Origin of the sequence: Kurthia sp. ISK08, assembly GCF_046159805.1 — a bacterium.
GTDB classification, from domain to species: Bacteria; Bacillota; Bacilli; order Bacillales_A; family Planococcaceae; genus Kurthia; species Kurthia gibsonii.
On the sequence record NZ_JBJXHL010000003.1, the window covers coordinates 288,358 to 346,028 of the forward strand.

At 36.0% G+C, this 57,671-nt stretch carries 58 protein-coding genes and 2 pseudogenes (1 of these 60 running past the window's edge); 44 read left to right on the forward strand and 16 right to left on the reverse strand.

What is annotated here, in order from left to right; genetic code table 11:
• Positions 1 to 35 precede the first annotated feature (35 nt).
• Positions 36 to 464, forward strand: a complete 429-nt coding sequence (locus ACKVQX_RS08055) for a thioesterase family protein (RefSeq protein ID WP_068453549.1) — start codon at positions 36 to 38, stop codon at positions 462 to 464.
• A 575-nt stretch (positions 465 to 1,039) separates the two neighbouring features.
• Here the strand turns inward: ACKVQX_RS08055 and ACKVQX_RS08060 are convergent.
• Together ACKVQX_RS08060 and plsY are read right to left on the reverse strand one after the other, a co-directional pair.
• Positions 1,040 to 1,330 carry a HesB/YadR/YfhF family protein gene (locus tag ACKVQX_RS08060; protein ID WP_068453547.1) on the reverse strand — a complete coding sequence of 97 codons (291 nt, stop codon included), beginning with the start codon at positions 1,328 to 1,330 and terminating at the stop codon, positions 1,040 to 1,042.
• Between the two features lie 23 nt (positions 1,331 to 1,353).
• Entirely contained in the window at positions 1,354 to 1,956 is a 603-nt protein-coding gene (gene plsY, locus ACKVQX_RS08065) for a glycerol-3-phosphate 1-O-acyltransferase PlsY (protein WP_068453545.1), read from the reverse strand.
• A 353-nt stretch (positions 1,957 to 2,309) separates the two neighbouring features.
• On the opposite strand from plsY, the gene parE reads away from it, so the two are divergent.
• From parE to ACKVQX_RS08110, 9 genes are all read left to right on the forward strand, one after another.
• Positions 2,310 to 4,289 (forward strand): DNA topoisomerase IV subunit B, encoded by a 1,980-nt coding sequence (parE, locus tag ACKVQX_RS08070; protein ID WP_068453543.1) that lies wholly within the window; start codon positions 2,310 to 2,312, stop codon positions 4,287 to 4,289.
• Positions 4,290 to 6,725: a DNA topoisomerase IV subunit A gene (gene parC / locus ACKVQX_RS08075; protein ID WP_068453541.1), complete on the forward strand. Its 2,436-nt coding sequence runs from the start codon at positions 4,290 to 4,292 to the stop codon at positions 6,723 to 6,725.
• A gap of 112 nt (positions 6,726 to 6,837) precedes the next feature.
• Positions 6,838 to 7,428, forward strand: a complete 591-nt coding sequence (locus ACKVQX_RS08080; protein ID WP_087680677.1) for a hypothetical protein — start codon at positions 6,838 to 6,840, stop codon at positions 7,426 to 7,428.
• Between the two features lie 173 nt (positions 7,429 to 7,601).
• Positions 7,602 to 8,930, forward strand: coding sequence for an APC family permease (locus ACKVQX_RS08085; RefSeq protein WP_409136181.1), 1,329 nt, complete (start codon positions 7,602 to 7,604; stop codon positions 8,928 to 8,930).
• Positions 8,931 to 10,532: an amidohydrolase gene (locus tag ACKVQX_RS08090; protein ID WP_409136182.1), complete on the forward strand. Its 1,602-nt coding sequence runs from the start codon at positions 8,931 to 8,933 to the stop codon at positions 10,530 to 10,532.
• A 140-nt stretch (positions 10,533 to 10,672) separates the two neighbouring features.
• Positions 10,673 to 11,536, forward strand: coding sequence for an aldo/keto reductase (locus ACKVQX_RS08095; RefSeq protein WP_409136183.1), 864 nt, complete (start codon positions 10,673 to 10,675; stop codon positions 11,534 to 11,536).
• 207 nt (positions 11,537 to 11,743) lie between these two features.
• Positions 11,744 to 12,130 (forward strand): VOC family protein, encoded by a 387-nt coding sequence (locus ACKVQX_RS08100; protein WP_409136184.1) that lies wholly within the window; start codon positions 11,744 to 11,746, stop codon positions 12,128 to 12,130.
• Positions 12,131 to 12,613, forward strand: a complete 483-nt coding sequence (locus tag ACKVQX_RS08105) for a GNAT family N-acetyltransferase (RefSeq protein WP_087680683.1) — start codon at positions 12,131 to 12,133, stop codon at positions 12,611 to 12,613.
• A gap of 43 nt (positions 12,614 to 12,656) precedes the next feature.
• On the forward strand, positions 12,657 to 13,253 hold the full coding sequence (locus tag ACKVQX_RS08110; RefSeq protein WP_087680684.1) for a hypothetical protein: 597 nt from the start codon (positions 12,657 to 12,659) through the stop codon (positions 13,251 to 13,253).
• Positions 13,254 to 13,408: 155 nt separating this feature from the next.
• Here the strand turns inward: ACKVQX_RS08110 and ACKVQX_RS08115 are convergent, their stop codons facing one another.
• The 6 genes from ACKVQX_RS08115 to ACKVQX_RS08140 form a co-directional block, all read right to left on the reverse strand.
• Positions 13,409 to 14,593: an MFS transporter gene (locus tag ACKVQX_RS08115; RefSeq protein ID WP_409136185.1), complete on the reverse strand. Its 1,185-nt coding sequence runs from the start codon at positions 14,591 to 14,593 to the stop codon at positions 13,409 to 13,411.
• 194 nt (positions 14,594 to 14,787) lie between these two features.
• The gene (locus tag ACKVQX_RS08120; protein ID WP_087680687.1) at positions 14,788 to 14,988 is read right to left on the reverse strand and encodes a hypothetical protein; all 201 of its coding nucleotides are present in this window, start codon (positions 14,986 to 14,988) and stop codon (positions 14,788 to 14,790) included.
• A gap of 65 nt (positions 14,989 to 15,053) precedes the next feature.
• Positions 15,054 to 15,764 carry a DUF2812 domain-containing protein gene (locus ACKVQX_RS08125; RefSeq protein ID WP_409136186.1) on the reverse strand — a complete coding sequence of 237 codons (711 nt, stop codon included), beginning with the start codon at positions 15,762 to 15,764 and terminating at the stop codon, positions 15,054 to 15,056.
• A complete protein-coding gene (locus tag ACKVQX_RS08130; protein WP_087680691.1) occupies positions 15,761 to 16,072 on the reverse strand; it encodes a PadR family transcriptional regulator in 312 nt (103 codons plus the stop codon). Before ACKVQX_RS08130 ends, ACKVQX_RS08125 begins: the two co-directional genes overlap by 4 nt.
• Before the next feature lie 119 nt (positions 16,073 to 16,191).
• The gene (locus ACKVQX_RS08135) at positions 16,192 to 17,103 is read right to left on the reverse strand and encodes a DNA/RNA non-specific endonuclease (RefSeq protein ID WP_409136187.1); all 912 of its coding nucleotides are present in this window, start codon (positions 17,101 to 17,103) and stop codon (positions 16,192 to 16,194) included.
• A 23-nt stretch (positions 17,104 to 17,126) separates the two neighbouring features.
• Entirely contained in the window at positions 17,127 to 17,768 is a 642-nt protein-coding gene (locus ACKVQX_RS08140) for a thermonuclease family protein (protein ID WP_231726999.1), read from the reverse strand.
• Positions 17,769 to 18,042: 274 nt separating this feature from the next.
• Here ACKVQX_RS08140 and ACKVQX_RS08145 point away from each other — a divergent pair, with 274 nt between their 5' ends.
• On the forward strand, positions 18,043 to 19,119 hold the full coding sequence (locus ACKVQX_RS08145; protein WP_409136188.1) for an iron-containing alcohol dehydrogenase family protein: 1,077 nt from the start codon (positions 18,043 to 18,045) through the stop codon (positions 19,117 to 19,119).
• A gap of 127 nt (positions 19,120 to 19,246) precedes the next feature.
• On the opposite strand, the gene ACKVQX_RS08150 is transcribed toward ACKVQX_RS08145, so the two are convergent.
• Positions 19,247 to 19,687 (reverse strand): hypothetical protein, encoded by a 441-nt coding sequence (locus ACKVQX_RS08150; protein WP_409136189.1) that lies wholly within the window; start codon positions 19,685 to 19,687, stop codon positions 19,247 to 19,249.
• A 113-nt stretch (positions 19,688 to 19,800) separates the two neighbouring features.
• Positions 19,801 to 23,091 (reverse strand): S8 family peptidase, encoded by a 3,291-nt coding sequence (locus tag ACKVQX_RS08155; protein ID WP_409136190.1) that lies wholly within the window; start codon positions 23,089 to 23,091, stop codon positions 19,801 to 19,803.
• 180 nt (positions 23,092 to 23,271) lie between these two features.
• Here ACKVQX_RS08155 and ACKVQX_RS08160 point away from each other — a divergent pair, with 180 nt between their 5' ends.
• Positions 23,272 to 23,604 carry a hypothetical protein gene (locus ACKVQX_RS08160; protein WP_343174982.1) on the forward strand — a complete coding sequence of 111 codons (333 nt, stop codon included), beginning with the start codon at positions 23,272 to 23,274 and terminating at the stop codon, positions 23,602 to 23,604.
• A 33-nt stretch (positions 23,605 to 23,637) separates the two neighbouring features.
• Here ACKVQX_RS08160 and ACKVQX_RS08165 read toward each other — a convergent pair whose 3' ends face one another.
• Together ACKVQX_RS08165 and ACKVQX_RS08170 are read right to left on the reverse strand one after the other, a co-directional pair.
• The gene (locus ACKVQX_RS08165) at positions 23,638 to 26,943 is read right to left on the reverse strand and encodes a S8 family serine peptidase (RefSeq protein WP_368634097.1); all 3,306 of its coding nucleotides are present in this window, start codon (positions 26,941 to 26,943) and stop codon (positions 23,638 to 23,640) included.
• 219 nt (positions 26,944 to 27,162) lie between these two features.
• Entirely contained in the window at positions 27,163 to 27,957 is a 795-nt protein-coding gene (locus ACKVQX_RS08170) for an SMI1/KNR4 family protein (protein WP_368634098.1), read from the reverse strand.
• A 123-nt stretch (positions 27,958 to 28,080) separates the two neighbouring features.
• On the opposite strand from ACKVQX_RS08170, the gene ACKVQX_RS08175 reads away from it, so the two are divergent.
• The 5 genes from ACKVQX_RS08175 to ACKVQX_RS08195 all read left to right on the forward strand — a co-directional run bounded on the left by ACKVQX_RS08175 (position 28,081) and on the right by ACKVQX_RS08195 (position 32,249).
• Positions 28,081 to 28,290 carry a hypothetical protein gene (locus ACKVQX_RS08175; RefSeq protein ID WP_068453508.1) on the forward strand — a complete coding sequence of 70 codons (210 nt, stop codon included), beginning with the start codon at positions 28,081 to 28,083 and terminating at the stop codon, positions 28,288 to 28,290.
• A gap of 119 nt (positions 28,291 to 28,409) precedes the next feature.
• A complete protein-coding gene (locus ACKVQX_RS08180) occupies positions 28,410 to 28,721 on the forward strand; it encodes a hypothetical protein (RefSeq protein ID WP_338838997.1) in 312 nt (103 codons plus the stop codon).
• Between the two features lie 136 nt (positions 28,722 to 28,857).
• Entirely contained in the window at positions 28,858 to 29,670 is an 813-nt protein-coding gene (locus tag ACKVQX_RS08185) for a YitT family protein (protein WP_068457380.1), read from the forward strand.
• A 276-nt stretch (positions 29,671 to 29,946) separates the two neighbouring features.
• The gene (locus tag ACKVQX_RS08190) at positions 29,947 to 31,230 is read left to right on the forward strand and encodes a diguanylate cyclase (protein WP_409136191.1); all 1,284 of its coding nucleotides are present in this window, start codon (positions 29,947 to 29,949) and stop codon (positions 31,228 to 31,230) included.
• Positions 31,231 to 31,256: 26 nt separating this feature from the next.
• Positions 31,257 to 32,249 (forward strand): EAL domain-containing protein, encoded by a 993-nt coding sequence (locus ACKVQX_RS08195; protein WP_325943129.1) that lies wholly within the window; start codon positions 31,257 to 31,259, stop codon positions 32,247 to 32,249.
• 55 nt (positions 32,250 to 32,304) lie between these two features.
• Here the strand turns inward: ACKVQX_RS08195 and ACKVQX_RS08200 are convergent, their stop codons facing one another.
• A complete protein-coding gene (locus tag ACKVQX_RS08200) occupies positions 32,305 to 32,709 on the reverse strand; it encodes an organic hydroperoxide resistance protein (protein ID WP_068453500.1) in 405 nt (134 codons plus the stop codon).
• Positions 32,710 to 32,825: 116 nt separating this feature from the next.
• On the opposite strand from ACKVQX_RS08200, the gene ACKVQX_RS08205 reads away from it, so the two are divergent.
• Both ACKVQX_RS08205 and ACKVQX_RS08210 read left to right on the forward strand, forming a co-directional pair.
• Positions 32,826 to 33,254: a MarR family winged helix-turn-helix transcriptional regulator gene (locus tag ACKVQX_RS08205; protein ID WP_068453498.1), complete on the forward strand. Its 429-nt coding sequence runs from the start codon at positions 32,826 to 32,828 to the stop codon at positions 33,252 to 33,254.
• A gap of 183 nt (positions 33,255 to 33,437) precedes the next feature.
• Positions 33,438 to 34,628: a GTP-binding protein gene (locus ACKVQX_RS08210; protein WP_068453496.1), complete on the forward strand. Its 1,191-nt coding sequence runs from the start codon at positions 33,438 to 33,440 to the stop codon at positions 34,626 to 34,628.
• Positions 34,629 to 34,677: 49 nt separating this feature from the next.
• Here ACKVQX_RS08210 and ACKVQX_RS08215 read toward each other — a convergent pair whose 3' ends face one another.
• The gene (locus ACKVQX_RS08215) at positions 34,678 to 35,088 is read right to left on the reverse strand and encodes a MarR family winged helix-turn-helix transcriptional regulator (protein ID WP_068453494.1); all 411 of its coding nucleotides are present in this window, start codon (positions 35,086 to 35,088) and stop codon (positions 34,678 to 34,680) included.
• Between the two features lie 117 nt (positions 35,089 to 35,205).
• Between ACKVQX_RS08215 and ACKVQX_RS08220 the strand changes: the two genes are divergently transcribed.
• From ACKVQX_RS08220 to ACKVQX_RS08240, 5 genes are all read left to right on the forward strand, one after another.
• Positions 35,206 to 36,201: a YhdH/YhfP family quinone oxidoreductase gene (locus tag ACKVQX_RS08220; protein WP_368634102.1), complete on the forward strand. Its 996-nt coding sequence runs from the start codon at positions 35,206 to 35,208 to the stop codon at positions 36,199 to 36,201.
• A 74-nt stretch (positions 36,202 to 36,275) separates the two neighbouring features.
• The gene (locus ACKVQX_RS08225; protein WP_087680716.1) at positions 36,276 to 36,758 is read left to right on the forward strand and encodes a hypothetical protein; all 483 of its coding nucleotides are present in this window, start codon (positions 36,276 to 36,278) and stop codon (positions 36,756 to 36,758) included.
• 118 nt (positions 36,759 to 36,876) lie between these two features.
• On the forward strand, positions 36,877 to 37,164 hold the full coding sequence (locus ACKVQX_RS08230; protein ID WP_087680717.1) for a hypothetical protein: 288 nt from the start codon (positions 36,877 to 36,879) through the stop codon (positions 37,162 to 37,164).
• A gap of 207 nt (positions 37,165 to 37,371) precedes the next feature.
• Positions 37,372 to 37,860 carry a sigma-70 family RNA polymerase sigma factor gene (locus tag ACKVQX_RS08235; protein ID WP_068453486.1) on the forward strand — a complete coding sequence of 163 codons (489 nt, stop codon included), beginning with the start codon at positions 37,372 to 37,374 and terminating at the stop codon, positions 37,858 to 37,860.
• 3 nt (positions 37,861 to 37,863) lie between these two features.
• A complete protein-coding gene (locus ACKVQX_RS08240) occupies positions 37,864 to 39,108 on the forward strand; it encodes a DUF4179 domain-containing protein (RefSeq protein ID WP_409136192.1) in 1,245 nt (414 codons plus the stop codon).
• 54 nt (positions 39,109 to 39,162) lie between these two features.
• Here the strand turns inward: ACKVQX_RS08240 and ACKVQX_RS08245 are convergent, their stop codons facing one another.
• A complete protein-coding gene (locus ACKVQX_RS08245) occupies positions 39,163 to 39,924 on the reverse strand; it encodes a DeoR/GlpR family DNA-binding transcription regulator (RefSeq protein WP_121177314.1) in 762 nt (253 codons plus the stop codon).
• 152 nt (positions 39,925 to 40,076) lie between these two features.
• On the opposite strand from ACKVQX_RS08245, the gene ACKVQX_RS08250 reads away from it, so the two are divergent.
• The 20 genes and pseudogenes from ACKVQX_RS08250 (at position 40,077) to ACKVQX_RS08345 (ending at position 56,138) form a co-directional block, all read left to right on the forward strand.
• Positions 40,077 to 40,829 carry an ABC transporter ATP-binding protein gene (locus ACKVQX_RS08250; RefSeq protein ID WP_121177312.1) on the forward strand — a complete coding sequence of 251 codons (753 nt, stop codon included), beginning with the start codon at positions 40,077 to 40,079 and terminating at the stop codon, positions 40,827 to 40,829.
• Complete coding sequence (locus ACKVQX_RS08255) at positions 40,822 to 42,444, forward strand: ABC transporter permease subunit (protein ID WP_285216361.1); 1,623 nt, start codon at positions 40,822 to 40,824, stop codon at positions 42,442 to 42,444. Before ACKVQX_RS08250 ends, ACKVQX_RS08255 begins: the two co-directional genes overlap by 8 nt.
• Positions 42,444 to 43,421, forward strand: a complete 978-nt coding sequence (locus tag ACKVQX_RS08260; protein ID WP_409136193.1) for an extracellular solute-binding protein — start codon at positions 42,444 to 42,446, stop codon at positions 43,419 to 43,421. Before ACKVQX_RS08255 ends, ACKVQX_RS08260 begins: the two co-directional genes overlap by 1 nt.
• 18 nt (positions 43,422 to 43,439) lie before the next feature.
• A complete protein-coding gene (phnW, locus tag ACKVQX_RS08265; RefSeq protein WP_409136194.1) occupies positions 43,440 to 44,522 on the forward strand; it encodes a 2-aminoethylphosphonate--pyruvate transaminase in 1,083 nt (360 codons plus the stop codon).
• Positions 44,519 to 45,316 carry a phosphonoacetaldehyde hydrolase gene (phnX, locus tag ACKVQX_RS08270; protein WP_121177304.1) on the forward strand — a complete coding sequence of 266 codons (798 nt, stop codon included), beginning with the start codon at positions 44,519 to 44,521 and terminating at the stop codon, positions 45,314 to 45,316. Before phnW ends, phnX begins: the two co-directional genes overlap by 4 nt.
• Before the next feature lie 772 nt (positions 45,317 to 46,088).
• Entirely contained in the window at positions 46,089 to 46,295 is a 207-nt protein-coding gene (locus ACKVQX_RS08275) for a hypothetical protein (protein ID WP_156422354.1), read from the forward strand.
• Between the two features lie 56 nt (positions 46,296 to 46,351).
• Positions 46,352 to 46,732 carry a hypothetical protein gene (locus ACKVQX_RS08280; RefSeq protein ID WP_068453474.1) on the forward strand — a complete coding sequence of 127 codons (381 nt, stop codon included), beginning with the start codon at positions 46,352 to 46,354 and terminating at the stop codon, positions 46,730 to 46,732.
• Between the two features lie 1,230 nt (positions 46,733 to 47,962).
• Positions 47,963 to 48,322 (forward strand): hypothetical protein, encoded by a 360-nt coding sequence (locus ACKVQX_RS08285; RefSeq protein ID WP_325943121.1) that lies wholly within the window; start codon positions 47,963 to 47,965, stop codon positions 48,320 to 48,322.
• Between the two features lie 346 nt (positions 48,323 to 48,668).
• Positions 48,669 to 48,899: a hypothetical protein gene (locus tag ACKVQX_RS08290; protein ID WP_325943119.1), complete on the forward strand. Its 231-nt coding sequence runs from the start codon at positions 48,669 to 48,671 to the stop codon at positions 48,897 to 48,899.
• Positions 48,900 to 48,944: 45 nt separating this feature from the next.
• Entirely contained in the window at positions 48,945 to 49,136 is a 192-nt protein-coding gene (locus ACKVQX_RS08295; protein WP_068453462.1) for a hypothetical protein, read from the forward strand.
• A 453-nt stretch (positions 49,137 to 49,589) separates the two neighbouring features.
• Positions 49,590 to 49,772, forward strand: a pseudogene (locus tag ACKVQX_RS08300) (hypothetical protein); the annotation flags it as partial.
• Positions 49,772 to 50,206, forward strand: a complete 435-nt coding sequence (locus tag ACKVQX_RS08305) for a hypothetical protein (RefSeq protein ID WP_068453460.1) — start codon at positions 49,772 to 49,774, stop codon at positions 50,204 to 50,206. The pseudogene ACKVQX_RS08300 and the gene ACKVQX_RS08305, both read left to right, overlap by 1 nt.
• 16 nt (positions 50,207 to 50,222) lie before the next feature.
• Entirely contained in the window at positions 50,223 to 50,525 is a 303-nt protein-coding gene (locus tag ACKVQX_RS08310; RefSeq protein ID WP_068453458.1) for a hypothetical protein, read from the forward strand.
• Between the two features lie 251 nt (positions 50,526 to 50,776).
• Positions 50,777 to 51,262, forward strand: a complete 486-nt coding sequence (locus ACKVQX_RS08315) for a hypothetical protein (protein ID WP_325943118.1) — start codon at positions 50,777 to 50,779, stop codon at positions 51,260 to 51,262.
• 123 nt (positions 51,263 to 51,385) lie between these two features.
• On the forward strand, positions 51,386 to 51,988 hold the full coding sequence (locus tag ACKVQX_RS08320; RefSeq protein ID WP_325943117.1) for a hypothetical protein: 603 nt from the start codon (positions 51,386 to 51,388) through the stop codon (positions 51,986 to 51,988).
• Between the two features lie 347 nt (positions 51,989 to 52,335).
• Positions 52,336 to 52,569, forward strand: a pseudogene (locus ACKVQX_RS08325) (RHS repeat-associated core domain-containing protein); the annotation flags it as partial.
• Between the two features lie 744 nt (positions 52,570 to 53,313).
• Positions 53,314 to 53,547: a hypothetical protein gene (locus ACKVQX_RS08330; protein ID WP_156422353.1), complete on the forward strand. Its 234-nt coding sequence runs from the start codon at positions 53,314 to 53,316 to the stop codon at positions 53,545 to 53,547.
• A 502-nt stretch (positions 53,548 to 54,049) separates the two neighbouring features.
• Positions 54,050 to 54,427, forward strand: a complete 378-nt coding sequence (locus tag ACKVQX_RS08335) for a DUF2247 family protein (RefSeq protein ID WP_336663916.1) — start codon at positions 54,050 to 54,052, stop codon at positions 54,425 to 54,427.
• Between the two features lie 440 nt (positions 54,428 to 54,867).
• Positions 54,868 to 55,290 (forward strand): hypothetical protein, encoded by a 423-nt coding sequence (locus ACKVQX_RS08340; RefSeq protein WP_068453449.1) that lies wholly within the window; start codon positions 54,868 to 54,870, stop codon positions 55,288 to 55,290.
• Positions 55,291 to 55,457: 167 nt separating this feature from the next.
• A complete protein-coding gene (locus tag ACKVQX_RS08345) occupies positions 55,458 to 56,138 on the forward strand; it encodes an Imm64 family immunity protein (RefSeq protein WP_197409944.1) in 681 nt (226 codons plus the stop codon).
• Between the two features lie 19 nt (positions 56,139 to 56,157).
• Here the strand turns inward: ACKVQX_RS08345 and ACKVQX_RS08350 are convergent, their stop codons facing one another.
• Positions 56,158 to 57,671, reverse strand: partial view of a heavy metal translocating P-type ATPase gene (locus ACKVQX_RS08350; RefSeq protein WP_409136195.1) — the 3' portion only. The gene runs 616 nt beyond the window's last position; the window shows 1,514 of its 2,130 coding nt (coding positions 617-2,130); the start codon falls outside the window, past its right edge; it ends in the stop codon at positions 56,158 to 56,160.

The following is a 57,671-nucleotide window of genomic DNA, read 5'->3' on the forward strand; positions in this document are numbered from 1 at the left end:
TTTTTTGATATACTATTACATGAGGTGAAGAAAGCATGTATATAAGTGAAAAAGAGATTGAAATTCGTTACGCAGAAACGGATCAAATGGGTGTTGTCTACCACGCAAACTATGTCATCTGGCTAGAGATGGGCAGAACACAGCTAATTAAGGACCTAGGCTTCTCTGTAACAGAGTTAGAGGACGCAGGCTATGTTTCACCTGTTATGAACGTAAACATTTCCTACAAGGCTGCACTGCGCTATGGTAAGCCTGCTAAAATTCGCACATGGGTAAAAACACAGGACCGTTTACGTACAGTCTACGGTTACGAGATACTCCATGAAGATGGAACAGTTGCTGCAACAGCAACAACAGAACATATCGTTGTTAAAAAAGACTCTTTCCGCCCAATTTCTATGATGAAAATCGACAAAGCATGGTACGAACGCTACTTAGAAATCGCAGAAGAAAAACCAGAATGAACGCATTCTGGTTTTTTTATATGAAGTAGTAGGGTGAGTGACCCGAATCAAGCAGCGAGTGACCCGTTTTCGCCCTCGAATGTCCCGTTTGGACGAGTGAATGTCCCGAACCAAGTAGCGAATGACCTGTTCACTTCGACGAATGACCCAAAATGCGGGTCGAATGTTCGAATTCACACTATACTAGTCGATTGAAGTCCTTTTGATTACTCAAAAGCCTTGAAGAAAGTACAAAAAGGGAGCAATTTAGTCTTTTGGGTGAGTGACCCATTTTCGCCCTCGAATGTCCCGTTTGGACGAGTGAATGTCCCGAACCGAGCAGCGAGTGACCCAACAGCTTCATCGAATCTCCCAAAATGCGGGTCGAATGTTCGAATTCACACCAGCCTAGTCAAATCAAGTTCTATTGAATTACTCAAAAGTCTTGAAGAAAGTACAAAAAGGGAGCAATTTAGTCTTTCGGGCGAGTGACCCATTTTCGCCCTCGAATGTCCCGAACCGAGCAGCGAATGCCCCATTTCCGCCCCCGAATGTCCCAATCCCAAACAAAAAAGAATGGGTATGCACCCATTCTTCTAGTCAACATATTCGTATAATAGTTCGTCTAAGTCATTGTCGACTTTTACTTTAAAATCATGTCCGTCAAAGAACCAGAGATCATCTGTTTCGATGAAGAAGCGGTAACCGCCTTGTTCAGTGACAACAGCAGCGTCAATCGGTGTATCTGTATTCATGCCGATGGAATAACCTTCATGGAAGGGATTTGAGCCACCATAGCGAGCAAAGAAGCGAATATGTGCGCCTGGCTCTAAGTCCATCTCTTTTTGAAACCACTTGATTGCTTCATCTGTAATCAAAATTTCCATATACATGCACACTCCTTTTGATTTTAAATCCACGTTACTTTAGGTTCTGTACCCTCTTTGATACGTTTTATGTTTGCGCGATGACGATAAATAACGAATGTTGCAAGAGCTGTGACAACAGCGAATAGTAAATATTCTTGGTCGAGTACAGCATACGTTAATCCATAAATGAATGCAACGACTGCGGCGAACATCGAAGCAAGACTCACCATTTTAAATGCTTTTAAACAAAGTAAGAAAGCAATTAATAAAATGACGAAGATGGGCCAGTGATAACCAAGTAGCACACCCGCAGATGTTGCGACAGCTTTACCTCCGCGGAATTTCGCGAAGATTGGGAACATATGACCGACAACAGCGATGACACCAGCTACAAGCGGATGAACATGACTGTTTGAAAGAATCGCAAACGTGGGTAATAACGTAGCGAGCGTTCCTTTTAAGATATCCATGACTGTGACAACAGCACCGGCTTTTTTACCGAGTACGCGAAATGTGTTTGTAGCACCTAGATTCCCACTACCATGTTGTCGAATGTCCGTTTTATAGAACAGTTGACCAATCCATAGACCAGATGGGATGGAGCCAATTAAATAGGCTAGAATAATGACGATTGCGGTATTCATATCTGAATGCTCCTTCTTTTTCTCTTAGTTACAGGTACTAATATATTGTCATAATATTTTATCATGCTTACGCTTTTGGAACAATAAGACAATGTAGGTGTTTTCAGTTTATGCTGAAATCGTTTATTTCGCAATAAAAATACAGTAACTGTTTGCCACAAAGCAAAATTTACTCTTATAATAAGAAGGCTATGTAAAAAAACGTTGAACAGTAGCTAGCTATATTTGTAAATTCAATGATTTAGTGTATAATCAAGCCTGATATATAGCCTGTATGCTGTTGACAGAAACGCTAAGTTCATACTAGACTTAAATAAAGCGAAACAGATGTTCGTGTTAGGAGAGGATTTTTTTTGACGAAAAATAATACACTATCGTCTTATAATGAAGATGATATTCAAGTACTTGAAGGTCTTGAAGCAGTAAGAAAAAGACCAGGGATGTACATAGGGTCGACGGATAGTAGAGGTTTACATCATCTCGTTTACGAAATCGTCGATAACGCAGTTGATGAAGCGCTAGCAGGCTTCGGTAACCACATTATCGTCACACTACATGAAGATCAATCCATCAGCGTACGCGACTTCGGTCGAGGTATGCCTACAGGTATGCACAAAACAGGGAAGCCTACACCAGAGGTTATCTTTACTGTACTTCATGCAGGTGGTAAATTCGGTCAAGGTGGCTACAAAACTTCAGGAGGACTACATGGTGTAGGTTCATCCGTTGTAAACGCGCTGTCGTCGTTTTTAGAAGTAACAATTTACCGAGAAGGTACTAAGTATCAAATGCGTTTTGAAAACGGTGGAACGCCTGTCACGACGCTAGAACAGCTAGGCAAAACGAAAGAGACAGGAACACTGGTTCATTTTAAGCCGGATCCAACGATTTTCTCCGTTACAAAATATAATTTCGATACATTAGCAGAACGATTACGTGAATCGGCTTTCTTATTAAAAGGGTTAAAAATCGAATTAATTGATGAAAATACAGAAAAACATGAAGTGTATCATTATGAGAACGGGATTGAAGCATTCGTAGCCTATTTAAATGATGAAAAAGATGTGCTACACCCAGTCAAATATGTAGAAGGTACACAAGACCAAATTGAAGTGGAGTTTGCGTTCCAATACAATGACGGTTATTCAGAAACCATTCTATCTTTCGTAAATAATGTGCGTACACGTGATGGTGGTACACACGAAACAGGTGCGAAAGCTGCTTTAACGCGCGCTTTTAACGAATATGCACGTAAAGTAGGCTTATTAAAAGAAAAAGATAAGAACCTAGAAGGCTCGGATATTCGTGAAGGACTAGCTGCGATTGTTTCCGTTCGAATCCCAGAAGGCTTACTACAGTTTGAAGGACAAACAAAAGGAAAACTAGGTACAAGCGAAGCGCGTAGTGCAGTTGATCAAGTCGTCTCGACACAATTAATGTACATGCTAGAAGAAAATGCAGAGCTTAGTACATCGCTTGTGCGTAAAGCGATTCGCGCACAACAAGTACGTGAAGCAGCACGTAAGGCGAGAGAAGATGCACGTAATGGCAAAAAGAATAAAAAGCAATCGACGCTATTATCAGGTAAGTTAACGCCAGCACAATCAAAAAATGCGGCGAAAAATGAACTGTATTTAGTCGAAGGAGATTCAGCGGGTGGCTCAGCAAAACAAGGGCGCGACCGCTCATTCCAAGCGATTTTGCCACTTCGCGGTAAAGTCATTAATACTGAAAAAGCAAAATTACAAGACATTATGAAGAACGAAGAAATTGCGACGATCATTCATGCAGTTGGTGCGGGTGTTGGTGCAGACTTTAATGTAGAAGATGCAGCGTATGATAAAGTCATCATTATGACCGATGCCGATACAGATGGTGCGCACATCCAAGTATTATTATTAACATTCTTCTTCCGTTACATGCGACCACTTGTGGAAGCAGGGAAGGTCTATATCGCTCTACCACCGCTTTATAAAGTATCTAAAGGTACAGGACGTAAAGAAGTCATTGAATATGCATGGACAGAACGTGAATTAAATCAAGCAATTCAAAAAGTCGGAAAAGGCTATGTTTTACAACGCTATAAAGGTCTTGGTGAGATGAATGCTGACCAGTTATGGGATACGACGATGAATCCTGAAACACGTACATTAATTCGTGTGAAAATTAACGATTTAGAACGTGCAGAGCGCGGTGTTGCGACATTAATGGGCGATAAAGTAGAGCCACGTCGTAATTGGATTGAAACACATGTTGACTTCGGATTAGAAGAAGATGACAACATTTTAGAAAGTGAATTTATCGAGAAAAATGAAGAGCAGGGGGATCTGTAAATGACAGAGAAAGAGCAATTTCAAGATCTGCCTTTAGAAGAGGTTATTGGTGACCGATTTGGTCGTTATAGTAAATATATTATTCAAGATCGTGCATTACCAGATGCTCGTGACGGATTGAAGCCTGTACAACGTCGTATTTTATATGCGATGTTTATGGATCATAATACGCATGATAAACCATTCCGTAAATCTGCTAAAACAGTAGGGAATGTAATTGCGAATTATCACCCACATGGCGATAGTTCTGTTTATGAAGCGATGGTTCGTCTATCACAAGATTGGAAATCACGTCATCCACTCGTTGAGATGCACGGGAATAACGGTTCGTTAGACGGGGACTCACCTGCTGCGATGCGTTATACAGAAGCACGTTTATCAAGTATTGCAGGTGAAATGTTGCGCGATCTTCAAAAAGAGACGGTTGATTTCATTCCAAACTTTGATGACCAAGATATGGAGCCAACTGTATTACCAGCGCGCTTCCCAAACTTATTAGTAAACGGTTCGACAGGGATTTCGGCAGGTTATGCGACAGATATTCCACCGCATGCACTGCATGAAGTGATTGATGCAGTACTCATGCGATTGAAAAATCAAAATGCCACAGTAGATGAACTGATGAAAGTTATTTCAGGTCCTGACTTTCCAACAGGTGGGATTATTCAAGGTGTGGCAGGGATTAAAAAAGCGTATGAAACAGGTCGTGGTAAAATTGTTGTACGTGCCAAAACACGCATTGAAACATTAAAAGGTTCAAAAGAGCAAATTGTCGTTGATGAAATTCCATACGACGTAAATAAAGCCAATCTTGTGAAAAAAATAGATGAGTTACGTGTCGATAAGCGCTTAGAAGGTATTGCAGAAGTACGTGATGAATCGGATCGTCAAGGTTTGCGAATCGTTATCGAGATGCGTCGTGACATTCCAGCAGAACCGATTTTACAATATCTCTTTAAAAATACGGATTTACAAGTAGCTTATAACTTTAACATGATTGCAATTCATGACCGTCGTCCAACGATGATGACATTACCGATGATGTTAGATGCGTATATCAAGCACCAAAAAGAGATTATTACGAAACGTAGCCAATTCGATTTACGAAAAGCACACGCGCGTCTACATATTGTAGAAGGTCTGATGAAGGCACTATCGATTTTAGACGAAGTTATTCAAGCGATTCGTGCATCAAAAGATAAAAAAGATGCAAAAAATAATTTAGAGACGAAATTCGACTTTACAGAAGTACAAGCAGAAGCAATTGTATCGCTGCAACTGTATCGTTTAACGAATACCGATATTACGGAATTACGTGAAGAAGAAGCGACATTGAATGCGACCATTGCGGAATTAGAAGGCATTTTACAAGATGAAAAAACACTTGTGGCTGTCTTGAAAAAAGAATTACTTGATATTCGTAAACGTTTTAAAGAAGATCGTCGTTCACTTATTCAAGAAGAAATTGCAGAGATTAAACTGAACATGGATGTATTAATTCCATCAGAAGATGTCATCGTTTCGGTGACGAAAGATGGCTATGTGAAGCGTACGAGTCTACGTTCATATAAATCTTCAAATGGCGAAGGTTTTGCGATGAAGGAATCGGATGAAATTGTCTTTAAACAACAATTGAATACGCAACAACATGTGCTTCTTTTCACAAACAAAGGACATTATATTTTCCAACCGATTCACGAGTTACCAGATATTCGTTGGAAAGACTTAGGGCAACATATTTCAAGCTTGGTCAATGTGACAGATGCAGAAGAACGCATTATCCGAGTAGTGGGCGTCGAAGATTTCGAAGCACCATTATATGTTGTGACGGTTTCAAAATATGGTCAAATTAAGCGAACACTTTTAAAAGAGTACTTTGTCACACGTTATAATAAGCCATTCAAAGCAGTAAATCTGAAAAAAGATGATGAATTACAATTTGCAGATGTCGTAGCAGAGGACCAAGATGTCATCTTAACAACGTATATGAGTTTTGCCGTACGCTTCCCACTAGAGGAAGTACCACCAACAAGTGTACGAACAGCAGGTATTAAAGCAATTAATCTAAAAGACGATGATTATATTGCCGCAACAACGATTGTATCGCCAGAAGATGCAGGCGATGTTCTCATCATTACAACACGCGGTTCAGTGAAGAAGATGTCGATTAAGGAATACGAACCGACAGGACGTGCAAAACGCGGTCTTCAAACATTGCGCGAACTAAAAACAAATCCACATCGTATTGAAGCAGTTCTACGTGTCGCACGTGGTACAACGGTAGAAATTGCGACGGAAAAAGAGATTGTCGAAGTCATCTCAACCGATCAATATCGCCATGCGGATCGTCTATCAAACGGTTCACCCGCAGTGAATACCGCAACAGACGGTGCGATTGTGCGTATTACAGTACAACCACCTGAAGAAGCAGAATAGAAATCAAAAGGAACCGTAGAATAAATTACGGTTCCTTTTTTGTCGATTATGTGAAGAAGTATGTCGTTCATTTAAAAGCGTAGTATACTGAACAAATAGAGGAGTGGAGTTTATGAATAGAATAGAGCAAGCGATGCAAGCGAAAAAGAAAAAGCAATTTGATGAGGCATTACAGTATTATCAACTCCATCAGCGAGAACAGGGCATTAGTGCAGGGCTATTACATTCGATTGCGAAAATTTATTATTTAAAAGGTGACGGAGAGATTGCACTTCGTTTTCATTTGGCAGCGACACACTTAACGCTACATATGGATCAAATCTTATTACAAAATGAAGATGAACAAGCGCTACAAGCATTAAAACGTTTACCAAGTGAAGTTCGTAAAACATTGCCACATGATGTTGCAGGCATGTTATATATACATCTAAATGCAATCAATCATATCGCACATAGTTTACTAGATCGTCCTGCTACATGGCAGGAGAAGCCAGAGCTACAGCCGATTGCCAAGTTATATGCTGCGCGTGTATTAGGCGATGGTTCAGAGCATACACTATATGAACAATACAATCAAACACCTGAAAGTATGCAACAAGTCGAACAGAAGTATTACTTACCTGCTGGCTTCCAATATGCCTTCCAACAAATTAAGTGGCAGTCACTTGGAAATACAGATGTGAGAGCGTTATATTTCACATAATGAAAACATCGTAACGGAGTAATCGGTTACGATGTTTTTTTATTTACACTATGCATATAACTTTAAATTCTCGTATTGGTTCTTATTTTCTCTAAAATGTGGTTCTTTTCTTATTTATGTATTTCATCCATAATATGTCTACAAGAAAATAAGATGAAATGGAGTTGAACGTGATGCAAGAAGTTTCACTAAAAAGACAATTAACAGGTTTTGAACTAGTCATTTTCGGCTTATCTTTAATGGCTCCTGTAACCGTATTCACAACATATGGAATTGCGGCAGATGTAACAGGAGGGCGTGTTCCATTCGCTTATCTGTTTGCAGCAATTGCCTTATCTTTTACAGCCTTAAGTTATGCTCAAATGGTAAAAGCTTTTCCCATTTCAGGTTCTGCTTATACGTATGTACAAAAAGCCTTTAACTCAAAGGCTGGTTTCTTAGTCGGTTGGGCATTATTAACTGATTATATGTTACTTCCGATGGTCAATTATTTGATTGCAAGCATCTTTTTATCCTCTGTTTTTCCTTCTATTCCAGCGATGGTGTGGATTTTGATTCTTGTCGTGTGTAATACATTCATTAATATTCGTGGAACGAAAATGGCGTCTTGGGTGAATAGTTTATTACTTGCATATGCCTTCATCGTGGTCATTCTTTTTACAATTTTCAGTATTCGTTTCCTTCAAAATGATGGTGAGAGCTTATGGAGTACGATGCCTTTTGTTAATTCAGGTTTTGATCTGGGCTTACTAATGGCAGGTGCATCACTTCTTTGTTTTTCTTATTTAGGTTTCGATTCTGTAACAACATTAGCGGAAGAAGTTGTCAATCCAAAAAAGACGATTCCACGTGCGATCTTTGCGATTGTGTTAATTGGAACAGCTGTATTTATCGTCGTATCCTATTTTGCGGCACGCGTTCAACCTAATTATCAGAATTTTTCAAACTTAGATGCGTCAGGTATGGAATTGGTAGCGATGGTAGGGGGCAATTTATTCGTATCCCTCTTTTTAGCGGGTATGCTTATTGGCTGTTTTGCATCAGGTCTTGCGGCGCAATCTAGCGCATCACGTGTTCTATATGCGATGGGGCGTGATGGTATGTTACCAGCCATTTTTAGTAAATTACATGCAAAATATCAAACACCAGTCTTTAATTTAGTACTAGTTGGATTGATTTCTTTATTGTCGATTGTTATGACATTAACAATGGCGACAGCTTTTATTAACTTTGGAGCCATGATTGCATTTTTATTCGTGAATTTATCCGTCATCGGATTCTATTATGTAAAGCAGAAAAAACGGGATGTGAAAGGTACAATTCTTTATTTAATTCTCCCATCTTGTGGTGCATTATTTGTACTGTATCTCATCATCAGTCTCAACGTGTACTCATTAATTCTAGGGATTACATGGGGAGCAATTGGTGTATGTTATTTAATTTATCTTGTGAAAGTAAAAGGAATGAAAAAATTAGATTTATCCTTTGAGGAGGCATCATAAATGAAAAAAGTCATCATTAGTCAAAATGTATTTACAGGTTTGCAAGATCAACCAGAACCAGCAGCCATTTTAATTGACGGCGCGAAAATTCAAGCTGTCGCACCCACATTAAAAGATTTAGCATTGACGGGAGAAGAAGAAGTACTCGATTTCGGTGAACAATTAATTACACCTGGGCTACATGATTTTCACCTGCATCTATTCACAGGTGCACTACAGATGATTAGTGTCCCCTTACATGATACAAATTCAGCAGAAGAAGTCATTGAAAAAGTGAAAGCGTATGCAAAAAATCATACGAAGAAGTGGATTATTGGATTTGGGTGGGATAACGGGAGTTGGGTAGAAGATCAATTACCAACAAAAGAGATGCTTGATTTACATTTTCCAGATCAACCAATTTTGTTGAATCATTTAGAATGTCATTATTGCTGGGTGAATAGCGCAGCTTTACGTGAAGCAAGGATTACAAACGATACACCGAATCCAAGTTTTGGTGAAATTTTGCGTGATGAACAAGGAGAAGCAACAGGGATTTTAGTTGAAAAAGCACAAGATGCAGTCCAACAATTGGCGTATGATTTTAAAGATGATGAAAAAATAGCAATGCTTCAAACTTTCTTTCAAGAAGCAGCCCGTTTAGGTGTAACATCGATGAATGATATGTATGCACCATTTTCTGAGTACCTCGATGATTTTTCGTTACTTTATAAGCTAGAAGAAATGAATGAATTAACAGCACGCGTCTTTTTACAACCAAGAATGGACGGTAATTTAACGCGTGCGCATCAATTTAGAGCAGATTATCAACATCCGAAAATTAAAATGAATGGTTTAAAGCAATTTGTGGATGGTGTTATTACGGGGCATACAGCGTACATGGTAGAACCATATGCCGATCAGCCACATGTAGGAACAACAACTTATCCATTAGAAGAAATGAAGAAGTGGATTGTAGAAGCAGATGCACAAAGGTTCAGTGTTCGTTTGCATGCGATTGGTGACGGAGCAGTAAGATTTTCATTAGATGCTTTTGAAGAAGCGCGTCGTATGAATGGACATATGGGAACCCGCCATACAATCGAACATATTGAATGTATTCAACAAGAGGATATTCCGCGTTTTAAAGAATTAGATGTGATTGCGTCTGTGCAACCTTATCATATTGCAGCATTAGAACAACAAGTCTATGTGGATCGTTTGGGTGAAGATCGATTTAAACAAACCTACTACTCAAAAACATTATTAGAAGCGGGGGCATTACTTGCTTATGGAAGTGATTTTCCTGTTGTAAGTATGGAGCCAATGCGCGAAATCTATCATGCTGTAACGCGAATGGACCGGACGAATCAAAAAACATGGGGAACAGGCGAACAGACGACGATGGCAGAGACATTGCGTGCTTATACACAAGCGCCTGCTTATGGATCGTTTAGTGAAGATGTATTAGGAACGATTGAAGTAGGTAAGTATGCAGATTTAGTCGTTTTTGAACAAAATTTATTTACAATTGAGCCAAGTGATATTTTACACAATGAAGTTGTCTTCACCATGGTAGATGGTCAAGTGATATTTGAGAAACAAGCAGCACGTACATTGTAAAAGTCATTATATTTTCAGAAAATAAAGACTTATCGTATAATAAGCTATGGGTATTACCTTCAAATTTGTTTATTTTTAGTTGTATCGTATTCATTATTCGTTATGCTTTTCAAAATGACGACCAAAAAGGAGATTGAACGATGTTTAACGAAAAGTACAAATTATCAAATGGTGTACACATGCCAAAAGTAGGCTTAGGAACATGGCTTATTAAAAACGATGTGGTCACACCAATCGTTGCAGACGCATTAGAGGTGGGGTATCGACATATTGATACAGCACCAGCGTATATGAACGAAGGTGGTGTGGCAGAAGCAATCCATGCAAGTGGTATTCCGCGAGAAGAACTATTTATCGCCACAAAAGTGGGAGCAGAGTCGAAAAAATATGACGGTGTTGTCCGTTCGATTGACCGCTCGCTGAAAAAGATGAATCTCGATTATATCGATTTACTACTGATTCATAGCCCACAACCATGGAAAGAGTTCCGCGAAGAAAATCGCTATTTTGAAGAAAATAAAGAAGTATGGCGTGCGATGGAAGATGCTTATAAAGAAGGAAAAGTGAAAGCGATTGGCTTATGTAACTTCCTGCAAGATGATATTGAAAACTTGCTAGAGAGTTGTGAAATTAAGCCGATGGTCAATCAAATTTTAGCGCATATTTCCAATACACCATTCGAATTAATCGAGTTTTGTCAAAAACACGATATTCTGGTGGAGGCATATTCGCCAATAGGACATGGGGAAGTGTTACAACACCCTCGTCTTCAAGCGATGGCAGAACATTACGGTGTATCTGTAGCACAGCTTTGCTTACGCTATGATTTACAACTAGGTCTATCGGTTATTCCAAAATCAACTGATCGTACACATATGGAAGAAAATACAGCACTTGATTTTGAAATTAATGAAGCAGATATGGAAGCTTTAAAACAAGTCGAAAAAATCGAAAGCTACGGAAAAGATAGTATCTATCCTGTTTTCGGTGGCAAAATTAAATAAAGTAAAAGTGAGGATGGGACAGAACAGCTCATTTTCCTTTTTTAGAGTTCACAACGAAAAACTGGAACCGCACAATAGCGCGATTCCAGTTTTTCTTATGCTCATGTAGGATGGTGTTTTTACACTTATGTCCCATCCCCTTTTCTCTTTACATCCCACTTAAACATCCGTATAATTCCATAAAATGAATAGAAAGGAATGATGATGTTGAATTGTACATTACGCTATATTATTTTATACGTCTCTGATTTTGACCAAGCCTATACGTTTTACAAAGATGTGCTGCAATTATCCGTTAAAATGCAACAAGGTACATATGTGGAGTTTGATACAGGACAGACGACATTCGCAATCAATACACGAGACTCTGTAAGAGAAGAAATCGGCTTAATTGTTCCACACGAAACGGAAAAAACAGCAACATTTGAAGTTGCATTTACAGTGGAAGATGTTGCACATACAATCGATATCTTGCGTGCAAAAGGCGTACAGATTATAAAAGAACCTGTAACAAAACCATGGGGACAAACAGTTGCTTATATAGCAGACCCAGACGGACATTATATTGAGATTTGTAGTGAAGTGGGTGCATAACTGATGTATATGATTCGAAATATGACAGAACAAGATGTTTTATCTGTGCAGCAAGTGGCGGCGGAGACATGGCACACAACCTATGAGGGCATCATTCCACGTCCTATTCAAGATGCTTTTTTACAACAAGCTTATGAAGAATCTCGCTTATTACAACGTTTACAGCATGGCTTTTTTTATGTAGTTGAAACAGAAGGAACAGTAGAAGGCTTTGCCCATTTCTCACCTGTAGTAAATGGTATGGTTACGCTATATGCAATTTACATTCATCCGGCGCTACAAGGAAAAGGAGTTGGCACAGCTTTTTTACAAAAGCTTCATGAAGATGTAGCTGGTGTAGAAATGATTGAGGTAGAAGTAGAACAAGACAATCAAATTGGCATACGTTTTTACGAAGCGAAGGGTTTTCAAGTACGTGAAATATATGAAGAAGACTTTGATGGTCACTTACTGAAAACAGTGAAAATGTTTAAGGTTGTGTAATTTCATGTTATAATTTTTCTACTAATTATTTGAGGGATATGACATGAAAACAATTGAAACAATGCATTTTTTACAACAAATAGAAGGCTATCAATTTTATTCGTTTGAGCAAGAACCCAAACAAGATTTGAAAATTGGCATGCCTACGAAATACTTAGAGAATATGAACTTTCCTGACCTTTATCGCTCATGGGGAATTGATGCGGTGAAAAATCCGTATGCAAAACGTAAATTAAAGCCGAGAGAATGGAAGGCGTTTGAAAAAGTATTTTTTCAATGGTTAAAACAATTTCCGTTTCTGAAAGAACCTTTATATAGCACGCCAAATTTAGAGTGCAATTGGGAACTCTTAAATATAAAAAAATGGTGGAAAAAAGACAATAAGGCTTATATGTCCATGCTAGAAGAAGCGAACGTATGGCATACGGACGCGACATATCGTATTATACAAATTGAACAATGGTGTGAATTAAAACAATTAGCTAAAATGGCAATTCGTGGTGTTCCACTTGTATTTTTTAGTGGTCTGGGTATTGTTTTTTACATAACCGATTGCCTAACGGTGCGTATTTTTGCAGAGGATATATCAAAAATAGAACAGACATTATTACAGTATATTGATTTTCAAATTTTACATTAAAATATGTCATAATCGTTAATCTTCTTTTGAAAATACTATTTTCTTGCTTTTTCTTATATATTATTTGGTTAGTACAAAATAGAGGCTTTTCAAATAAACAATCTAAATAATTTAAAAAGAGCTTCAGCGGAGATACGCTGAAGCTCTCTTACATATTATGCATTTTTTCGCATGATTCGTAAAAAATAAATGGTAGGTAAGATAAGTAGAGCAGATGCGAACAATCCACCTTCAATGGACGTATAAAGTGCGATAAGTCCAACAAGTGGTCCACCTGCTACTTGACCAAAAGCATCAACTTGTCCATAGAAGGAAAGTGTTGTCGCGCGCCCTTTTGATTCTAGTTGTTTATTCATCATAATATTCATGAGAGGGTAGTTCACATTTCGTAGTGAAGCAACACATAAATAAAGTACAACAGCTACTATAAAATGTGTTGTAAAAGCGAAATAAATCATGAATAGTATGAGCAAAGTATTCAACCACATGAGTAGACGAGCAAAATGCGAAGTAGCTACACGCTCCATCCACTTGAGTAAACCAATATTGAGCAAGAATGTGAGGGCATAGAACAAGCCGAACCAATAGACGGTGTAATGCTCATTCAATTGGAAGTTTTCAATGAAGTGAGCGCCCCATAAACGATCAAATCCTTCACTAGCGAGACCCATAAATAATGTAATGCTTGCTAAAGAGAGAAGCGTTCGGTCAGATCGAATCACATTCCAACTCGATTGTAGTGCTATTTTCATGTGATGTAGGTGTGATTGCTTTCCTTGTGTGATGGGTACAAACTTTGTTTCAGGAATCCAAAAAATAGAGAGCAAAGCGATGAGTAATAATACGGCACCAGCGAATAGGATGGCAATTTGTACCGTAAATAGACTACCAATCGCTACGCTTGTTAGAATACCGATAAAACTACCAATCGAACTAAATTTTGCGCCATTTAAAAGTGTGTGATCCAGCTGTTCTGGTGTGATTTCATCTGCAATCCATGCAGTTTCAGCACCGCTAATAAATGTCCAACCCATTCCCCATAATGCAGCCGCAATCGCAATCGCTGTAAAAGAGGGGATGCTTCCTTCTAAAAGATGTGCACAGCCAATGATGATTGTCCCGATAATAATCGATTTTTTACGACCAAATAAATCAGCGACTAATCCCGTAGGAATCTCACACAGTAAAACGGCTAATTCCATAATTGTCCCGATTAAAACAAGCTCTAATGGATTCAGTTGTGCATCTGAAACGTAGTAAATGATATTTAAAGTGAAAACAATTTGTAAACAAAATGCGCGTGAACTTGTAAAAGCATAATAAATAGATGGTGTTGTCATGTGTAACCTCCGAATGAAATTCATTTCAATACGGAGAATACGTCATTCCTTAAATGTGCATACCCTCCGTTTTAGGTGATGTAATGCAAGTAATGACTGTCATATTCATTCGCTCCTTTTTCATAGATTGCTTCGATTATAACATAATTTGTAAAATAAAAAACCTCCACATCATTTGTAGAAGTTTTTCATAATTAAAAAGAAATATTCATTTGATTGAGTAATTGTTGCATGATTTCAGCGCTACCATCTTGGAACATAAAAATTGAAAAAGCAATCATACAGACACCTGTTAAAGAAGCGAACCACTTTTTTGAAGGCATCCATTGTTTTCGAAAAGCCGTAATCAGTAATACAACACCCATCAATAAAATCAGAAAATACCAAAAACCCATATAATCCAACTCCTTTCGATTTTGATTAAGAACGAAAATAGAAGGAAGAAGTTCCAAATAATGTTTTAGGCTTTGCGTATTTTGTGTAACAAAGACATAGTCGCGTAGATTAAAAGGATACAGCCAATTCCACCAATACAAGCTGCACTAAGAATGCGTAGTGGTTGCGATTCAAAAAGAAATAGTGTTATTACAGCTAACAATACAATCAGGTATGGCATCCATTTAGAAAAAGTAACCAACGAATTTTTTTGCTCGACTTTCCACTTATTACTTGTGGCAGCTAATGTCGTCCAAGCAAGTGGGATCGTCAAGACAGTTAGTAAAATAGAGAAGATCAGTAAAAATAGTTGTAAAACTTGTGTTGTCTGGTCATATAAATACCAACTAAGAAATGTAATAGGAATGAATGAAATAGTCGTGATTTGAAGCGGTTTTAAAGAGCTTTTATATTTTTCAACCTGTGTTGCATCATCGGTATAAAGTGACTTTGTTTCGGGGGCAGCTTTGAATAAATGAATATTTGCTTGTGAATCAACATGTGACCAGCCCGCCTGATTGAAAAGTTCAAGGTATTCGTCATCACCATCCTCTAATATACGATAGTCAATTTCATAAATCCAATCTTTCTCAGTCCCTTTTTCAAGTGTATAACCTAAAAAGGAAAACTTTTTAACATGCCATCCTTGTTTGGATAACTCATGTAAACGTGTCATATCTTTTTGTTCCGAAAAAGCCAATCCATTGGACATAATATATTTCTTTTTCACTATCATCTTTCCTCCATTTCTTGTTCAGCTAATTGAATCATCTGTTTTCGTAATTGAATTTCTTCCTTTAGAATGGTGCGTCCTTGCTCCGTCAGTGTATATACTTTTCTACGTGAATCGGAATCATCAAATAAATAAATCCATTGATTATTTAATAATTTTTTTATAATGGTGTACATGGAAGCAGGGCCAATTGTGATCAAACCGTTTGATGTTTCTTCGATTAAATTCATCATCGCGTAACCATGTCGTGGCTTTGCTAAGGCAGACATAATATAAAACATTGAATCAGTTAGTTGTTCATTTTTTTTCAATATATCACCTCCTGATATATCACTTTATGATATATATAATATCGCTTTGTGATATAAAAGTAAAGAGATAAATAAAAAATACGCTAGGTAATCGATTGATTACCTAGCGTACTTGAAGTTTATTCGCCTACAAGTCCGTCACCGTCGCGGTCATCCATATAAGGATATAGCCAGTGATCTTTTGTAATTGGCATTTTGAATCCAGCTGCTTTTGCTTCTTTAATTGTGACTTGTCCGTTACCATCTGTATCTACAGCTGATACATCACCTTTTGTTTGTAGTTTTGAAGAAGTTGTCGGTTGTTTTTTAGTTAAACCGAGTTCTTCATTTCGCTTATCTGGATTACCGTTTGCATATTCATCTACAACGCGATTACCTTTAATTGTGTATGTGTATTTATAACGGGAAGGAATTTGTGTTTTCGTATTTGGATACGTGATAATCGCTTCAAAATCTGTTGCGCCACCTGCTTTACGAATCGCGTCTTCCATATAGGCTTGGTCACCATGACGGTTTAGCGTACTATCTTGTGGTGTAATGTTATAAGCATTTGATACACCACCAAGTGAATCGGCAATGACATGTCCTTCGTCTAAATCTTTACGTTCGACACCTGGAACTTTCGCTTCGTCTCTACAGTATCTTCCTGATGATGTAACTTGTTCAGTACGATCATTTTGTAAGGTGATCTTTTTAGCAGTGACGCGAATTAATTGGCCATATTGGTTTGTAAATGCCCAATACTCACGATTTCCAAAGCCGATGTCTACTACAACATTTGCTTCACGACTCCCAGATAAATTACAAGCATTCGCTTTGATTAATTTGTAGCCTTTGAATTCATCTTTTGAAGATGTTGTGTTTTCTTCTTTTTGAGTAGATTGTTTTTCTTGTGTGTTACTTTGATTGTCATTTGCTTGTTGTGTTGACTCGGTTGTTTGTTGTTCAACCGGTGCAGTTTTTTCTTCCGAGCATCCAACAAGTGCAAAACTAATGGATGCTAGTAAACCTAATTTAATCAGTGTTTTCATAGATGTCTTACTTCCTTTATTCATTAGCGTTCACACGCCCAGTTATCGTGGTCGCGGTCCATCTTTGCTTGGTAAGCAGGGTGACTTTTCGGTACACCATTTGGATAGACTTTGCGTAATTCAGTGCAGTTTTTAAATGTCTTTGATGTGTTGACTGTCACAGTAGAAGAAGGTTTTTTAGAAGCGAAACCGCTGTTCGTTACATAACCTTTCTTAGACCAAATACGTAACTTTTCTTTTTTTGCTTTAGACTGCGCAACTAAATATTTCGTTTTATATTTCGTATTCGGTGCATAAACATATGCAACGCGAGCATAGCCTTTACGCACAAGTTCTAAATTCAAGTCTTTACCGTCAACATATACATACGCTAATTTACGTCCGTATTTATCACCTTTATAGCCTGTACGGTCAAAATCGAGTTGAATTTTTTTTGCGTTTTTTAAGCGATTCTTCGTATAGTTACTTGCTTCTTTACCATAAGGTTGAACTCCCTTAGAAGGGTGGACCGTTTCAGGTGTATCAACAAGTAGGAAGCGCACTTTCATATTCTTTCCCTTATACTTAAATGTTGCTGTATCACCATCTGTCGCACGTACAAGTGATACGGTTTTAAGCGAAGCCGCTGTAACGGTTTTCGGTGTTGTGTCGATTGGGTTTAACATCGATCCGCCAACTAACGAGATGCCAAGTACACTCGCCAAAACTGTCTTTTTTAATAAAGCCCAATTCATGTTCAATTCACTCCAAGTCATTTACTTTGTTGGAATCGTTTAGATATTCCAACATGAATAAACTAACGATAGAAGAAAAGCATGTAATTGTCAATTAAAGTGAAAAAAGCATCTTTTTTGTGAATTCATTTTATTTTTAAAGTATAAAATATTCTGAAAATCGTTTATCATAGTAAATAGCATACAAAGAAAGAAGGCAATCATCATGAAAACAATTGAAGTACATGCAGCACCAAGTGAATATATTTTAAAAGAAGGTGCTTTTGAATTATTAGAAGAAAAATTACAACAACGTGGCATCCAAAGTATCCTTGTTGTGACAGGGACGAAATCATATGAAGCTGCAAAAGCGTATTGGCCAGAGATGCCGAGTATGACAGAAACTTTTTATACATATCAAGGTGAATGTTCTTTCGCTGAGATTGATAAAGTGGTAACAAAAGCGAAAGAAGTAGATGCGATTGTTGCTTTAGGCGGAGGAAAGGTAATTGATTTAGCGAAAGCAGCAGCGAATGAATTACATAAACAAGTGATTGTTTTACCGACACTAGCATCTAACTGCGCACCGTGGACACCACTAAGTGTTATTTATGATAATGAAGGGGCATTCCATCATTATGATATCTATCCGATTGCGACGAGTTTATTATTAGTTGAGCCGAAGTTATTACTTCATGCGCCGCGTGATTTATTCGTTGCGGGTATTGGTGATACATTAGCGAAGTGGTATGAAGCCGCTGTACAATTACGTACGATTGAGCATTTACCTGTACCGCTCATGATTTCGTATGAAGCAGCGAAACAGTGTAAAGAGTTACTACTACGCGATTCAAAAGAGGCTTTACGTGCGATGGATGAAGGTGTACTAAATGATGCCTTTATTCAAGTGGTAGAAGTGATGTTCATGTATGCAGGTATGGTTGGAGGTTATGGTGATCATTACGGGCGTACAGCAGGTGCACATGCAGTTCATAATGGATTAACGGCTTTAGAGGAGAGTCATGCGTTGTTACATGGTGTAAAAGTGGCTTACGGAATTTGTGTACAGTTAATGCTTGAAAATCGTCCAGAAGAAGTACAAGCATTACGTGCATTTTATGAGGAACTACATCTTCCTCAAACATTAAAAGAGCTAGGTTTAACAGAAGTAACAGCTCAACAATTACAAGAAGTAGCTGAAAAAACAACGATTCCAACAGAGTCCATTCATTTAATGCCAATTGGTGAAATAACGAGTGAACGTGTACTAGAAGCGATGCAAGCACTTGAACAACTCGTATAATTAAAAATAACTTGTAGGTCGTAAAAGACCTGCAAGTTATTTTTTAAATAAACCTCGCTAGTCTATATATGAAAATAAAAAAACAGGTTCATAAAAGTAAAAGAGGCTTAAACAAATAATGTCAGCCTCACTTTTCTGTAACGAGTTGGTGAACAGAACCGTGGATGAGTGTATAGTTTTTATTATAGGCAGAGAGAGCATCGTCTTTTGAAATCCAAATGACGGTCGTTGTTTTAGGTCGTTCTTCATCAATTAATGCCATTTTATAGTGATACTGAATGGGTGTTTCATTTTGAAACCATTGTCTTTTTATACGCCATTGTTGAAGTGTCTTACGCGTTTTTTCATAGAGCGGTTCACCCTTTGTTGCAGTGAAGATTTGCTGATGCGGCTCACCCTGTGAGACATTCCACAAAGTAATACGGTCTACAACGATTTCAAAGCGATCTGAATCGGTGACGAGTGTATCGACAACATCCTTTGGTTTAATCGCAATATAAAAGGTAGCACTAATGATAATGAATGCAACAATCCCAATTAATAAAAATAGTTTTGAACGATTTTCCATATACTTCGCCTCCTAGTCACTTCATTCATATAACCGTTCCCGTATTTTCAAATAGTAGACCATCCCATTAAAAAAACAGGGGAAACGATATTCGTTTCCTCCTGTTTTAATTGTTATTTTTGTAATGTTAGACGTAATTTATAAGGATCTGCAAATGCATTTCCTTGACGGTCTTTTACTTTAATCGCATAAGTTGTATTTTTCTTGAATGTGTAAGAGCCGATTTCTTCATCACCTACACCATATGCATCGAATGTTTTAAGTTTTTTACCATTTGCATATAACGTGATGACAGGGTCAAAATCTGCCGCGCCGCTTAATGCTAAACGCACTTTTTTCGTTGTTTTATTTTTGAATGCATACCAGTCTTCATCACCTTGTAGATGGCCAGGATTTAGATAACCTGTTTTTTCATAAACCGAGGCACTTTTCTTCGTTAATGAAATCGGGTGAGAAGGGCGATTATTTTTTACTTTATTTTTTGCATCTTCATCTTTCGTTACACCTTGTTGAATTTTTAACTCATAAGGATAAATCGAGAATAGATCCGTTGTTAAAAATGCAGTAGGTTGAGCTAATACGAAGAATGTATCACCTTTTTTCGCTTCAATTGAACCGCTGATTGGCTCACCATTTAAGTCATTTCCAACAGGCTTAGATGCAGATAAATCATTCCCATCCATTTTGTGATTATGATTCTTATCTTCATAAACCGTAATAGACTTCGTGTACAGATTATGCCATTCTTTTGAATACTTCGTATCATCAAATGGACTTAAATCCATCTTCATTTGATAGATACCGTCTTTCGGTGCTTTAAAGTAATAGAAGTCTACATCGTTTGGACGTGCAAAATTCGCTGTTACTTTTTGATTTACACGAATCGTTTTTGCTTGTTCAGGTACATTGTTTTGCTCGTATTTGTCTACTATATTTGATTGTAATTTTTTCGCTGTGACACGATAGCCATTTTTCGGAATCGAGCCAACTGAGCCAACACCAACTTCTACTAGATACGTCGTATTTGCTTGTAAACTCGCAATGGCTTTTTTCTTCATAATACCGTCTTCTGTACTATTGGAAGCTAAAAATTCTTCTGAACGCATACCTGTTTTTGGATCATTTTGTACTTCATAAATTGTGACAGAAGGTTGTTCAGCAGCGTGTGCGACAGCAGTATTAAATTCATAAAAACCAGAAGTAGTGGTTTTGAAGTAATAACCATCTAAGTCAGTTGAACCTTGTAAAAAGCCTTCTACACCATTCACTACATCAAATGGTCGGCCTTTTTTCTTAAATAATTGTTCGAGTGTATACACTTTAGTCGGGTTTGTACGATCTATTTTTTGGCTTGTTTCTGGATTGAATATGATTGAATCTTCATCGGCTGGCATCGTACGACTTGATAATGTCAGTTGATAAGGCAGTAAAGATGCTTTTGGTGAGACAACACCTTCTTTTAATTGATTAAGGACATCTTCTTCAGGCATTGCTTCACTATTGCTACTGTTCGATACGATAACTTCATATTCTTCACCTGTTGTGGCAGGGAACGAAGCATATTCAGCTTTTCCAATACCATTTTTATTAATCGAAACAAGTGGTGCACTGCTTTCTTCATTTAATAAATCTTGTTTTTTGTAGACTTCAATCGAAAGGTCGACACCAGGTAGAGCAGATGTTTGAACTTGAACTAATTCATCTTTGGTTGCTTTTATATGAAAGGCGTCTTGGTCAACTCCATCAGCTGTTTCGTTCATATATAGTCCATATACTTTTGTATTTGTACTTTTTAATGCCATCGGTTTTTCAATCGAAGCTTCATCTTTTGGTTTACTAGACTGTTTTAAAATATCTAGTGCATAAGGTGTATTAGTGTGTCCATATACATTTTTAACACCGATTGCGACTGTACCATCTTCTTTTGCCTGTACAAATCCCGCTTCTTTTTCACCAGCGCCCGTATCTTGAATCGTTTTTGTTTGAACTTTTGTACCGAAAGTTTTTAAAACAAGTTTTAAATCCGTTACGTTGTTAGATGAGGCAGTAGCTTGGATTAGTTCACCTTTTTTCACAGGTACTTGATACCACTTTGTTTCATTCGGTTGTTTAAGTGTCCCTTTTTTCGTCTGTGTTCCTTTTATAACCGTAGCATCTTTTAAAATGGTTGCGTTCGTCCATTTTTTTGATGTAAATGTCGGGATTTTCCCTTTAAAATTTTGAGCTGCCAGTGGTTGAATGAAACCATAACCGTATTTTAAGTCATAACCTTTTGTGCCAAGATCTTTTGCTGTTTTTTCAAGTACATAGGCAAGTTGCTCTGGTGAATAAGCGTGATTGATAAGTAGAGAAGAAGCAATCCCCGCAGCAGCAGGTGAAGCCATCGATGTGCCACTCATCGTTTCAAAAGTTGAGCCACGTGTCGCATCATAAGAAGTGGAATAAATATCCTCACCAGGAGCCATTAAATCGAGTGATGCTCCATAATTCGAAAAGTCACTACGCTTTTTCTTCGCATTCACTGAGCCAACACTGATGACATTCTCTAATGAAGCAGGGTAGTCTGGGCGATCTGTATCATCATTACCAGAAGCTGCGAATACCGCCACTCCTTTTGCATGTGCTTTTTGCACAGCTTGGTCGACAAGAGGTGAATATAATTCATTACCTAAACTCAAATTAATCACTTTTGCGCCATCTTTGATCGCTTGGAGAATCGCTTTTGCGACATCATAGTCAGCAGCATATTCAGAGCCATTGAAAACATCGTAAGATAGAATTTCAGCATTTGGATTAACACCATATCCACCAATACCATTATTCATTTTCGCTGCTATAATTCCTGCAACATGTGTACCATGTGATTTTTTGACTTGTGCCTTCATGGGATTCGCGATATTTAGTGCCTTTTTGACTTGACCTTTTAATTCAACATGATTCGCATCAATACCTGTATCAATGACAGCAACTTTAATTTTTTTCTTTTTCGTTTGTTGCATTAGCTTTTTTGTTTGAAATAATTGATGCGTATATTGTAAAGATGCTTTTTCATCCGTTTGTCCAGAAGTTTCATACAATGGACTTAGAGAGAGGCGTTCAAATCGAGCGTCTTGTGAAAACCAATCAATCGCTTTTTTCATCGCTTCATCTGTTTTAAACTGAACAACCATTGTGTGCAGATCTGGAATTTGTTGTATAATCGTACCTTTCAGTTGCTGAATCTCTTGGTATGTATAGTCATTTGAAGACTGAATAACAAGTGTACGTTTTGCATAGGATTTTTTTGTAAGATTTTTTTGAATTGAAGAATTAGTTGCCTGTGCAACTGGTGCTGGTAATGCAGCTGTTAATAGTAGGGCAGAAGCTGCCACTGTCGATACCCATTTATAAATTGTTGGTTTCAAAGAATCACTCCCGTAAATAAATTGCTTTTGTATCATAACACAAAGCTTTTGTCGATGCAGTGATTTATATGACGTAAATTTGTATTAAAAGGATGCCTAAAATAGCCAATCCCTATAGAATGTTATGATATAAAGGATACTTGAAAGGTGAAAGAATTAAAAATTAGGGAGGAATAAAATATGTGTGCGCGATATACATGCCCCATTTGTGGGTATGAGGGATTAGCAGAACCCCCATATTACGATGACTTCGCTGGAAGTAATGAAATATGTTCCTGTTGTGGTTTTGAGTTTGGAGTAGATGATTTTGATTGTGATGCATTTGAACATGACGGTTTAACAGAGCGACAAATTGTAGAAAAGTCACATCATATTTGGCGAGAAAAATGGATAAATCGTCATTTTGAGTTATTTGATGCAAGCGCCTTTCCTAAAGAGAAGAAACATGGACGATTTTTAAAAGAAGCAGAAGTAATCAAGCAATTAAATCGTATAAAAAAAGAGGGGCTTTGACAATATGAATTGTCTAAGTCCCTCTTTTACTTCTTATTTTTTGACCGTTAGTGTATAAGGTTGAATCGACGCGCGTTTTAAGCGGTCTGTTACTTTGAAATAGTACGTTCCTTTTGATGCGTTCAATGTCAGTTTTTCGGCATCGCCGTCACCGTAAAGATCCATTTTGGATAGGCGTTTACCATCTTTATAGACTTCTAATACACCGTCTAGGCTTGTTGGCACATCAAGTGTTACCGTTAATTTGCCTTTTTTCGTTGCTTTATAGACGAACCAATCGGCATCACCGTTTGTAAAGCCCGCATTCATGTAAGCAGAAGCTGAAACAGTAGAAGTTGATTTTTTCTTGAAAGCAATTGGTTTCGAAGGCTTATTATTTTTAACGACACTTTTTGCATCTTCATCGACTGAAGGAGCTGCTTGAATCGCTAATTCATATGGACGAGCAGAGAACATAAATGCTTCAAATGCCGTTGGCTGAACTGCGACAAAGTAATGTTCACCTTTTTTCATTTCGACACCAGAATGTAAAGATAAATCATTTTGCATATCTTCTAAATAAATAGAAGATTCCATTTCATTGGCATCTAAACGTTTATTATGATTCTTGTCGAGTACTAATCGAACTGTTGAAATATAACGATTGTGCAATAATGTAGGCAATGTTTGTAAATCATTCTTTGTTAAATTTTTTAACTGATAATCTACACTATAAATACCTGTTTTTGGTGCTTCATAGTAGTAAAAATCTACATCATTAAATGTTGAAACATTGGCAATTAATTTACCTGATTTCGGGAATGATGCAGCTTGTTCAGGCTGGTTATTTGCTTCAAATGAATCAGCCACCTTCGTTTTGATTGTTTCCGCTTTTAATGTATAGCCATCAAATGGAATGGTTTGGTCATAATTTGCGTCAACACGTAGGACATATTCTGTATTCGCTTTTAAGCCCATCATCATGAAAGAACCATCCGCAGCATAGTCACTCGTATTATCATAAATGTCTTCTAAATACACCATTTCTTGACCATCTACTGTTTCCGTCATCGCTTCAGCTAATACTACGTTCGGTAAATTACGCATATTTTTCGTTTGAATGTGTAGTTTATAAATACCGTCCGCATTCGTTTTAAAATGATACGCATCGTAGTCGCTCGAACCTTGTAAATGACCCGTTACCTCTTTTGATAAATCAAACGGACGACCTAATGCCTTGATCTGTTCTACTTCATTTTCAAAATTTAGTTCTTCTTCTCCAACATACGGAAGTTGATCTTCATCTGCTGGCATCGCTTTTGTCGCAAATGTTACTTCGTAAGGGAATAGAGCACTCTCTGGCTTCATTTCAAAATTTGGTTCTTGACCAGACATCATCATTTGAAGCAATTGTTCAAAAGTAATCTCAGCATCAGCTGTATTTTTAAGAACAATATAGTAATCCTCTCCAGCTTTTGTCGCAAATGATAGTGTATTCTCCGTATTTGCTTTTAAACTATTGCCTTGTACAATCGGTGATACTTCTTCTGTTGCATCCTCAGGAGGATTAAACCCTTGTTTGTCATATACAATCACGCTCGTCGTTACATTTGGAATATTTGACAGTGTAAGCGATACAAGTTCATCTTTTGTAGCTTTAAAATGGAAGACATCTTCATCCACCTCACCAAGTGGTTGGAAATATTGATTATCAATTGTTGTGTTTAAGTCTGTTAATTCAGCCACTTGCTCGCGACTTGATTCATCTTCAGGGAACATGCCTGTTTGTATATCAAGTGCATATGGTGATTGACTAATGCGACCATTCACGTCGCTCACACCTACAGTCATAACCCCGTCAAATGGTGCTTCGATATATTTAGATTCTACTTCGTTTTCACGGGCGCTGTTATAAACTGCTTTTTGAGAAGATTCATCACCATAAAAACGAACGTCTAGTTGTAAATCAGCTAACTTATCACCTTTTACTGTTAGTTGAATAGGTTGACCTTTCGTAACGTTGACACGAACCCATTGCTGCTCGTATCGCTGTTTCAGTGATTTTGTAACGGTTTTGTTAAATGTTGCATCTTCCGCACTATGTTTAATTTCCTCATCATTCCACTGTTTTGTTGTTTGAACAGGAATATTTTTCGGATTGAACTGCATCGCTTTTACGGGATTTACAAGCCCAAATCCATACTTTGCATCAAAACCCTTTTCACCTAAGTCAGTCGCTGTATGTTCTAAAATATATTCTACTTGATCAGGTGTTAAGTTTGGATTTTTCGATAAAATCAGTGATGCAATGCCTGCTACAACAGGAGAAGCCATCGACGTACCGCTCATTTTTTCAAATGAAGCACCACGTTTTTGATAACTTGTCGAATAAATATCTTCACCAGGTGCTACAATATCTGTCGATACACCGTAAGAAGAGAAGTCACTTAACTTTTTCGTATTACCAACAGAGCCAACACTAATAACATGTTTATAACTAGCAGGGTATTGCTTTTGATCTGTGCCTGTATTACCTGCTGCTGCGATGACTGTAACTCCTTTTTCGTGTGCATACGCAATCGCTTCATCCATTACAGGAGAAGGGGAAGCAGAACCAAGACTCATATTGATAACTTTTGCACCATCTTTTGTCGCTTGAATTATCGCTTTTGAGATGATGTAATCGTACGCACCGTCTGAACCATTGAACACATCATATCCTAAAATTTGTGCGTTCGGATTCAGACCATATCCGCCAATACCATTATTTTTTACTGCGCCAATAATGCCCGCGACATGTGTGCCATGTGAACCTTTTTCTGCTACATGTAAAGGATTAACTGTATTCTTTGTTGCCACAATATTTTTTTGTAAATCAGGGTGTGTAGCATCGACACCTTCATCAATGACTGCAACTTTGATTTTATTTTTCCCTTGTAACTTTTGAGCTGCAGGAGATTGCAGTAGCTTATGTAAAGCTTGTTTTGTTGCTTTTGGATCGACATTACCTAATTTTTTATAAATTGGACTTAGTGATATACGTTCAACTTGTTTCATTTTTGCTAATTTTGGGATTGCAGCTTTCCATGCTTTTTCAGACTTGAACGACAGTACCGTATACTGAATTGCTGAAATACGTTCTTGTTTCGTTGCATTTAACTGTTTTAATTCGCGTGCTGTAAATTCTTTTGTCGAGCGAATAATCAATTTATTTTTTTCGTATGCTGAATCATCAGATGTTGTTTGAACCATGTGTGTTAGATTCTGTTGTTTTTGTACAGCTTGTGTAGAGCTAAGAGGTGTTGCGAATAGTAGCGCACCTAAACTTAGTGCGGCAATCGGACGTAAATGCTTTTTCAAATAACCACTCCTTTATAATAAAATACATGGACATCATACCATATTTTGAAATAATCTTGTAATATTTGTAATAAAAAATTCGATAATCATTTTAAATTAATTATAAATATACCTCTCTAGTCTATATATAAAATAATAAAAACCGTTTATAAAAATAAATGCACATTTAAAGAATAAATAATCCTGTATAATTCTCGAATCATACAGGATTTTATATATTTAAAATACTAGCATCTCAGGTTTCATCAGTTTAGCTTGTAACTGCTTTCCAAGCTTTCTTGTATAGGGATCATGGAAGGCCTGTAACAAGTTGATTGCTTCTTGAAGTGAAGTTAAAGGCCAGCGCTCATGTGGATGAAGTTTTATTTGTTGAAGAAGGCCAGCACCAATATACCATGCAAGCTGTGTATCTTGCTTTCTCTTTAATGTATAAATAGCCAATTGACTATACCATTCAAAGTCATTTGCTTCATAGGAGAATTGTTCGAAACAAGCGGCAATATGTGTTGTTGATTTTCCTTTTTTTACATAGCGTTCAAATTGACGAGATGTATAAATGAAATCATTTGTCTCTTCCATGTACGCTGTATCTAACTTCTTTATAAATGATCTAAAGTGGCGTGCGACTTTTATGACTTCTTTCGTATGACGGTGAATGAAAACAATAGGTGGGTTACCTTTTCTATGCACTGTATAATCAAAAGCAATAAAAATATGATGACTACATGCAAATACGATATAGCGTTCATCGATGTCTAGCTGTGTGGTAATCTGTTTTGATTCAATAACTCCTTCGTGTATAGAAAGAGGCAGAAATACATCGATCTCAATCGAATCTTCACGTAATTTACGAGAAGAAAAGGTAGAATAGGCTAATGAGCCCCCGTTGTGCATCATCATCAGTTTTTTATAACTATTTGGTAATTCAATTGAGAAAAACGATTCAATAAATTCAATCGTTTGAGAAGTTACAGATTCAAAAGTTTGTTCTTCATCAAAAATATAGGCATACATAATCTAGCCTCCTTTTTATATTTTGATTGTATCGAATGATTTTGAAGTTAATATGAAAAAAATGTAAAATTTATGTTTGATTTGCGTTGTAAATGTTAATACAATAGAGTAAGGAGGTTGTTCATGAGCTTTTTAAAAATCAATACAATTGTCGGTTCATCTGTAGACCATGTTGCATCACTTACAGATAATGAAGAAACAACTTCATCTTTTTTGAATTTACTTCAAATCAAGCAACAAGATATATGGCTTTTTTCAGTAGCTGCTATGGGACTTATTGTATTAGCAATTGTAATCTTAGTCGTGATGAAGCGTACAAATAAAAATCAATAACATTCGCTTATACATAGACTACGAATGTCAATCGGGCATGAATCTTTTAAAAGGTTCGTGCTTTTTTTATAAAAAGGAGATAAAAAAACGAGTACATAAAAGGAAAGGATGGATGTTTTATGTGTCACAATACGACATCATTTTATATACAGCCAAATGGAAAACCAGCATTTTTACTATGCGCAAAGTGTAATGAGAGTATGCCAATTGAAATATTGCAACTTACACCTGAATTACAACAAAAATGGCTCTTTTGGAAAAGAGATCATGAAAATTGGCTTGATTCTAAAACAGGAACCATGATACATGGAGGAGAACATCTCGAAAAACAGTATCATCAGAGAGGACAAGAATTGACAAAAGAGTTGAATCAAGCAGCGAATGGCCGCTATACATTAGAATTTAAGCAATCTTATAAATACATGGATTAATTTAGACCCTTACCAAGACTTAATTTATGTGATTTTCAGAAAAAACTATTAAATAATAAAACGAGTTTTGTTGTTTATAATAGATGGAAAGGGAATCAACATAAAGGGATGTAAGGGGAAAAGAAACATGAAAAATATGAAAAACATATGTATGATTATCATTGGTTCATCACTTGTCGGTTTTGCGTACAACTGGCTACTTATTCCACATCATATTTTAAGTAGTGGTCTAAGTGGTATCGCCATTATGCTTGGATTATTATATCCAATTGATACAGGGGTATTGAACTTAATTTTAAATTTACCATTACTCGTACTTGGTGTATGGAAATTAGGTAAACGATTTATTGGTTATACGATTCTTTCAGTGGTCGTTGTATCCGCTAGTCTATATATTATTCCACAAATGGAATTAACACATGAACCATTACTCGCTGCTTTATTCGGTGGGATTATAACGGGTGTCGGAATCGGAATTGTGTTCCGCGCATCAGGTTCATCTGGTGGTTTCGATATTTTAGCGATGTTGCTTGCGAAAAAGACAGATTTTCCAATCGGCGCTTTACTATCGGCTATGAACGCTGTGATTGTCATTGCTTCAGGCTTTATTTTCGGCTGGGACGCAGCCTTAATGACATTAGTAACGATTTATGCAACAGGTAAAGTTATCGACACAATTCATACGAACCATGTAAAATTAACATTAACGATTATTACAGCAAAAGGCGAAGAGATGAAGCAAATGCTGCTTCAAAACTTATATCGCGGCGTAACTATTTCAGATGGTGTAGGCGCATATTCGGGCGAACACCGTAAAGTTTTAATGACGGTTATTACAAAATATCAATTAGCCGAGTTAAAAGATTTAATCCAACAAACGGATCAACATGCATTTGTAAATATTACAGAAACAACAGAAGTTGTGGGGATGTTCCATAAAGGTTCTTAACTTCAAAGAAAAAATCGTGCAATTGCGCGGTTTTTTCTTTTTCTCAAATTATGTAATGCAACTACAACGAATTCTATAGTAAAAATTGTTTTCTATTTATTTCTTATGACTTTCAGTACAATAAGAATATTCCGAATGTAGTCGAATCGTTCTACTTTTCATTTTTATCGAAAAAATTGTAAAATGAAGAAAGAAATACAAAAAAAGATTTTCGTTGTATTGTTTTTCTACTAGATAATTAGAGAGGCTTAGAATTCAATCGGAAGGAAGTATATCATGGTAGATATGAGTCAAGCTATTTTAGATTCACTAACGGATCAAGTAGCACTTATTGATCATAAAGGAACTATACTTTTTGTGAATAAAGCATGGATTCGTTTTTCAGATGAGAACTTTCAAGATGTATGCAGTAATTATATAGGACTGAATTATTTACACGTGTGTCAAGAGAACGTAAAAGCAGGTATTGTGAGCGTACTCGAAGGTAAATGTTCTATTTATACGTTTGAGTATCCATGTCATAGTCAGAAACATTTGAGGTGGTTTTTATTAAGAGTAACACCACTCGTAGTAGAGGGAGGAGAATTATGTGGTGCGGTAATCTCGCATATTAATATAACGGATCGTAAATTAGCGGAATTATCACTTACACGTAAAGAAGAACATTATCGACTCATAACAGAACATTCAACTGATTTTATTTCGCTACATACACGTGATGGATGTTTTACATTTGCATCACCAATCTGTAAGAATATATTGGGGTATGAAATAGAAGAACTACTAGATCATTCAATTTATATTTTTTTGCATCCAGAAGACCAAGCAGAATTACAAGGATTTTTAAAAGTAGCACAGTTTCAAACTGAGATCCAAACAATCACATACCGTATTTATCGTAAGGATGGTTCATATGTTTGGTTTGAAACAAAGTTAAAGTGTCTATTCACAACAGAATATCAACGAGATGAATTTATCTTTATTTCACGTGATATTACAGAACAAAAAAATAAGATGTTGGAACTCCAAGCTGAAACAAAAGCACTTAAACAAAAAATATATACGGATGAATTAACAGGTGTCTATAATCGTCGCTTGCTTAATTTAATTGTTGAAAAACATATACAAGAATTTCAGTTACATCACCAACCATTTTCACTTCTTATGCTGGATATCGACTATTTTAAACAGTTTAATGATACATATGGGCATGTTGCAGGTGATCGCTGTTTAAGACGTGTAGCAATGAGTATCAAAAATGATTTAGGTCATCAAGATTTTATTTTTCGAGTTGGTGGTGAGGAATTTTGTGTGTTACTACCAAATACAACAGAGCAAGAAGCAGCAGTGATTGCTAATCGCATTCGCCAAACAGTTGAAAGTCTAAATATTCCACATACCTTATCACAAGTATCACCCTATATCACAGTTAGTTTAGGTATTTATACACTCATGCAACACGAACAACAACTAACGATTGGGGCATTACTTGAACGAGCGGATCGTGCGTTATATAAAGCAAAGGAAAACGGTCGTAATCAAACAAGAATTTATTCGTAAAATAAAAGGAAAAAGGGGAATATGATATGCCTTGCAGAAGTTGTTTAGTTTTAGAGTTAGAATTTGAAATTCAATTGATGAGTAAAGAAAACCAAACAGTCATACCATCCATTCAACAGTTTTTTAAACGTCGTCAATTAGAACTAACAGTAGAAAAAAATAGTCTCTATATGAATGAGCAAGGAGCAAAAGAGTTTTTAGACTTTAGTACAGGACATATGGATTTAGCAGAGATGCAATTCCGAGTAGAAAATCAAGATTGGAAACCGATGACGGAGTTAGAAAGTATTTTAGAAACAAAATGGTTGGATGAGGTCATTCGTGAAAAACGTATAATCAGTTATTCCCAACCGATTGTTACGCGCGATAAAGAAATTTATGCATATGAGGTGTTATCACGTTTTACACGTGAAGATGGCTCGATGATTTATCCGAATGAAATCTTTTCAGCTGCACGTGCACGAGGTCGTCTTTATGCATTAGATCGTCTATGTCGTATGACAGCAGTTAGTTATTCAGCAATTCTTCAAAAGAAAACGTTTATCAACTTTATTCCAACATCTATTTATTCACCTGAATTTTGTTTAAAATCAACGATTCATCGAGCAAATCAACTAAACATTAATCCAAGTCAATTCGTTTTTGAAGTAGTTGAAACAGAACAAGTGGACGATGTGGAACATTTGAAGAATATTTTAAATTATTATAATGAGCGTGGTTTTAAATACGCACTAGATGATGTAGGGGAAGGATTTAGTACGATGGAGATGCTTGATCAAATTCAACCACATTATATGAAACTAGACATTAAATATGTACAAGGCGTTAGCGAAAATGAAGAGAAACAACAAATCGCGCGTGCCTTTTTAGAAAAAGCCATGGAGATTGGTGCTACCCCACTCGCTGAAGGAATAGAGAGTGAAGAAGATTTTGAATGGTTAAAAGCATGTGGTTATGAATTGTTTCAAGGCTACCTATTTGGAAAACCTAGCGTAGAACCATTACGAAAAGTAAGTTAAACAGCCAAAAGGCTTCGACATGATAAATGATGTCGAAGCCTTTTGTTTAGTATTTTTATACTGCTTTAATTTCAACATCAATATTGCCAGCTGTTGCTTTTGAGTAAGGGCATACTTGATGTGTCATATGCAGTAGTTCAAGTGCTTCCTCACGTGATACGTCATCAATATGACCAACAATCTCCACTGCTAAAATAAAATCAGCAGCTGCTTTTTCAAATAGACGAACCGTTACGCTAATCGTTGATTTTCCTTTAATGCCTTTTTGACGCTTCACTAAGTCAAGTGCGCTATTGAAGCAAGCGCTATAGCCTGCCGCAAATAACTGCTCTGGATTTGTTGCGTCTGCTACATTAGAACCTGGAGGCGCGATTTTCACTTGGAATGAACGGTCATCTGCTACAGATTCTCCATTACGTCCGCCTGTATTCACCATTTTTGTTGTGTAAATTTCTTTCATTATAAAACACACCTTTCAATTAAGTTTTGAACAATTTAATTGTACACAATTAAATTGCGTTTGACAAGTATAATGATTCTTTTTAAAATAGAGAAGATATGAACGGAGGATTGACCATGACGACATTAGATGATCAATTGTGTTTTCTACTCTATGTTTCTTCAAAAGAAGTCATTAAAGAATATACATCACGATTAAAAGCATACGACCTAACCTATACAGGTTACATCACATTACTTGCTATACCCCTAGATGAGTCCATCTCAATCAAAGATTTAGGAAAAAAGTTATTTTTAGATTCAGGCACATTAACGCCACTAATGAAAAAATTAGAAGCACAAGGATATGTGAGTCGTGAGCGCTCACAAGAAGACGAGCGTGTACTATGCGTGACACTTACTGCTGCAGGACTTCAATTAAGAGAGCAACTACAATGCGTATCTGAAGATGTATTTGCTGCTTCTGGTATGGATGTGACACAAGCTCAATCACTTCATACAATCTTACAACAATTTGTACATGCGCTTGAACAACGTCCGAAATAGAGGAAAAGAGGTATTTCATTACGGTGAGATATCTCTTTTTTTATGAAAGTATTAAAAAATGGTTTGACATGTAAAAAGAAGCAGTGTAATATTTTAAATCGTAATCATTACTATTTGTGATGAAAAAATTTTTACGGTTTTATAAAGCGTAATCATTACGTTTTAAGAAAAGGAGCTATTAAGATGAAAAAGATTCCCGTTACAGTATTAAGTGGCTATTTAGGGGCTGGCAAAACAACATTATTAAATCATGTATTACAAAATGAACAAGGTATGCGTATTGCAGTCATTGTGAATGATATGAGTGAGATTAATATCGATGCATCACTTGTATCGCATGAGAGTGGTTTATCTCGAACAGATGAAAAGTTTGTTGAGTTATCGAATGGTTGTATTTGCTGCACATTAAGAGAGGACTTGTTAATTGAGGTAGAGCGACTTGTTCAAAAAGGCAATATTGATTATATATTGATTGAATCAACAGGAATTAGCGAGCCAATACCTGTAGCACAAACTTTTACATATATTGATGAGGAATTGGGGATTGATTTAGCCAAATATTGTACATTAGATACGATGGTGACTGTTGTCGATGTCTATCGTTTTTGGACCGATTTTCAATCAGGTGAAACATTGCGTGAACGTCATGAAGGAAATGATGAGCAAGATGACCGCGATGTAGCTGACTTACTGATTGATCAAATTGAGTTTTGTGATGTGCTCATTTTAAACAAAACGGACTTAATTACAGCTGAGCAATTAGAACAACTAGAGCGTGTATTACGTGTCATTCAACCCGAAGCTAAAATCATTCATAGTTCATATGGGCGCGTTGCACCAGCTGATATTTTGCATACAGAACGATTTGACTTTGAAAAAGCAGCGGCTTCGGCAGGTTGGCTACAGGAGTTGAATACGCCACATCATACACCTGAAACAGAGGAATACGGTATAGGCTCCTTCGTCTATCGACGTAAAAGACCGTTTCACCCTGTTCGTTTCCAGCAATTTGTAGAAGATATGCCGTTATCTATTGTACGTGCCAAAGGTTTTGTATGGTGTGCTAAACCGAACCATATCGCCTTACTATTTTCACAAGCAGGTGCATCTGTTCAACTATCGCCACTTAGTTATTGGATTGGTTCTTTATCTAAGGAAGAACAAGAAGCTTATTTACAAGAAGAACCTGAGCTGCGTGAAGAATGGGATGACCAATATGGAGATCGCCAAACACAACTCGTACTCATCGGTATCCAATTAGAAAAAGAGGAGATTATACAAGCGCTGGATACATGCTTATTAACTGAAGACGAAATGACAAGTGACTGGGAGAGAATCGAACAACCAGAAGGCTGGCTACAGTTAGAAGTCTAATTGGTCATAAAAAATAGAAACCACACAGCAACGTGGTTTCTATTTCTATTTATTGAATCAATTTTTGTAATGTCGCAATCAGCTTTTCTGCTTCATCTGCTTCTAATTTATTAAGGAAGTGGTGATTCATCTTCTGAATAACTTGTTCTACATCCGGTTGTAATGCTTTTGCTTTCTCTGTAGCTGTCACTAAAATCGTTCGACGGTTACTAGGGTCAACCTGTCTTTCAATTAACTGTTGCTTTTGCATTTTATCTAAAACTGTTGAGATGGAGGAAGCTTTTAAATGAAGAAAACTTCCAATTTCTTTTGGTGTTAGCTCACCATGTGTCCATAACGTATTTAAAATACCATACTGTGTCGGTGTTAATTCATAAGGTGTTAATTCGTCTGCTAAATGTTGATGGACTTGATGTTGTGAGACACTTAATAAAAAATTTAAACATTGATGTAATTCCAATTGGAAAACCTCATTTCTTCTATGTATTCGAAATTATTGAACAAATAACTAAAATATGTTACCTTTCTATTATAGAACATTTCTATAATAGAACTATTTGAAAATAGGAAGGTGTGTATGAAGATGGAACAATTTCAAGCGATGGTTGTACGTGAAGTCGATGGAGAAGTGAACTATGCAATTGAACACATTACAAAAGACATGTTATCAGACGGTGAAGTACTAATTCAAGTTGCGTACTCATCTATTAATTATAAAGATAGTTTGGCTGTAAAAACAAGAGGTGGGGTCATTCGAAATTACCCGATGATTCCTGGGATTGATTTGAGTGGTGTGATTGTCGAAACAACTGTACCACATCTTCAAGTAGGACAAGAAGTTCTCGTAACAGGTTATACAATGGGTATGTCGCATACAGGTGGCTTTGCAGAATATGCGCAAGTGCCAGCTGAATGGATTGTACCACTCCCACAAAACGTATCTTTACGTGATGCTATGGTGATTGGTACAGCAGGTTTCACAGCTGGATTATCAGTAGATGCACTTGAAAAAGACGGCATGAAAGCAGAACATCAACCGTCGATTCTCGTAACAGGTGCTTCAGGTGGTGTAGGTAGTATTGCCATTCAATTATTAAAAGCAACAGGTTATGAAAATGTCTCTGCACTGATTCGTAAAGACTACCAACGTGATGTTGTAACAGCACTTGGTGCAGATCATGTTGTGACACTAGAAGAATTCGAAGCAACAAAAGGAAAAGTTCTCGAAAAAGAAACATATGATTATGTGATTGATACAGTAGGTGGCGAAATTGCTGCACAGTGCATCGCAAAACTACGCTACGGTGGCAGTATGACGATGTGTGGCAATGCAGGCGGTATCGGACTGACAACAACGGTTCTACCATTCATCTTACGCGGTGTTCGTTTACTCGGCATTGATTCTGTACAAATGCCACATGATGCGCGTTTACCGATTTGGCATCGCTTTTCAAATGAATGGTCAATTATGTCACAAGCGCATGTAGAAGAAATTACGCTACATGAAGCGAAGGAAACTTTACAAGCACTGCAAGAAGGACGACATCTTGGACGCACCATTATTCGCATGTAAAAATTTACAAAGCATTCATAGTAGCTTAAAGCTTCTTTTCTATACTTAGTTTAGAAAAGAAGGAGGCTACTCGTGTGAATAATCTACAATCCATTACATTAGATCACATCACATTTTTCCCGCCCGTTGTTCAGCGCCAAGCAGAACAACTCTTATTGAAAATGAATGCATCGGTTGAAGCTGCGATTTGGCATGAAGTATCGCTTGGTTATGCAACGATTCATGTACCAGAAATCATTTATAATGAACGATTACCACAAAAGTATATAGAAATGTGTGGGCATATTGAAAAACAGCAATACTATTGTCTGTTTAGTCGTCATTTTCAATGGAAAGTGCGAATTGATGCGCTAAGACAGTTACAAAAAATGGATGCACTATATGATTGGACCATTCCTTTTTTAATGTTAGGAACAGCAGACTACAGTATGGAAGTGCAACAATTGAGTCGACAATTATTATCGACATTTGATGCGAGAGAAATCGAGCGAATCAGTTATCACAATGTCTCTTTCTTACATGCTATCAAGACATTAGCGATGCAAAAACCTTATTAAAAAAAGGTTTGAAAGAGAAAAAAGAAGTGATATAGAGAAAAAATAATGTATTTTATGTAAAAATACGTTTTCATATGTTATACTTTTCCAAGAGGGATGTGGAAAAGGGGTTTTCTATATGAGTAATGATTCCATGTATTTAGTGATGATTGTGGTATTGGTATTATCTTTACTGGCATTAATTGCGAAGCGTAAACAAAAGGGGTTAAGTGGATTAAAGTCGATGATTACACCGATTTTTAGTTATTTAATCGGGATTGTCATTTTAATTTCATTTTATACGCATACATTTGGTCCGTGGACGTTCTATGCAAGTGTCGTATTATTTTTAGGCGCACTATTCGGGCTAAAGTATATGAAAGAAGCAATGGTTGAAGCTGCAGAGAAAAATACAGTATCAAAATAATAAAAAATCCGTAGCGCATGATGGGCGTTACGGGTTTTTTATGTGTGGTCATGTAGAGATGTCACAGCAAAACCTCCTTTTAAATATCTGAAAATTCAATCGTAGTAACATCTAATTCCCTATACCCTGAATAGTCCCTTTTAATAAAAGGAAAAAAAGTTGAACGAAATACGAACATGAACAGTCTAATAGAAAAGGAGGGGTGAAATGGACGTTAAACTCATTCAACAAGCAATCAAAGGAAATCAAGATGCTTGTGTTTTATTATTACAACACCATCAGGATGTACTTTATCGTATTGCCTATAGTTATTTACGAAATGAACCCGATACACTCGATGCCATACAAGAAGTGACGATTCGTTGTTTAACCCGCATACATACATTGAAAGAACCGACCTATTTTAAAACGTGGCTTATTCGAATCTTGCTCAATGTGTGTGCTGATTTAAACAGAAAAAAACAGAGAACATTGCCTGTTTTACAAGAAAAAGGCTATGAGGAAGAAGTGCATATTGATTTATATCGTGCATTAGATGAATTAGAAGTGGAGCAGCGTGAACTGATTTATTTAAAATATTTCGAGGACTATCAAAATAAACAAATTGCAGAACAACTGCAATTACCAGAAGGTACAGTTAAATCGAGGTTACATACAATTTTAAAAAAGATGCGCAAGCGATTAGGAGGTGTCTAGAAATTGAAAAAACGATATGTCTTTAAAAAATTAGATGAGATTGCTGTCCCAAAAGACCAAGTGAATAAACAGATTGAACAAGGAAAAAAACAATATCAAAAACAGCAAAAACGAAGAAAGCGAATGAAGTGGAGTGGCGGCGTAGCCGTTGTAGTCCTCCTTTTTCTAGCCCTCATTCGTTTTAATCCCAGTGTGGCAGATGCACTATCGAAAATCCCTGTATTCGCAGGTTTTGTTGAATTGATTAAACACGATGAAAGCTTGCGCACAGCACTCGAACATGAATATGTCGAAAAGATTGATTATACCATCACTAAAAAAGATGTAAAGGTGACGATTCAGCAAATTAGTTTTGATGGTGCGAAAATGGTCATTAGCTATCGACTGACAAACCCTAACAAACATCTCATTAACCAGTGGGTCGATACTGCAATTGACGAAGAAGAATATACAAGTGAATCTTCTATGTCACCAACAGTAGAAAAACCATCTCCTGTCAAAAGATTAGATGGTGTCATTCAATTATACGGTGCAGAATTAAAACGAGATTTTACACTTGATTTAACAGTGGAGATTGACGGAAAAGACGAAAAGTTCCGTTTCCCTATTCATCTAACAAAAAAGCTATTGGAGCCGAAAATACTCGCAAAACAACAAATGATAGAACTGGATGGACAGAAGATGGAGTTGCTTCAAGTGAGTCGTTATCCACTCACAACACTCGTAACTATAAGAGCAGCTGCTTCCAATACGAAAAACATTCTAATGATTGAAGAAATGGTGCTATATGACGGGAAGAAAAAAGTCGCAACATTACATGAAGGATTGCGTTCGACGGGCAGTTTACAAGACAAAGAAGGCAGCACGTACTATTTACAAGGTGATTACTTTAAATCGTTGAAAGAACCGCGACTGGTGCTTTCATCTATTCAAGCACTTGAAAAGGGCGAAGAAAAACTCATCGTGAATTTAAAGAAAAAACAAGTCATTAAAAAGCCAAATAATACACTTGTTACGTATGTATTGAAAGAAGATGAGTTACGCATCATTCCCAAAAACGAGCAACATATACCGCAAATTCAGTTATATGATGCAAACGGAAAAGAAGTAGATGATACTTCTTACCGAGAAAATGGGGTGAATATTATTCCTGTGAATCCAAAAAAATATAAGCAACCACTAACAGGAGATTTTGTCATGTACCCTGCTTATTTAAAAGGAGAAGTACAAGTACCGCTAAAAGAATAGTTCATTTATGCAAATAAAAGAAGTCATCGCTTCATTGTGATGACTTCTTTTTTTTTAGGTAGCACGATGTAAAGAAACTCCTGCATCTACATATGTTTCATAAGTAGCGTCTTCTAATTGCTCGTCTGTAATAATCGTATCAAAAGCACTAAGCGGTGCGATATGAACGAATACATCACGCTCAAATTTGGAATGATCAACCATTAAATACGTGTGCGTCGCAATCTCAATCATCTTTTTACGTGTAGTCGCTTCTTCTAAACTATAATCGGAAACACCTTTTTCTAGTGAGACACCACTCGCACAGATGAACGCTTTATGAATCGTTAATTGGTCGAAGTTAAATAGAAAATCATAGGTCGTAATGGACTGTTCAGATCGTCTTAACTTACCACCAATTAAAAGCACCTCAATTTCTGTATGCATGAGTGCCATAACAATCGGCAGTGAATTCGTGACAACCGTCAGTCGCTGAACATCTTGTAATAGATGTGCTAATTGTAGTGTTGTCGAACCACTATCTAAGTAGATGCAATCACCTTCTTGAATGAGACTACGACAATAGGTCGCAATTTGCTTTTTCTCTGGTAGTGCATGATGGAGGCGCTGCTCAATCAATGACTCACCAAGTGGTTCTTCTTTTAATTTAATCCCACCATATACTTTTTCGATAGCACCTTCTTCTACTAATACCGCAATATCTCGACGTAGTGTCTCCATTGAAACACCAAGACGCTCCGCAAGAATCGGTAACTTCATCATCTTCTCTTGTTGTAGCATATCTAAAATCGTTGCCCGTCTTTTCATTGGGAACATGGTCAACTTCACCTCATTTCTATCTTTATTATAAACGATATAGTCAACACTTTGTAATTAGTTATTCAACATTTACTCAACATTTACAAAAATCTTCTTTTTCATTTACATTTACTCCCTATAATAAAAGTAAGAAACGGGAGGTGGACGATTTGCTACAGTTACAACATGTCAGCAAACGCTATAAAAATCAAACGATACTGGAAGAAATTAATGTAACGATTCAAAAAGGGGAGATCGTTTCCTTATTAGGACCTAGTGGAAGCGGCAAAACCACCATTTTAAATATGATTCTTGGATTAACAGATGTATCTTCAGGTCAAATCTTTTTTGACGGGGAAGATGTAACACATACACCAATGAAAAAACGCGGCTTTAATATTGTATTCCAAGACTATGCACTTTTTCCGCATTTGAATGCCTATGACAATATCGTCTACGGATTGAAAAATAAAAAAGACAAAATTTCAAAAGAAGAAATTCAGCGCTATATCGAGTTTTTAGACTTAACACCACATTTAAAAAAGAAAGTCCATGAATTATCAGGTGGTCAAAAACAACGTGTATCCATCGCACGCACACTCATCATGCAGCCGAAAATTCTCTTAATGGATGAGCCACTTAGTGCGCTTGACGGTGTTATGAAAGAGTCGATTAAAGAACGCATTCAACAAATCGCAAAAGAATTCAATTTAACGACAATCATTGTCACACATGATCCAGAAGAAGCACTGACGATGTCGGACCAAGTCATTATTGTCAATGACGGCAAGATTGCACAGTGCGGGACACCAGAAGATATTATTCAGCGCCCAAGTAACCCTTTTGTGAAAGACTTCATTTTGAAGCAGCTACATGTAAAACGCCAAAATATTTATCGCTTATTCGGTGAAGCCTATGTTTAATACGACGAAGTGGTTGAATGTTACGTCGATTCCGCTCATTGCTTTTTTCTTCGTCTTTCTCTGTCTACCTGTTGGCTTCATCGGTTTTCAATCGTTGCAAACAGATGCAGGTTTCTCGATTTCGGGTTATGTAGAAGCACTGCAAAATACAGCACTCATGACCGCACTATGGAACAGTACAAAAGTTTCGACACTCGTTGCGCTGAGTACGACGATTTTAGCTTTCATTCTTAGTTATACCGTAGCGATGACGCGGATTCAAGGTTCCATGAAGCAGTTCATTCAGTATAGCGTGATTTTCCCGATGTTTTTACCAACAATCACATATGGTTTTGTACTCATCTATGCATTCGGTAATCAAGGAATTTTCTCGAAGTTATTCGGTGGTGAGCCACTGTTTACGATTTATGGATTTAACGGTCTACTTCTTGGCGGCATCTTATATACGTTACCACCCGCCTTTATTATTATGCAAAATGGTTTTCAGTATGTGGACCGAAAATATTTACTCGTTGCAGACCTTATGGGTGACCGTCCAATGCGAAAAGCCTATCATACGATTTTGCGTCCGATGTCGGGTTCCATTGCAGGTGCTTTCGTTTTAAGTTTTATTTTAAGTTTTACGGACTTTGGAATTCCTGCTTCAATTGGCGGTTCATATGAAGTGATTGCGACGACACTCTATCAAACGATGCTCGGAGCGATTCCAAACTTCCAACAAGGTGCGATTGTTTCGGTCTTTATGTTACTACCAGCAGTGTTCGGTGTGCTCTTATTACAAGCAGTCGATAAACTGAATTTTCATCAGACGAATCCTTCTGGAACGGAACTTGCACCGCATCGCATGCGCGATACAACATTTGGCATGATGGCACTAAGCATCTCAATCATCATTCTTGCGATTTTCATCGTGATGTTTATTGTGCCTTTTTCAAAAGCCTATCCTTTTGATCTAACATTTACACTTGATTTCGTTCGTCAGTTTTTATCGATGAGTGAATTAATCCAAGTATATGGTAACTCAGTATTCGTCGCACTCTGTACAGCAGCAATTGGTGTCATCTTTACTTTTGTGACAGCCTTAGTACGAGCGAGAACCGATTTAAAAGGGCGGAAGTCATTCGATTTCTTTGCGATGATGACAAATACCGTACCTGGCATGGTACTCGGTCTAGGTTATTTACTTCTATTTAATGATAGCACGTTAAAAGGGACATTTTTGATTATCATTCTTTGCAACTTTGTCCATTTTTATACAACACCTTATTTAATGGCGAAAAATGCACTACAACGCATGGATGCCAATTGGGAGGTGATTGCGTCCCTTTTACAAGATTCTTGGCTCAAAACGGTATTCCGTATTATTTTACCCAATATGAAATCAACGATCATTGAAATGTTTAGTTACTTCTTTATTCAAGCGATGGTAACGGTGAGTGGTGTCATCTTCCTTGTCTCTACAGAAACACTCATTGTATCTGCAAAAATTAAAGAATTACAGCATTTTAATCAGTTCAACGAAATTTTCTTATTATCTATTTTTATTTTCTTAACGAATATTATCGTAAAAATTGCGTGTGAATGGTACTTAAAAAAAGAAAAGAAGGTGCAATGATGAAAAAGATGAAATGGTTTTTAGTCGTATGTATGCTCGTAGTATTCATGGTGGGATGTAGTGGGAAGGCAGCACAATCAGATCAAGTGATTGTCTATTCGAATGCAGATGAAGAAGCAATTGCAGAGATGAAAAAAGCATTGGATACGAATGGTCTAAAAGGACAATACATCATTCAAGCCATCGGTACATTGGAACTTGGTGGCAAGATGATTGCAGAAGGTAACAAGATGGAAGCAGATGTTGTGACAATGGCTTCGTACTTTATTGATACAGCACAACAAAAGCATGATTTATTCGTACCAATTGAAGCAAAGCAAGAAACACTAATTGAAAAACCAGCATATGCGAATCCAATCTTAGGGAATATGGGTGCAATCTTCGTTAATACAGAATTATTAAAGTCGAAAAACTTACCTATGCCAACATCGATTAAAGACTTAACAAAACCGATGTATAAAAATCTTGTAGCCATTCCAAATATCATGGATTCTTCAACAGGTTGGTTACTTGTGCAAGCAATCTTAGGTGCATATGGTGAAAAAGAAGGACAACAAGTGTTAAAAGATCTAATTACGAATGTAGGTCCACATCTTGAGAGTTCAGGCTCAGGTCCCATTAAGAAAGTGTTAACAGGTGAAGTGGCTGTAGGATTTGGTTTACGTGCTCAAGCTGTAAAAGCAAAGGCAGAAGGAAAACCAATTCAATATATTGATCCAACAGAAGGTAACTACGCATTAACAGAATCAGTAGCAGTTGTCCGTAAAGGTGGTGAGAAAGAGAAGAAAGCCGAAAAGGTAGCAAATGTTATTACAGAACATGCACGTGCAGGACTTTTAACATTATATCCTGTGGCGTTATATAAAGGCGAAACAGTGGATGCGACACATGAAGCGAAATATGCAAAACAGTGGGATGCGCCATTAACAGTGGAACTACTTGAACAACATCAACAATTCTTTAAAAATGCACAATAACGGAGGAATCGAATAACGATGAAATTACTAACACCAGGTCCATTAACAACGACACGTACAGTACGTGAACAAATGCTGGAAGATCGCTGTACATGGGATACAGACTACAAAGAAACAACGCAGTGGATTCGTAAAGAATTACTTGCACTTGCGCATGCATCTGAAGAAAACTATACAGCGATTTTAATGCAAGGAAGTGGAAGTTTTGTTGTTGAGTCAGTTTTAACATCGACAATTCGTCCAGAAGATCGACTACTAATTATAACGAATGGCGCATACGGTGAACGCATTGTTCAAATGGCAAAAACGATTGGTTTACAATACGATGTCTATGCAGTTCCTTACGATGAACAGCCACAAATTGTGTTATTAGAGGATTACTTGATGAAAGGAAGCTATACGCATGTAGCAGTCGTACACTGTGAAACGACGACAGGTATTCTAAATCCTGTTGAAGCGATTGGAGAAGTTGTACATCAATACGGTGCGATATTCATTGTAGATGCGATGAGTAGTTTCGGCGGTGTTCCATTACACATACAAGAAGCACAGATTGATTACTTAATTAGTAGTGCCAACAAGTGTATTCAAGGTGTGCCAGGGTTTGGCTTTGTCCTAGCGAAAAAAGAACATTTTTTAACGACAAAAGGTATTTCACGTAGTGTATCGCTAGATTTATATGATCAATGGGCAACGATGGATGTTGACGGGAAGTGGCGCTTTACTTCGCCAACACATGTTGTCGCAGCGTTTGCACAAGCGATTCACGAATTACATGAAGAAGGTGGCGTGACAGCACGTTACGAACGTTACCGCTTAAATAATCAGATGATTCGTACTCAGCTACAAGAAGTGGGCATTCATGCATATATTGATGAAGCCATTCAATCACCGATTATTACAACATATCTTTTCCCGAATGAAGCATTCTCTTTTGAAGATTTTTACGAGGCGATGAAGGAAGCTGGATTTATCTTATATCCAGGTAAACTAACGGAAGTAGATACATTCCGAATTGGCAATATTGGCGATGTACACGCACAGGATTTCCGCGTGCTATGTGAAGCAATTAAAACATATATGGGGGTACAAGTAGGATGAATAAACAAATAGAAGCTGTTATTTTTGACTGGGCTGGCACAACAGTTGATTTCGGGTGCTTTGCGCCTGTACAAGTATTCGTGCAAATCTTTGAACAAGCAGGTGTACCTGTAACGATTGAAGAAGCACGTAAACCGATGGGGATGTTGAAGATTGACCATATTCGTACCATGTTAGAAATGCCAAGAATCTCGGCAGCTTTCGAAGAAGTACATGGTCGTCCTTTTACAGAAGAAGACGTTCAAACACTTTACGGACAGTTTGAAGAAGCATTAATGAAAACACTCGCAAAATATACAGATCCCATCGCAGGTGTATGCGAAACTGTTCAGACTTTACGTGAACAAGGAATCAAGATTGGTTCTACCACAGGTTACACACGCGAGATGATGGAAGTCGTGACACGTGAAGCGAAGAAAAAAGGCTATGCACCGGACTTTCTTGCTACAGCAGACGACACGAATCAATTCGGACGACCTTATCCATATATGCTGTTTCGAAATATAGAAGCACTTCAAATTCAATCAACAAAATCTGTTATAAAAGTGGGTGATACGACTTCTGATATGCAAGAAGCGAAAAATGCAGGTGTTCTTGCGATTGGTGTTATTGTCGGTAGTTCGGAAATGGGTTATACAGAAGCAGAATACGCTGCTTTACCAGAAGATGAAAAACGCAAATTAATTGAAGCAACACGCAAAAAGTTTGAAGCGAGTGGCGCAGATTATACAATTGAAACGATGCCAGACTTATTACCTTTACTAGAGCAGATTACACAACCTGTAATGATGTAAACAAAAAACAACCGCGCTTTGCTCGGTTGTTTTTTGTTGATAATTTCCATTTTTCTGATTATTTAAAGTATAATGATAGTAAAAATATTATCTGAAGGAGTATTTGAATTGTCATATGTAAAAATGTTTTTTGTTTATGTAATGGTTTCAGTTATTTTATCTTATTTCGTCTTTAATAATCCGCTTGTATATTCTATTATCTATTCGTTTTTAGGATTTGTTATCTTCATAATCATCTTCATGATATTCCAAAAAATGAATAAAAGAGTGATTAAATAAAAATCGATGTATCTCGCGGAATTAGTGCGTAATATAAGATGTATAGGATATTTTATTGACTGCATGTGCAGCTGTAATAAAATCATTTGAAAGATACTATGGGCTAGCCTATGCGGCTTGTAGTATCTTTTTTGTTTGCGTAATAAAATCATGCTATTAACATGTAGGATTATGTGATAATGTAAAAAAGGTTATTCTGATAAAAAAATGATTTTTTTAATGTAGAATCACGTTATTTCATGAATTAAAGGCGAATTTTGAAGAAATAGAAAATACACTGGCTTTTAATGAGTTAAAAGAAAAAGTAGCGAATGATATATCGAACTTTGGTTTGTCAGGACTGATTTTATCCTTTTTTAAAGATATGAATCATTTAAAAAAAATACTACCATCTTTTCTCCAATATACACATTATGATTTCGATCTATAAGACATTAAACAGTGTATAGAGCTCACAACAACTATAAAATAATAAAATCTAGTAGGCGCGCAAATGAAACCAGAAGTATTCATACAAAATGGAAAGGATTTAATACGAAAGAGCTGCGATTACAAAGAGAAGGAGGAGAAAGGGATGATAGAAGGAAAATACATTCAAATTATAGCGAATCATCAAAAGTTTGATGAACGATATGGTCAGTTCAGTAAATTAGAAGATAAGGGAATGGAAGAGCTAACGCTTTTTTTGAAAAACCTATAATTGAATTAGAACATGCACAGAAGTTTTTAGTTTCTCTGCTAGACTTCCCAATCTATATGCATTTAGAAGTATTTGACTTTGATTTAGAAAGCCTAGAAAGCTTATTTATTTCTCATGATGGTAAATATGCGATTCAAAAATTGAAAAGTGACACATATCATTTTGAGGCTAAGATAGAGTGTCTAGAACTTTTCCTAGAAATGCTAGAATATATGACTGCTTATGCTGGCTATGGACGATTGAACTTTTATACAAACTGTAATACATGTTTTAATAGTGAAATTATAAATAAAAAGATTCAATTCAATTTACTAGACTCTAGTAAATTTGTGTTAGTTATGATCAAATATGATGGGAATGTGTTGCGCATAGTAAGCGGAAAAAGTAAATTGGAAGAAATTAAAAAACAACTCAAACAGCTACATAATGATGAATAGTCTATACGTTACTAGCTCAACATAACATTTAAGAGTTACAAATTAATTTGATTATACAATTAGATGGTCCGTGCTGGGATTTTATTTCAAATTTTAAAAACCACCCATTCCAAGAATTTCACATTGAAGTTTAAGAAGGAAAGAGAGCATAAGATGAATAGTGAAGTAATTTATACGTTTTTATTTTTAATAGCGAGCCCTATTTTTTTAATATTGTATTTGGAAAGTAAAAGAAGATTCTATTTATTTCTTAGTATTGGTTCAATCGCTGTATATCCAATATATGTGATTTATTTAATGAACAAACAAGAAATAGCATTTATTTTTTTACTTCATCATATGATCGTTTTCTTAGCAATGATTACACCATATTTCTATAGGAGAGAAACTGAGAACGAAAAAGATAAAAGAAATAAATATTTGAATAGAATTGTACTTATCCTTTGCCTTCTAATTATATTTACAATACCTAAAAGCTAATTAAAAAAGAGAGAAATAAAAACGATGCACGAGTTTATACATATGGATGTAGACGGTCGTTTACGAAAGAGAACTATTGTAAAAGATGTCGGTTCTATGGTTGCACATGTAGGGAGAATGGAATAAAGAACACTTTAGATTTTAAGGAGAAAAAATTTTGATATTTAGTCTACAAAATATAATGAATTTTCTCTAGATTTATTGATGAAATACATATTAGGATTTCTGCTGATGTTCTTTATTTTACTAGAACAAGCAACTACTAATTCAAAAAGAAAAATCGTCTATAGAATATCTTGGTTTACTGCTTTATTCTTAATGATGCTGTTTCGTCCTCTATAGACACACACAACTATGAATATATTAGATTTTAAGAAAGGTGTATATATGAATTTATTAGAAATGATCACGTGTTTCATTTTTTTAATAGTAGCTAATATTTTTATTGTATTAAAAGTAATTAAAAAAAACGCTATTTATTTAATTTTAAATTTGTTAGTAATCTGTTGTTATATTGTTTATATTAGTCAGTTTTGGCATGAGAGTAAAACCAGTATAGGGTTTATTATTCTTAATATCTGTGCCTTATATTATATGAGCTCATATTATTTTACAAAATCTATAGAATCGTCAACCTCTAAAAAAGTAAAGTATGTAGATTCAATAGTTTTAGTACTATTTATTTTTTTGTTAATAGATAATTATTATTAGTGGTTCATATATGACTATACAAAAAATGAAAGCTTGAAAATGAGCCACGACCGTGACGAAGCAAAAAAGACTGTACAAGTAATTGATAATTCGTATTCCTACGTTTGGAGTGTTTTTAAAAAATCTAATTATAAATTCAAAAAAACTTGGAATAATCTTAATAAGAAAAAACTTACAACATTAGTTATTACAGGTGCACTTATAGGTATGTTGGGGGAAACCTTCGGCAAATACCTTGCGAAAGCTAGAGTAGGAGTAATAAATAGATTGTTTGTCAAATATCAATGGGAGTTCAAAGCTGAATTAGCTAGACAATACTCGAAAAATGGAAAAATATCTATTTGGAGTGCGCTATATGATAGTGCAAAATCAGTCTTAAATGATGAAAAAAAGCTATAAAATTGGTTGTTACAGCATATAACCGTGGTGGTAAAACAAGAGCAATAAAGGGTGCAAGGAGAGTTTAAAATATGGGAATGCATATAATGTTTATTACAATGATTATTTCTCTAATAATTACAACAGCGTGGTTTTTTAAATGGGATAGAATAAATGAACCATTTGTGGCTAATGGTAGTACACTGTTATCTATAATAAAATTATTCTCAAGAAAAACACAAAAAATATTATTGATTATTTTGTTTGGATTAATGACCGTTATAGTGATAATTTTTTATGTGACATTTATATTATATGGATAGAAGGTATGATCATGTAAAAAAGAAATGAGAATGAGGAATAATTTATGAAATTTAAATGGGATATTTTTGATACGATAATTGTATTAATAACATTAATTGGTTTTTTAGGTGATTTATTGGGGTTGCTGCATATGAAAATAGAATATTTACTATTTTTTATTGTTGCTGGAATTTTAGATTTTAGGAGTGAAAAAGAAAAAGTAGGTAAAATTAAGACGATTGTTTTGTATGGTATTAACATTATCTTGTTACTATCTATATTTATTATAAAATAAGATGCCAATGACCAATTAACAAAAGAAACCTTACCAGATGGTACGATGAATACATATGATTATGACGCAGTTGGGAATCATACGGCATCCGAAGTGAATGGTGAGAAAGCGACTTTCACGTACAATGATGCCAATCAAATTGCGACGAAAAATGAGACGGCCTATACGTATGATGCAGATGGTAACTTATTGCAAGATGAGAACTATAAAAGGAAGGTGAGCCAAAAGCGTAGGTAGAAGATAAGTCAAAAGCGCAACGTCCTGTTGCTGACTTATCCAACCTACATCGTGTAGGCAGTGTTGCAAGGCTCACCCAACTTGCGTCCAGCAAGCAGCAGCAACAACGTTTAACAAAGGTAACGACGCTAGACGACCAAATCATTGCATCGTACACATACGATGAAAATGACTTAGGTTTAACGAAAACAGTTGGCGAAACAACACATGCATACTTCTATAACGACGAAGTATTGGATAAAAAGGAACATCGTGTGAGGTCGTGATAAAGACGACCAAGAAGTCGGTGCATACACATATGATGCATACGGAAATGTGTTAACTGTCGAAGGGGATCTAGCGAAAGAAAACCCAGGTGAACGCTAGCAACGACGTCCTGTCGTAGCGTTCACCCAATCGTCGTCCAGACGACAGCGTTATGCAGGTTACTACTATGACGATGAAACAAAGAACTACTATTTACAAGCACGTTACTATAACCCAGCAAATGGAGTATTCTTAGCAGAACATCGACTAAATGCTGCACGTCCTGTGCAAACGTCGATGGCGCTCACATCGTGTGAGGCCCACACCCAGGTGATGATGACGAACCTTTATCACAGAATGGTTATAGCTATGCGAATGGTAATCCCGTAATGAATGTGGATCCAGATGGGAAAATAGCTTGGTGGATAGCTTCTGCTTTAGTAGGTGCCGCATTGAATGCATTGCCAATGTTATTGAACTATTATTATAAGCATAGGACGTTAAGAGGTTTTAATTGGTGGGTTTTTGGTAGGGCAGCAGCTGTTGGAGCTATAACCAGTATAGGTGGTGCAGGTCTATACAGAGCCGTGGCTTCTATAGGTGGAAGTTTAATAACTAGAGTTATAGCCTTAGCCGGATATGGTCCTAAAGCATATATTCTTAATACTATCGCTAAAGGTAAGAAGCCAACTCTTAGTGGATTATACTCAAGTTATATAACATCTGGAGTTGCATCAGGACTAAATGTTTTTAATCGACTAAAAAGTATTTATAGGTACGGTGGTAAAAAAGCAGTAACTCGTTATATTAAAGCCATTCGCTAAGTCAGGGAGTGATATAGTGTCAAAGAAAATATTAATCAGTATACCAATTTTTATCTTAGCAATTCTAAGCCCTGTCGCTCCAATTTTTTATTTTGGATTAAACACAAAAAAAATAGATGCGAATATACAGAGGTTGTTAAAATATTCTTGGTTTGATGAATTATATTCTACGGATAAATTTAGACATTTATTTTTTGCAAATAAACATGTTAGAAAAAAATTAAGTAGCGATATTTATGTAAAGCTGTTGAGCCATCACAAAAAAACACAAGAAAAATTCTACCGATTTTTAGAAAAAGAAAATAATAGATCAAATTAATTTATTACTATTGATTTCGATTTGCTAATAGAGATAATAAAAGTTGGATATATATCGGTTCTTCACCGAAAGACGGGGTTGACTGAAATAGGTCAATATATGTTTCAGACAGACGCTTTGTTTGTTTTTCGGTAGACCGCTTACGGAGAAGATTTTAAAGTAAAAGAAGCGACAACATATAAAGAAAACAGCGATGATGTCGACCATATTTAAAATCGAGGATTTAAAGTATAAAAAGAAGGAGATTAATAATGAAGAAATTTAGAGGGAAACAACGATACTTTCGCAATTTAGAAAAAGAAACACATATAAAAAACTATGATTTGGATTTTGACGAAAATAGTTGGTTTGATTTTTGGCATACGCATTTAGATTATTATGGATATGGAAATTATTCTATAAAAATAAGAAAACAACATTTAAAAGGTTTATTTAATTTATTTCATGAGTTAAAAGGTGTATTGAAAAAAATAGGTAAAACTTATCAAATGTGGATTGAAATATCTAGTAACGATGCTTCTATGGATACATTATTTATACATTCACCGAATCCGAATGAAGATAATTTTCCTTATAAAAAGTTGACGAATTTAGTAGATGTAAGGTCAGAAATTCCATCTTATCTAACGGAGATTATTGATGTAGAAAATTATAAGATAGAAAGTTATGAAAGCATAGAAGATGGAATTACTGATAAAATATTTGTAATTCAATTTTTAGATATCAAAAGTCTCTAAAAGAGTACTAGGAGAAGGCATTTGACATTATGATTATAAAATCAAGACGTATTATATTATAGGTGAATTCATACCGAGAAATGTGTATATAAAAACATCAAAAGATTATAAGGTGGTATGGTAGTGAAGATTACATTAAATGATTTTTTAGTTGGAGAAGACTTTTCATATATTTTTAAATCTAAAAAAAGGGGCATAACTCGTTTCTATTGTCATGTCGATTCCGAGGGAAACAATCTGGGTGCCATTGATATTGACCTAGATAGTTACAGTGATGTTGATAGTTATATTGATATTAAAAACGATATTGATAGTATATGTTTAAAAAATTTTTTAGAGAAATTAAATGTATACCCATTGTATATTCACGGAATTAGCGGTTCAAATGAAATTAATCTATCTAATAAAGAAATGACGAAATTGAGTAATGGAAATTATTATTATGTGGTAGATATTCATAATATAGAAGAACTCAAAACCCATTTTTCTAAGGCTTATTTAGATGCATTTAATAACGAAAGTATCTTATTTTCTAATGAACGAACATTAGAAATGGACTTTCATAGCGATATTGGTTTAGCTAGATTTATTTTAGATTATACTGAAGATAATTATACATATCATTTGTGGGTAAGTCATGACGGTGTAGGTTTTGACTTCATATCTAATTTTTCAGATCACCCATATCAAAATATACCTGTTATTAAAGAGGAAGACGAACTATGACGCAATGAAGAATCGTACAGCATCCGAAGTGAATGGTGAGAAAGCTGCTTTCACGTATAATGATGCCAATTAAATTGCGACGAAAACGGACTACGTTTAACGAAAACTGTTGGCGATACAACACATGAATACTTCTATAGTGGTGAAGTATTAGATAAAAAGGAACATCGACTAAGTTCCGCATGTCCTGTGCGAACGTCGATGGCACTCACATCGTGTGAGGCCGTGATAGTGAAGATCAAGAAGTCGGTGCATACACATATGATGCTTATGGAAATGTATTAACGGTCGAAGGGGACCTAGCGAAAGCGAACCCAATTCGTTATGCAGGTTAGTATTATGACGATGAAACGAAGAATTACTATTTACAAGCACGTTACTATAACCCAGCAAACGGAACCTTCCTAGCATTAGACCAACATCCAGGTGATGATGAAGAACCGCTGTCACAAAATGGTTATAGCTATGCGAATGGCAACCCGGTGATGAATGTGGATCCAAATGGAAAAAATGCTTGGTATAATTCAAAGGGATTTCTTATAGGGCTATTAATGCGGCGATATTTCTTACAACATCAGTAATATTTGGAGGGATTGATGGATTACTAATCAGATTAGGTAAGAAAAGTTTAAGTAAATCCAAAAAAAGTATATTTGTTACAGACCTTAAAAAGAAACTAAGAAATAGAGAGGTTTCTTACATCATAGCCAGTAGTATATCCAGTGCTGTAGGTACATTGATTAATATTAGTGGTTTTTGGCTAAATTCAGGAAGCTCTATATTTGATTATTTAGATAAAAAGCTAAGAAATGGTTATTTTAATGATTTTTAAGACTTAGAGGTGAGAATTATATTTAAATTATTTTTGAAAACACAAAAATTCTATATAGGACTGTTTGTCATTGGTTTTCTAACGTCAGCAGTAGCTTCATATATTTATATGGGTGGACCTAAATCTATAAGTGCAGTGCTAAGTGGAATAATTGGTTTTTGTCTAATACAGTATTTAGCTTATAGAAATTTCAAAAAAGAAAATAACTGGAAATAAAAAGATTTCAAACAAGTAACATAATCTCATACTGACTAGATGTGGTACCTATTCCTATGAATAAAGAAAAGTTCAAATTTTAGTGTGGAATAGAGTGATTCAATGAAGAAGTATCAGTGGCATTTCTTTAAAAAGAATACTCAGGATAATGCTTTTTCTTTAGTTAATTAAATAATTTACTCGGTTCACTGACGTACACAATAAAAGCGCAACAACTATTTAAAATTGCATATGACTACACGAAAAATGGCATGTTGAAGATGAGCCAAAATCGCAAGTGGAAGATAAGTCAAGATTGCAACGTCCTGTTGCTGACTTATCCAACCTACATTATGTAGGTAGTGTTTGTTGTTGGCTTATCCAACTTGCGTCCAGCAAGCAGCAACAACAACGTTTAACAAAAGTAACGACATTAGACGATCAAACTATCTCATCGTACACATATGATGAAAACGGCTTACGTTTAACGAAAACAGTTGGCGATACAACGCATGAATACTTATATAACTAAAATAAGTATATACAAAAATCGGGAATTTAAGGTAGGAATTGATGATAAACAATCTATGGATCGGAATAAATATCGCTTATATTATTTTATTAACAACTTTTCTTTTAAATCTTTTTATTAAAATAAAATTTAAAGAGTCCATCAATATAACTATATCATTTATCAGTTTGGGTTTAAATTATATTGTAAGTCTAGTTATTCTTTTTACTGATACTTTATCTTATATAGGTAATACACTACTATTCATCATTGCGACTTTTTTAATGATTACGTACACATATATATCTATAAATAATATCCAACTTAAAAAAAGTATGAAGATAAATATGTTTGGAAATATCTTGGTTTTTATTTTTTCATCAGCAATTACAATTTTTTTGGTGATAAAAAAATATTTTATGTAATAAGATGGATTAAGACGGAGAAGTGGCTAGGCTTGTTGTAGAGTAGGTACAAATTTTTATTTAATTAATACTAAACTATAAAGAAAGAGGTGAGGGGATTGGATAAAATAGATTTTGATGAACTATATCAAGAACCGGAAAATAAACTGAAAATAAGTCTACCTTCTACCTTTATTATAAAAAATAAAAAAGTTTCATTTAGTTGGACTGAACTATATTGGGGATGGAAAAGTCAATTCATTTCAGATAAAACACTTATTGAAATAGCAGAGACAGAGGTAACGAATACGATTTATTCAGAGCCCGTACTTGAACTAGCATCTATTATGGACTCTGAAATTTATACAGAGCAAATAAAGATACAAGAATTAATTGAACAAATTATTGAGATGTTATTCTTAATGACTTTCATAATCCTTCTAAACCCGCGAAAGAATTTTACGATGAACTTCTTATGTGGACGGCGTATGGAATAACTGCGAAGAATGAGGAGTTACTCAAATTATGGAGATTATTTTTAGAAAAGCAACGTACATATTTTTTAAATCAATGGTCTACAAAGTAATTTAATAGCATAACTCAGTGACTAAACACTACTTGGTATGATAGTGAAGGCGAAAAATGAATCAGGTAAATTTGAAACTATAAGGAAGGCGAGCTAAAAGCGCAAGTGGAAGATAAGTCAAGATCGCAGCGTCCTGTTGCTGACTGATCCAACCTATGTCGTGTAGAAAGGCTCACCCAATTCGCTTTCTGATGATAGTGTATTATTCTAAAGATGAACCTTTAATCACAGAATGGATGATATACGACGTATAAGAGCGATAATCCAGGACCAATAGTATGGCAGCTATTCTATTATCAGGGATAAGGTAAGTTATTAAAGAATTTTAATATTAAAGGAGATTACAATATAATGATTAAATTAAATAACGTGAAAAGCTATTTTAATAGTACGATTGACCTTAACAATGATTCAGTTTTGGAGATTTGGAATAAATTCAAATCTTTTTGTTTAGTTGATGTTGAAAATGAAGATGATCGAGAAATTTTGTTTGAAACAGGAGTTGAAAAAATCGAAGGGATTAAATATTTCTATGTTAATTTCGTTCGACAATTTACAATTTATGATGGAGATGAATATGATGGAATGGAACAACTTATTTGTGCATTTCATTTTGAACATACAAAAGAGTTTAGATTTTTAAAGAAAAGCGAATGGTCAATGGATTATGAAGACTTAGAAACATATTTTAAAGAGGTAGAAAAAACAAAGGCATTTCAAAAAATGATTGATAAGAACCCTGTTAAAAGAACACTCATGCAAGAAGAAATCTAAAGTAGGTATAAACTATAAAATCTCAAAAAATCGTCTTGTTGTTGCCTCTCCGAACTTACTTCCAGCAAGCAGCAAAAGTAAAGACGCTAGATGATCAAACCGTCGATGCGATGCGACGGTTTACGTTTAACGAATACTTCCAAAACAATGAAATATTTGATAAAAGGGTGTTTATTATTCTAAATATAGGTTTAGTATATCGAAATGAAAAAAATATAGAGAAAGAGTTTCAACATATTGTAGATTTTTTAAAGAAAAGGGAACTAATAATAGTTGAATGGAGAGTCTCTTTAGATAAAAATGGAGACAAATGGGTTGAAAAGAAAGATCAAGATGTAGATGTTGCGTTATTAACAAAATATTATTATGGAGAAATAATCGGATATATTACAAATTTTGTTGGTTTTCAAGAAATTTCGATGAGGATTAGTGTTCAACAAGAAGAGGGTTTTTATGGCTATGTGCTACATTTAGATGGAGAAAGACTAAATGGTTTAGTGATAGACACAATAGAGCAAAAAATAATTACGTGGGTTACTAATTTGAGCAATTTTACGAGTTTTGATTATGCCTTTTGTGATTATGATAGTGAAATAGAATATGATCCTCAAAAACAAAGGATAATAAACAAAAGTTATTCAGTTTTATTTTGGCCAGAGAGGGGTAGCGTCAGGAAAATGCGGATTTACAACGCTAAGGAAATTCCCATACTAAAAAGCCAAATTTCTCAACATCAATTGAGAAATTTGGCTTTTTTCGTTGCTCAGTTAAAGCGTCCTTTAGTTGTATATTTCCTGTTAATATCCCTTTTGAAGCATAACATTGTTTTCAATGATCGCACCCGATAGTTGACGCCCATTTTAGAACCTATTCTTTGATTTTCAATAAGCGTAAACTGTTTAATGTTACAAGTAAAGTTGCTCCCATATCAGCAAATATCGCTATCCAAAGCGTTAACCAACCGGGCATGACCAAAAGTAATGCCACTAATTTAATCACCAAAGAGAAGGTAATATTTTGTTTAATTATGATTAGAGCCTTACGACTTAATTTAATCGTGTAAGGTAACTTACTTAAATCATCTGACATTAAGGCGATGTCAGCCGTTTCTAAAGCTGTATCAGTTCCAGCACCACCCATTGCTACACCAACGGTAGATGCCGCAAGGGCTGGAGCATCATTCACGCCATCTCCGACCATCCCCACACTTTGATGTTTTTCTCGAAGTTTTTTAATAAAATTAAGCTTATCTTCTGGAAGTAAGTCAGCTTTAATATCCGAAACACCAACTTGTTTTCCGATGGCTGTTGCCGTTCTTTGGTTATCGCCTGTTAGCATCACTGTTTCGATTCCCATATTGTTCAACTTGCCGATAACTTCTTTAGACGATTCCCTCATTTCATCGGCTACGGCAATAAACGAAAGAATTTCTTTTTCTGTTCCTAACACCATCACCGTTTTACCTTGAGTTTGCATATCGGCAATTTTTTCTTTTTTATCGCTTGAAATGCTTCCGTGTAATTCCTCAAAAAGATTTGGACTTCCCACATAATACATTTCATTATTTATTTTGGCTTTAACGCCTTTACCTGTAATGGATTGAAAATCCTCTACTGTTACTTCGTTGAATTTTAATCCATTTTCTTCTGCTTTTCGCATAATCGCTGAAGCAAGAGAGTGCTGTGATCCTTTTTCAATGGCTGCTGTTATGGTCATTAATTCATTTTCATTTCTACCATATGTCACAATGTCTGTTACAGCAGGAATCCCTTTGGTTAATGTTCCTGTTTTATCAAAGGCTATCGCTTTTAAGTGTCCTGCTTCTTCTAAATGGATACCACCTTTAATTAAAACACCATTTTTTGCTGCATTTCCTATTGCTGTAACCACAGCAACTGGAGTTGAGACTACTAAGGCACAAGGACAACCAACCACTAATACAGCTAAGCCTTGATAAATCCATTGGCTCCAGTCTCCGCCAAATAATGGTGGAACTACCGCAATTAAAAGAGCAAGTATGACAATAGCTGGTGTATAGTATTTTGCAAATTTATCGACAAACGCTTGAGAAGGGGCCCGTTCTGCTTGGGCTTCTTCTACCAAGTGAATGATTTTTGAAAGAGTAGTATCTTTAACTCGTTTTGTAACTTTAACCTCAAGTAACCCTTCTTCATTCAAGGTTCCTGCAAATACTTCATCATTTGTGGTTTTCGTTACTGGAACACTTTCACCTGTAATCGCAGCCTGATTTAATGTCGATGTACCTTTAACCACTATTCCATCCATTGCTAACTTTTGACCGGGCTTAACAATCATGATGTCTCCAACTTGAATATCATCAACATGAATCATCATTTCTTCATTGCCTCGTCGAATTAACG

Coding starts and splice junctions, on each gene's coding strand:
- ACKVQX_RS08110 (WP_087680684.1), top strand. CDS start 12,657: ATGAAAACAATTGAAACAATGCATTTTTTACAACAAATAGAAGGCTAT.
- ACKVQX_RS08160 (WP_343174982.1), top strand. CDS start 23,272: ATGTGTGCGCGATATACATGCCCCATTTGTGGGTATGAGGGATTAGCA.
- ACKVQX_RS08195 (WP_325943129.1), top strand. CDS start 31,257: ATGCCTTGCAGAAGTTGTTTAGTTTTAGAGTTAGAATTTGAAATTCAA.
- ACKVQX_RS08120 (WP_087680687.1), bottom strand. CDS start 14,988: ATGGGTTTTTGGTATTTTCTGATTTTATTGATGGGTGTTGTATTACTG.
- ACKVQX_RS08175 (WP_068453508.1), top strand. CDS start 28,081: ATGAGCTTTTTAAAAATCAATACAATTGTCGGTTCATCTGTAGACCAT.
- ACKVQX_RS08280 (WP_068453474.1), top strand. CDS start 46,352: ATGCATTTAGAAGTATTTGACTTTGATTTAGAAAGCCTAGAAAGCTTA.
- phnX (WP_121177304.1), top strand. CDS start 44,519: ATGAATAAACAAATAGAAGCTGTTATTTTTGACTGGGCTGGCACAACA.
- ACKVQX_RS08180 (WP_338838997.1), top strand. CDS start 28,410: ATGTGTCACAATACGACATCATTTTATATACAGCCAAATGGAAAACCA.
- ACKVQX_RS08235 (WP_068453486.1), top strand. CDS start 37,372: ATGGACGTTAAACTCATTCAACAAGCAATCAAAGGAAATCAAGATGCT.
- ACKVQX_RS08190 (WP_409136191.1), top strand. CDS start 29,947: ATGGTAGATATGAGTCAAGCTATTTTAGATTCACTAACGGATCAAGTA.
- ACKVQX_RS08260 (WP_409136193.1), top strand. CDS start 42,444: ATGAAAAAGATGAAATGGTTTTTAGTCGTATGTATGCTCGTAGTATTC.
- ACKVQX_RS08145 (WP_409136188.1), top strand. CDS start 18,043: ATGAAAACAATTGAAGTACATGCAGCACCAAGTGAATATATTTTAAAA.
- ACKVQX_RS08295 (WP_068453462.1), top strand. CDS start 48,945: ATGAATACATATGATTATGACGCAGTTGGGAATCATACGGCATCCGAA.
- plsY (WP_068453545.1), bottom strand. CDS start 1,956: ATGAATACCGCAATCGTCATTATTCTAGCCTATTTAATTGGCTCCATC.
- ACKVQX_RS08230 (WP_087680717.1), top strand. CDS start 36,877: ATGAGTAATGATTCCATGTATTTAGTGATGATTGTGGTATTGGTATTA.
- ACKVQX_RS08150 (WP_409136189.1), bottom strand. CDS start 19,687: ATGGAAAATCGTTCAAAACTATTTTTATTAATTGGGATTGTTGCATTC.
- ACKVQX_RS08290 (WP_325943119.1), top strand. CDS start 48,669: ATGAAATTTAAATGGGATATTTTTGATACGATAATTGTATTAATAACA.
- ACKVQX_RS08060 (WP_068453547.1), bottom strand. CDS start 1,330: ATGGAAATTTTGATTACAGATGAAGCAATCAAGTGGTTTCAAAAAGAG.
- ACKVQX_RS08095 (WP_409136183.1), top strand. CDS start 10,673: ATGTTTAACGAAAAGTACAAATTATCAAATGGTGTACACATGCCAAAA.
- ACKVQX_RS08140 (WP_231726999.1), bottom strand. CDS start 17,768: ATGTTAAACCCAATCGACACAACACCGAAAACCGTTACAGCGGCTTCG.
- ACKVQX_RS08085 (WP_409136181.1), top strand. CDS start 7,602: ATGCAAGAAGTTTCACTAAAAAGACAATTAACAGGTTTTGAACTAGTC.
- ACKVQX_RS08115 (WP_409136185.1), bottom strand. CDS start 14,593: ATGACAACACCATCTATTTATTATGCTTTTACAAGTTCACGCGCATTT.
- ACKVQX_RS08090 (WP_409136182.1), top strand. CDS start 8,931: ATGAAAAAAGTCATCATTAGTCAAAATGTATTTACAGGTTTGCAAGAT.
- ACKVQX_RS08170 (WP_368634098.1), bottom strand. CDS start 27,957: ATGTATGCCTATATTTTTGATGAAGAACAAACTTTTGAATCTGTAACT.
- ACKVQX_RS08245 (WP_121177314.1), bottom strand. CDS start 39,924: ATGTTCCCAATGAAAAGACGGGCAACGATTTTAGATATGCTACAACAA.
- parC (WP_068453541.1), top strand. CDS start 4,290: ATGACAGAGAAAGAGCAATTTCAAGATCTGCCTTTAGAAGAGGTTATT.
- ACKVQX_RS08255 (WP_285216361.1), top strand. CDS start 40,822: ATGTTTAATACGACGAAGTGGTTGAATGTTACGTCGATTCCGCTCATT.
- ACKVQX_RS08205 (WP_068453498.1), top strand. CDS start 32,826: ATGACGACATTAGATGATCAATTGTGTTTTCTACTCTATGTTTCTTCA.
- phnW (WP_409136194.1), top strand. CDS start 43,440: ATGAAATTACTAACACCAGGTCCATTAACAACGACACGTACAGTACGT.
- ACKVQX_RS08080 (WP_087680677.1), top strand. CDS start 6,838: ATGAATAGAATAGAGCAAGCGATGCAAGCGAAAAAGAAAAAGCAATTT.
- ACKVQX_RS08210 (WP_068453496.1), top strand. CDS start 33,438: ATGAAAAAGATTCCCGTTACAGTATTAAGTGGCTATTTAGGGGCTGGC.
- ACKVQX_RS08305 (WP_068453460.1), top strand. CDS start 49,772: ATGAATGTGGATCCAGATGGGAAAATAGCTTGGTGGATAGCTTCTGCT.
- ACKVQX_RS08285 (WP_325943121.1), top strand. CDS start 47,963: ATGAGCCACGACCGTGACGAAGCAAAAAAGACTGTACAAGTAATTGAT.
- ACKVQX_RS08315 (WP_325943118.1), top strand. CDS start 50,777: ATGAAGAAATTTAGAGGGAAACAACGATACTTTCGCAATTTAGAAAAA.
- ACKVQX_RS08055 (WP_068453549.1), top strand. CDS start 36: ATGTATATAAGTGAAAAAGAGATTGAAATTCGTTACGCAGAAACGGAT.
- ACKVQX_RS08135 (WP_409136187.1), bottom strand. CDS start 17,103: ATGAAAACACTGATTAAATTAGGTTTACTAGCATCCATTAGTTTTGCA.
- ACKVQX_RS08340 (WP_068453449.1), top strand. CDS start 54,868: ATGATTAAATTAAATAACGTGAAAAGCTATTTTAATAGTACGATTGAC.
- ACKVQX_RS08185 (WP_068457380.1), top strand. CDS start 28,858: ATGAAAAACATATGTATGATTATCATTGGTTCATCACTTGTCGGTTTT.
- ACKVQX_RS08125 (WP_409136186.1), bottom strand. CDS start 15,764: ATGATAGTGAAAAAGAAATATATTATGTCCAATGGATTGGCTTTTTCG.
- ACKVQX_RS08220 (WP_368634102.1), top strand. CDS start 35,206: ATGAAGATGGAACAATTTCAAGCGATGGTTGTACGTGAAGTCGATGGA.
- ACKVQX_RS08275 (WP_156422354.1), top strand. CDS start 46,089: ATGAAACCAGAAGTATTCATACAAAATGGAAAGGATTTAATACGAAAG.
- ACKVQX_RS08200 (WP_068453500.1), bottom strand. CDS start 32,709: ATGAAAGAAATTTACACAACAAAAATGGTGAATACAGGCGGACGTAAT.